The following is a 57,671-nucleotide window of genomic DNA, read 5'->3' as shown; positions in this document are numbered from 1 at the left end:
CAATGAAAAAATGATTACCCAGCTGATAAAATTAGGCAGTGTTGTGAATGTCTGAACAAATCTGCGTACCGGTCCATTTTTTATCTCATTAAGCAGTATTGCAAATATCATAGGCAATGGGGACAAAAGTATGCTTAAAACTGCGAAAACAGCAGTATTTTTTAAAGCACGAAGCACATTTGAATCCCTGAACATCAGCCTAAAATATTCTCCTCCCAGGAAATCACAATCCTGAAGCGGAACACCGGGAACATAATCAAATACGGAATAAATCCAACCGAATATAGGAATGTAATTAAACAGAAACACCAGCAGCATGAACGGCATTGCCATAATCAGCAGCTTATATTGCCTGCCATGCTTTTGTCTTTTTAATGCGGTTGCAGCCATGGGGCCTCCTTTCCGGGCCGGGCCGGCAGTAGCTTCTCTGCCGGCCCGTAATGTCTATTCGATATTTTCAAGTCCTTTTAAAGTAGTTTCCCAAGCACTCTGCCACCAATCTACAGAATCCTGTGCCCCTGCATCCTTTAATTGATTTATCAGCTTTTCTTTTGCCGCAGCAAATGCAGCATCATCTTCCGCCTGAATTAAATCCGGGAGTGCATTCATAGTCAGTTCCTCACAGTTACTGTCAATCCTGACAATATCTTTAGGCGTTATCTCAATACCAATACGGATATAGCTCTTGCAATTACTCAGATCAATCCCTTCTCCTGATTCTATTTTGTTTTTAAGCAGATCACTGGGAAGAGACAATCCCAAAGTTTCACACATATCCTTTTGTGCGGCTGTCAAGCTGTCCGTTAACACATCTGCTTCGTTCCACAGACTGATCTTGCCCCCGTCCGCTGCCACGTTATTCCCGTCAAATCCTGCCATATCACTGAAGGTTGAACCAATCCCGGATTTTTTCCACTCATCCAGACGGTTTCCGTCCATCTTAAGCTGTATGGTATCCTGTGTTAATTCTGGTGTGCCTTTTTCTGATTTCTCCCATCTGCCCTCTACACCGGAATCAATAATACGAGAACATTCCTCACTCTGGATATAATCCAATACCATAACTGCACGTTCTACATTAGGACTGTGGGATGATACGAAGAAATATTTACCAGTCCATCCTGCACGATTTTGTTCATTTGTCCACCCTAATTTTGCAGGAAGTACAACATACTGATTCAGGGTTTCAGGATCTCCAACTCTTTGCTTCTCATTATAAACTCCGAAATGCCAATCGACGATACCTCCAAGATACTGTCCCTTTGTATATTTATCTCTTAAATCTTCCTGTTTCGTAATAAAACAATCCGGATCAAGCAGTCCCTCTTTATATAGCTTGTTATAAAATTTAACTCCAGACCAGAAAGGTGTCACCACCTCCGGATTTCCTGCATCATATAAATCAGGTACCAGTTCATTTGTCAGTGCATTCTGTACATATATGCCTCCCTCCAAATTGGCATAGCCTTCATTCAGGCACCCTTTAAAAAAATAAGAAAACAACTGCATATCGTTCATAACACCCAAAGCATATACCGGCAGCCCTTCCTCTGTTTCCGGGTATATTTCCTTCATCTTTTTCAGAGCTTCTATATATTCATCATCATTGCTTATTTCAGGACAGCCGATTTGTTTATACAAATCCCATCTTACAACATAACCATAATTCAAATTTGCGCCGTAGCTGGGATCTGTATCCTTCATCAGCACACGAGGTGTTACAAAATAAAGCTTGCCTTCTCCATTGCTTTTGAAAGTACGTATAACGTCATTCCGAAAAGACATTTTATCAGAATTGATATTTTTCGCTATATCTCCATATGTATCCAGATCTACAGCATGTTTCCCCTTCAACACACCTGCAATATGATCATCATTTATCTGAACGATATCACATGTTGTTCCTCCCGATAAATCAAGATTCAGGCTTTCGTTATCATACGGTTTTGTCTTGAGAGTTACATTAAACTTCTCTTCAATCTGCTGTACAATTTCAGTTGGCCAACCTTCTACCGTATCTGAAGAAACCATATTGATTCCGCCTATAGTAATTTCCACATGTTCTGATAAATCAGCTGTTTCTGTACCGTTATTATCGCTTGTTCCTTCTGGCCTGGTTTCAGACATTTCCGTTGTTGTACCTGCTTCTGTTGTATTTGCAGCAGCTGTATCTGTCGTATTACCCGATGTACAGCCGGCCAGCATTCCTGTCATCATTACCGCCACTGATAATACAGCGATTGCTTTTTTTGCTTTCATAAGCCCCTCCTACATTTCTCACTGCGTAAAGTTCCGGAAACTTTAAGTTGTTTGTCGTTTACGATATAATTATATTTTTTCGGAGGTATTTTTATATGATATTTCTTTATTACTATATATCTTTTCTTTTTATTTATATGATTTTTCTTTCAACATTGACTTATTTCGCTTTTATATATACATTTTTACCAATCATTTTTCTCCAACATTTCTTTTTGTATTTTATTACAGAAGGTAATATAGCATGCCGTACTCTCAATATCTGATTCCATCCAGATTCTTACTGTATCGCCATATAAAAGCCTAAGTCTTTTATAAACATTGGAAAGTCCTATAGTGCTGCTTGTCTTTTGCCCTGATTTTAAAAATATATTTAATTCTTCCAGCTTATCTCCATCAATCGGAGAACCATCATTACGAATAACGATTTTAAATATATCCTCTTCTTTTATTATGTGTCCGGTTATACTCTTTGTTGTATTACAGCTTTTGCCATGGACAAAGCAGTTTTCAATAATAGGCTGCAGTACAAATCTCGGAAATTCCTCATCATATAATTCCTCAGAACACTCCATCTGATATTCCAGACAGTTATCAAAACGCAGAGACATCATTTCAATATAATCCTTTAAAAAGTCCAGTTCATCCTTCAGCTTCCATGTAAAATCCGGGTTTCGAAGTACCGGTTCTATAATCCTGCTTAATATTACCAAAGCATCTGCCGCTTTCGTATTTTTGGTCATCATTGCCATCCATCGGATAGAGTTCAGAGAATTATACAAAAAATGGGGATTCATCTGATATTGAAGTGCCAGCAGTTCTTCTTCTGATTTTTCCTTCTCTGCCTTCTGTAATCTGTCAATATAATCCTTCAGTCTCTGTACCATGTGATAAAACTGGCGGTTCAGTTCACTCAGTTCCGGCCATCCTTCAGGAATCGGTTCCGAAATATCAAGCTGCTCCTTTCCCACGCAATCCATTTGTTCCATTAAAGTCTGAATCGGCTTTGTATATCTCTTGCTCCAGACTGCCGCAATTAATATCATGCAAAGAACAGCTGCCACTGCAATCATAATACCAAAATTTCTGATGTCTCTTGCTTCTTCCAGATACATATTTTCCGGAAGAACATTAAGAAGCCTCCATCCATAATAGGATAAACTGTAATCAATAATTCTCATCCCTTCTTCTGCTATATAAAACGTATCAATCAGCTCCTCCCTGGTGGATGAAATAACCTGATTCCTGGAATCAAGCAGAAGAGCATCACTATCATTATAAATAGCCTGATTATAACATTTACGCACTTCCTTCTCATCTAGTGCTATAAGCATGAAGTTGTCCTTTTCTGCTTTTTCTTCCTCATTTAATGCTTTAATTCCTACAATAACCGGGCGGTTAACCGCCGTATACAATATCCCATTATTCCCTGTATTCAGGTCATTCCCGGAAACCCATACAACATATGGATACGCTTTCTTACTTTCTGCAAATAACTCACTCAATTCTTCTGAAATTACTTCCACTCCCGCCCGGCTTTTCTTTTCCACAGTCGATAAAATTGTCCGCCCGTCCCCATTCATAAGCGCGACACTATACAAAGTGCTGTCGGAATTTAATATTTCGTCAAACTCCTGTATGATGCTCCGCAAATATATCGGCTGAATTTTTCTGTCGCGTACCACATCCTGCCCAAATTCATAAGCTAAATCATTCATGGAAAAACGACTCATTTTTTCCGAAGCACGCTCCAATAACTCCTTCAGTTTATTTTCGGATTCCTGAAAAGTAATATATGTAATTTTTTCATCATTGCTCTTTAATTTGCCGAGAAAATAATTATAAGTTATCCCAAATAACAAAGTAATTACGGCAATGATACCTGCCAATATGGATAACAATACCTTTAACCGCCAGTTTATTTTTCTTTTTCCCATCTGTTCTTCCTCCAGGCCGCAGGCGAAGTTCCCATTTTCTTTTTAAAGAAACGGCTAAAATATTCCAGATTCCGAAAACCATTTCTTTCCGCTATGGCAAGTATTTTATCATTTGTATTTTCCAGTTCGTCAAGAACATGCTTCATCCTGATCTCATTTAAAAAATCCACATAATTTTTTCCGGTTTCACTTTTAAACAAGTGTGAGAAATAGCTGGCGCTGATTCCGACAACATTTGATATACTCTCAAGGCTCAGAGCATCCTTATAATGTTCCTCCATGTAATTTTTTGCGTTCAGTATAAGCTTTTTTCTGTCATCACTTCTAACAGGAAAATCCTGTTTTCCCTTTTGCAGCAGTCTGCAATAACTGTTGTAAAGACTCTCCATCTCTGTATTTTTTCTTCTATCCAGAAGCGATATACAAAAGCTGATTCCCAGATAGGAATCTATCGAATGCCGTATTTTCTGTAATTCAATTTCCAGACTGTCCGAGTAACAAGTCAGAGCACAGAAATCCTCCTCGTTGATTTTCACGACAACTGAACGCGGAATATTTCGTTCTACTACATCATAGATAAATTTATATCCAAGTTCATTAATCATTTCATGATCCTCTTTCCTGAGGCGAAACATAATAAGTTTCTTCACCTCTTCAGGAACAAACGAATCTCCATTCTTACATGTCATCTTTTCCCAGCAGGGTTCTTCTCCGCTTATAAAATAATCGCGCAGAATATCCTCCGTTGTTTTTTCTTTTCTTCCTACTTCTTCCGGCCACATCCTTTTCAGATAACTCTGCACTTTTTCCAAAATCCCTGATATTTCTTCCATAGTCATACTGGCTTTCAAAATATATCCACTGATATGATATCCCATCATACTTCTCAACGCCTCAAAATCATTCATACAGGTAATAATAATTATGGCGCAATCCTGATCTATTTCCCTTATTTTACGTATCAGTTCATATCCATCCATACCTTCCATACGAATATCAGTTATTACCAATTGAGGCCGGACTTTACAAAATAACTCATATGCCTCTGTTCCATTATCTGCCTGTACTGACAGCTCCATATCATATTTTTCCCATGGAATTGAATTCTGCAGTCCCAACCGGACTAACAGTTCATCCTCCGCAAATAATACTTTATACATACCCTATCTCACCTTTCTGCTGATATAACTTAAAACAAATGATTGTTAAAATTAATCTCCTGCTATTTTTACTCCATTTTTATTGTATCATCCCCGCTTATACTCATCAATTAAATAAAAGAGGAGAGGCCTCATACATCTTCAGCACACGCTCTGCCAGTATTGGTAACCTTTGCAGTATTCTGCTTAATGACACAGTATACTTTCAGATCCTTTTTCACTTCACCGTACTGTTCATACAGCCGTTTCTTTTCCTCCGTCAGCCGCTTGTACTCCGTTTTCATCGTGGCCAGAGCGGGCAGCTTCTCTTTCCAGCTTGTACCGCGCTGCCCAGCATCCCATTTAGCATAGCTTTTTCCCTTGCTCTGGCCTGGTTCACCATATCCACGTCTCAGAAAATGATGTGATTATGGACATGTCCTTTGTCAATATGGGTAGTCAGCATCTAGGGGGATTTGCCTCGCAACACTTCGTCGACAAGCTTCCGCCAGATTTTATTGCCTGCTGTAACATTTTACGGACATTCACCTGTTATAATAATTTCAAAACCCTAAAGCGAGGAATAATGATATGAAACAGATTTTGATTGTCGAGGACGATAACCTTTTGAATAAAACGCTGGCCTACAATCTGGCGTCTGACGGCTACGGGATTACCTCCGCTGCGAACGCAAGGACAGCCGCCTCTGCTCTGAATTCAAAAGTGTTTGATTTAGTGCTGGTGGATATTAACCTGCCCGATGGCAGCGGTTACGACCTGTGCCGCCTGATCAAACCGAAATACCCTGACACGGTGGTAATTTTCCTGACCGCAAATGATCAGGAATGCGACCAGATACGGGGCTATGAAGCCGGAGCGGTGGACTACATCACAAAACCCTTTTCCATCGGGGCCTTGCAGCGGAAAATCAGTGCCATGTTCGCCATGTTGGAACACCATAAACTGGCAAAGGACATTTACGACGACGGGCGGCTGTTTCTGGATTTTTCGGAGCAAACCGCCAGCTTGAACGGCAAGCCCCTCCCCCTCTCCACTATGGAATTTAAGATGCTGAACCTGTTCTGCAAAAATCCGAAGCAGGTGTTGACCCGCCAGCAGCTTTTGGAAAAGCTGTGGGACGTGGATGAAAAATATGTGGATGAACATACCCTTACCACGTCTATAAGCCGTATTCGCAGCAAGATTGAGGCAGACGGAGAAAACTATATCAAGACCGTTTACGGGATGGGCTATCAATGGATGGGAGGTGAAAAGAAATGAAGCTAAATCGCCTCTCTGTCAAAAGGCTGTGCCTGCTGATTGGGGCCGGGGCGCTGCTCTCCATGTTGGCAATTACCATCACGTTTTATGCCCTGACTGGTAATGAACTGTTTTTTCTTATGGGCGCTGCGCTGATGATCTGCGCCCTGTTTTGGCTATTCCTGCTGGTGCTGTTCTTTGGAAAGCGGCTGTCCCTCTTTACTTCCGAATTATGCCAGACATTGGACAACATGATCAACGGCAGCGCCGAACCGCAAAGGGCCAGTGACAGCGAAACACTCTTTGCCCGGATCAGCCACCGCCTGACCCGGCTCTATGAGATTATGCAGGAAAACCGCTGTAAGGTGGACGAGGAACGCAAGGAGCTTCAAAGCCTTGTATCGGACATTTCCCATCAGGTAAAAACGCCGGTCAGCAATCTGAAAATGGTTACGGACACGCTTTTAACAAAGCCGGTCACCGAACAGGAACGCACGGAATTTTTGCAGGGAATCCGCAGCCAGACGGATAAGCTGAATTTTCTCTTTCAGGCGCTTGTAAAAACCTCCCGCCTGGAAACCGGGGCAATTGTGCTGACAAAGAAAGATGGTTTGTTATTTGATACCCTGGCACAGGCCATGAGCGGGATTGTCTATGCTGCGGAGAAAAAAGGCATTGCCGTCACCGTGGACTGCCCGCAGGATTTACGCCTGTACCATGACAGCAAATGGACAAGCGAAGCCTTGTTCAATCTTCTGGACAACGCGGTAAAGTACACGCCTGACGGGGGAAAAATCTGCGTGACCGTGGAACAGTGGGAAATGTATGTAAAGATAGATGTAAGCGACAACGGCAAAGGAATTTCCGAGTCCAATCAGGCCGCCATTTTCCGGCGATTTTACCGGGAGGAAGAAGTACACGGCGAGCCGGGCGTGGGTATCGGCCTGTTTCTGGCCCGTGAGATCATTACCCGGCAGGGAGGCTATATCAAGGTGGTGTCCGAAGTCGGCAAAGGCTCTGCCTTCTCTGTTTTTCTTCCCAGCCGGTAATGCAAGCGGCGGCCTGCCCTCCATCGGCTGGCCGCCGCCTTTTCAGTCATTTTTTGCCGCCTCGGACATTTCTGTGACATTTGTGGTTTACACTGGCTTCATCAACAGGTGGAAGCCTTGAAAGGAGCATTTCTGATATGAGTATTTTACAGACGATTGACCTTAAAAAGTATTATGGCGTTAAACCCAACATTACCCGCGCTCTGGACGGTGTAAACTTTTCCGTGGAGCAGGGCGAATTTGTGGCCGTGGTGGGAACCTCCGGCAGCGGCAAATCCACGCTGCTTCACATGATGGGCGGACTTGATACGCCTACCTCCGGTAGCGTAATCGTCCGGGGCGACGAACTGGCAAAGAAGAACGATGAAGAACTGACGATCTTCCGCCGCCGCAATATCGGCTTTATCTTTCAGAACTACAATTTGGTGCCGATCTTGAATGTGTATGAAAACATCGTCCTGCCCGTGGAGCTGGACGGCGACACAGTAGATCAGAACTTTATGGACGGCGTGGTGCGTATGCTGGCCTTGGGGGATAAGCTGAAAAATATGCCGAACACCCTCTCCGGCGGCCAACAGCAGCGTGTGGCGATTGCCCGCGCCCTGATTACCAAACCGGCGATTATCCTTGCCGATGAACCGACCGGAAACCTGGACAGTAAAACCAGCGCCGACGTTCTGGGACTTTTGAAGCGCACCAGCGGGGAGTTTCGCCAGACCATCGTCATGATCACCCATAACACCGAAATCGCCCAGCTTGCCGACCGTATTGTGCGGATTGAAGACGGCAGGATCGCCGTCGAAAGGAGATGACCGGAATGACATGGCCTTTTGAAAATGATACCAACTTTTTTGTAAAGAAAATAGCAAAGGCAGACTTGAAAAGCCACAAAATGAAAACTGTGCTTTTAAGTATCATTATTATCCTGTCAACTTTCCTGATGGCCGTTGTATTTATTGTCTTTCTGAACGATGCCCTTGATCGGGCAAATAGTTCTGCTTACCATGCCATGTATCAAGCCGTCTCCCCTGAAACCATTGCAATCTTGGAAACAGAACCTCAATTTGACAAAGTGGGTTTTTATAAGTATTTTGGCAGCAGCACGACAGAAAGCGGACGGGCCAATTATGCTTATATGGATAAAATGGTTATGGATGCGACTGGATGCCATATTCTTGGCGGGACGTTTCCCCAAAAGGAAAACGAAGTTTTAGTATCTAAACAATACTTGAAAATCAGCGGACAATCCCATCAAATTGGCGATATGATAACGCTCTCCTATATTGATAGTTTGACCCACCGCCCAGTGACACGGGATTTCAATATCTGTGGCTTGATAGAAAATGCGGAGCAGGAAAAAGCAAAGCAATACGATTTTTTGTTTTCAGATGCTTACCGGCTTTCCGTGATTCAGGAAAATGCCGATGTGGAAACTTCCCATTTTACAGACCAACGACCGGATACGCTTGACGTGGTTGTATGTTTGAATACGGCATCCTCCAGCATGACGGCAGAGGAAACACTGGAATTACTCAAGGCAATTGGAACCTCTGCCGGAGTAAGCGATTACAATGTTATCCTGAATTATGATTATATCGAGGGTGTAAAATTTGAGCCGACGCAGATTTTTCTGTTTGCCTCCTTTGCCCTGCTGCTTATGTTTGCAAGCAGTTTTGCTATATACAGCATTTTCTATATTTCCGTTACAGACTCTATCCATACATTCGCACAGCTAAAATCGTTAGGGACAACTGGAACGCAATTAAAAGCTTTCTTGCGCGTTCAGGGAAACATTTTGGCAATACGGTGTATTCCTGTCGGGATGCTGCTTGCATTATTCATCGGAATGTTGCTCTCGTCAGGTACATGGATTCTGGAAGACATGGTAATTGCGCTTGCTTCGGGCCTTTTAATAAAATGTGTTATCAGTCTTTCTCTACAAAAACCCTCAAAAATCTTAGCTAAGATTTCTCCGATTGAAGCTATGAAATATGTTGAAGCCAGAGACCAGAAATACCATAAAACCTTACACAAAATTACGCCAAAAAGCCTTGCTGAAAATAGTCTGAGGGTAAATAAAAAGAAAAACAGGATGTCCATAATCTCACTTTCCATAAGCGGGACACTAATTATTGCTATGGCGCTGTTCATTGGTTCCATAAACTTAAAAACTATGATGCTGCAAACCTATCCGCTGAATGAAAACTTCATGATTGGCGTATCATTAGATAATTTTTATGAACGCCTGCCGCAAATAGCAAAGGATAATCCTTTTACGGACGATCTTTTACGGGAAGTGACTCATATTGCCGGCGTTGAAAAAGTAATAAAGGATGAAAGTATCATCGTCCGGGTAAAAGCTCCCATACTCACAGACAGCGATGGAGAACCTATGCGGGAAGTAATAAATTCTATATCGCCTGAACTCATTGAAAATGTGGGAGAAATTGTAGATGGTAATGTGGATTATACAACTTTGGGAACAGATGGCGTCATATTAAACCAGTTTCGGATTGATAGAAGCAATGTCCCAATGGACTTTAGTGTGGGTGATAAAATTACCTTTGAGATCAATACCGGGGATGGCGTAACCGAAAAAGAATTTTCCGTAAAAGGAATTGCCTATTTTCAGGATGTTGGGCTGTTTTATGTATCTCCTGATACTATTCATGAAGTATCTTCTTATAATTGGACAACACATATTTCCGTTTTCTGTGCGCACGATAATGAGCGGGCAGTGCAAAACAGCCTGCAGGAATTGGTCAACAGGAATACAAATCTCACTCTGAAAGTGTATCTGGACGATTTTTCAATGATCGAAAACTGGATGAATGCAATTATGGGCAGTGTTTACGGTGTTTGTTTATTCCTATTCCTATTTGGTATCCTTAATATGGTAAATATACTGATTACCAGCATGATCGTGAGAAAGCAGGAGTTTGCACTGCTGCAGGCTGTAGGAATGAGCGGAAAACAGCTGCGGTCGATGCTTTATCAAGAGGGACTTGGCATAAGTCTGAAATCCCTTTTAGTGTCTGTCATTTTAGGTGTCGTCTGTGGTTATGGGCTTTCTTATCTGGGTCGCGACATTCTTTCTTTTAAGTTTATTTCGTTCCATTTTTCTGTGTTCCCTGTTTTGCTGTTTGGTTTATTGATGATTGGGCTTCAAATGGCAATCAGCTATTCCATTTGCAAAACGATTGAGAAAAAAACATTGACAGAGCGGCTGCGATCAGAATAACGCAATTGACAGTGATTTTCTGCTGAAATGCGTTTAGCTTAGCGGGGCGGCCCTGGCCGCCCCACTGGTTTTCTCTGAAAGATATTGATGATGGTATTGATACCATCATCAAGAAAATTACTGTCAGCCTCGTCTAAGAATCAGCATGGTAATATCATCAAACTGCGGCGCACCCTTGGCAAACAGATCCAGCTCTGCTTTGATGCCGTGCAGGATGCTTTCCAGTTCTTCTCCCTGATGGCTGTTCAGATAGGTCTGCAGCTTTTCCTCTCCATACATCTTCTCATAGATATCGGTGGCCTCCGTCACACCGTCCGTATACAGATACAGGGTATCCCGGCTTTCCAGCTTCAGATGCGCCTCCCTGTATATAATCCCTTCCATTCCCGCCAGGACAAGGCCGCTGCGCATCTTGAGATATGCAAAGCTTCCTTCCGCCCTTCCCAGCAGCGGAGGATTGTGCCCCGCATTGGTATAGACAAGCTCCCCTGTGGAAATCGTCAGGATCCCCATCCATGCCGTTACGAACAATCCGGCTTCATTGTTCTCACACAGTGTCTGGTTTACCGCAGTAAACGCCTGCCCGGGGCTTTCCCCCATCTGGACATGATTTTTAATCAGTGTTTTTGTAATGACCATAAAAAGCGCCGCCGGAACACCTTTCCCGGACACGTCCGCAATGACAATTGCCAGATGATCCGGATCCACCAGGAAAAAGTCATAGAAATCTCCGCCCACCTCCTTGGCCGGCGTCATGGTGGCATAAATATCGAATTCCGAACGCTCGGGAAACGCCGGGAAAATACAGGGCAGCATTGACGCCTGTATCTGTGTCGCCACTGAAAGCTCCGCCCCGATCCGTTCCTTTTCCGCCGTAATCGCTGTTATATCTTCAATATATCCGTTGATATCCTGTTCCATCTGCTGTAACGCCATGCACAGGTTTTCCACCTCATCTCCCGTGTGGATCTCCAGCTTTTCCAGGGCGGACCGGCCATCTTTCCCGCCGGCCTTCTTTTTTTCCTCCACATAGGACACTGCTGCCGCCGCCAGGCTGTTAATGGGTTTTATCACCACGCGGTTTACCAGACCAATAAATAAAAGCACCAGGAGCGTTGTAATAACCAGCATTACCAGACAGATATGGACTAAAAAATCCTGTCTGTCATTCATCACCGCCTCCATGGAAATGTCCGCCATCGCATGGCCCACTACCCTTCCGTCCGCATCTTTTATGGCCACCCCGGCAGAACAGAGCCAGCCATACTCCTGCGTATCCGTGATATAAGCCGGGAAGCTGGTTTCCGGATGTTTAAACACCTGGTAATTCTGTTCATAAATGATATCCCACTGTCCGGTGGGACAGCCGTTTTCCGAGCTGTCGGCGTCCACCAGATATACCCCTGTCTTACTTTCGTCATCCACATAGGTAATATAAAGTGACAGCACGTCGTTGGCTTCTTTTATTATCCCCAGAAGCTCCTGCACGGCCAGGTAATCCTGATCCTTCAACGAGTCATACTGACTGAAATATGCCGCCCGATCCTCTTCCTTTCCAAATACAGGCGCGGGATTTTGGGAATAAATAGCATCCACCTCATCCCTGTATGTTCCCACCCAGCCCGGATCTACCAGCCCGGCGGCAGTGCGGGCCACATCAACAGCCAGCATCTGATAATGCTTATCCATAGTTTCGGCATAGATCCGATAGCTGTTTAAAACAGCCGCTGCGGTAAGGACAAGGGCAAGTACCAATATCACCAATACCGATTTTTTTCCAAGAGATACTTTTTTTCTCACATCAACCTCCTAAATCCTGACCACCAGAGTATTAAAGCCCTGATACCGGCGGTAGAAAAATTCCTCTGCCTTCTCCCGGATTACCAGGATTCCCAGGGCATCCGGATTCACCTTTTCATCCCCTCCCAGCCTGCTCGTATACAGAGAAAAGGGATTAAAGGACACCGCATTGTCGCGGATATGCAAAGAGAAAGCGCCACCTGCCTCCGCAACCAGCGTTATCTGGATATAACCGTCCGTTTCTCCAAAGCCGTTCTGCATAATGGCGGCGCAAAGCTCCTCCACCGTCATGGTTACAAAGTAAATCTGTTTTGCCGCAGCCTCCCACCTTTTACAGAAGCTTTCTATTTCCGAAAGCAGGGAAGAAAGCTCCTCATATTTATTATGAATGGTTGCGGTATAAACCCGTCCCTCCTCAGATTCCTCCTGCCTCCCCGCAGTGTATCTGCAGTATCCTGCGAAAATAAGAAGGGTAAGCACCTCCGTCACCGGATACAGCCACCAGAAGAACCTCCCTCCCCATGCAGAAAAAAGCAGCGTAACCGGAAGCAGCACTGCCGCTCCCCGCAGGATCGTAATCAGGTAGGCTTTCTTCTCTTCCCCGCATGCCTGGTAACAGCCTTCCAGCAAAATACATACTCCCGCCAAAAGGGCACTCACACAATAGACACGCAGCGCATATGCTCCTGTCCTTAAAGCTTTCGAATCCGTAATCCCGAAAACAAGGCAGATGCTCTGGGGAAAACAGGCTGTCACCAATGCCACCATGCCTCCCGCCGTCAGCCCCCGGGAGAGCGCCAGCCGCATGGTACACCTTCTGCCGGGGCGGTTATGCTCCCCGCAATAGGTGCTTAACAGCGGCTGCGCCGCTTTCACAGCGCCGTCATACAGATAGATAATCAGGAAGGATACGTTTTGAACCACGTCAAACACTGCAACCCCAACGCTTCCCATGCTCCGCAGCAAAACACGATTAGCGCACAACAAAAAGACCATGGAAAAAAGATACTGCGAGGAGGAAGCAAAGCCCGCCTTAAAACAACTGAGGCTTCCTTTCGAGTCCGGACAAAACGGTAGGAGCCGGAGGCTGTGGGTTTTCCCGGAAAATCCCGGCAGGTAAACACAAATGGAAATCAGCTGTCCTGCCAGCGTCGCCCAGGCTGCTCCCGCAGCTCCCCCATCCAGAAGCAGGACAAAAACCACATTCAGGACAATATCGCTTAAGTTTCCCACCGTAAAACCAAATCCGGCCAGCTTTTCACTGTCGTCGTTGCGCAGAAAATAGTTCATGACATAAGCGGTAAAAAATAACGGCATTCCCGACAGAATGATCTGTAAATAGGTACGGCTCACCGCAAAAAGCGCTCCGTCTGCTTCGGTTGTCCCCAGCAGTGCAAGAAGCGGCGTCATAAACAGATTGGCTCCGATACTCAGCAGGGCGCTTATAATAAGCGCCGCTGACAGTATCCCCTGAAACCCTCTAATTCCCTCCTCCTTTTTTCCCTTTGCCATCAGGCCGGAAAATCGAATGGCCCCGCCCAGTCCCAGGCCATGCATCAGCACATTCATCACCATAAAGGAAGGAAGCGCCAGGCTGATGGCCGCAAGCCCCGTTACGCCCATACGCTGCCCAACTACAATGCCATCCATCATATCCCCAAAAGCAAGGCCGCATGCGGAGATGATGGCCGGAACGAACTGTTTCCGAAATATTTTTTTCGTAAAGTAATCCTCATGCTTCCGTTCCAATTGCAGCCGCCCTCCCTTCATACATCCGAAGCAGCCCCACAGGCCGCATCCGCTGTTTCATCCGACGCAGCCCCTCGATCCCCAGATCCTCTTCTCCATTTACCAGTGAATATTTCTCCGGCAGAAAGGAGCAAAGCGCATGCCGTGTATATTCGGACATACCCGTTATGTAGCAGCTTTGTTTGCCCAGGCTGATATCAAACATATTTTTTCCAATGGGATATCCCGCCATCACCGCTCCCGGAGCTCCGTCAACCCGCACCAGAATTCCTGCCCCCTCCAGCTCTTCCCAATAGGTAAGCATTGTCACGGAGGCGTCCGTATCCCGCAGGCCGTCCAACCCTTCCTCCCGTTCCTTCTCCTTCCATCCCGAAACCAGGGAAAGCGCATCCGCCAGGTTTTCTGCGCCCACAGGCTCCCATTCCAGCAGGTGGCCGGCAGTAAGCCTGTGGATATACTTACGGGCCGCAAGGAACCCCTTCCCATTCATTTCCTGCTGCTCTTTTCTGTCATAAATATATTCATGGTCGGATTCCCGTTCCCTGATTTGGAACCTTCCCGGGAATTCCTGTTCCAGAAATTCCGCGTCCTCCCGGCGCATATAACAAAAAAGCAGTCCCTCACCATCGAGGCACCTGCAGATAAAATCCCTTACCGCGGTTCTGCCGCCACAGGGGAAAAACCATGCGTTCTCTCCCTGCATCCGACACTTCACGGCAAATAAATTCTCTTCCAGATATACGGACAGCCCCATCTCCTTCTGCCACATAAAAAGGGACGCAAAAGCATGGGAAGCTGTAATATGGCCGTTTTCGTACCGGATTCCTTCTATGGTATCCTTCATGGAAAGTGTGAGAGGCATGGTTCGTATATTCATAGCTTCCTTACCCTCCTGGCAACGATTGTTCCCCCACGTACCGGCAGCCCTTTTTCCCCTCCATACACAGCCGGATATGCCCTTCCTTCCATCACACCATAGATCTCATCCCGGTTTCGATAGATACATTCATAACCATAGAAAGCCCGCAGGATACGATCTGCTTCGGAAACATCCATATCAGGCGTAACCGGATAATTGCTTTCCTCCGGACAGGGCCAGTATTCCCCCTCTCCCTGGGGACGCGCCATTTCATACAGATGACAAAAATCAGACGCCAGCTCCGCCATCATACCGGGAAGCAGCGTCTGTAGTCTGGCCGTCAGGGTCTGCAGGGTGTCCTCCGGCATCACCGGCACTGCCTTCTGCGACAGAATATCCCCCTCGTCAAAGTCATCCGTCATTTTATGTATGGTTATCCCGCTTTCCCTTAATCCCTCCAGGAGAGTGACCGGCATGGGCCAGGCTCCCCTTCCTTTGGGCAGAAGAGCGGGATGAATATTTACCATGGGCAGCTTTTCATCCACGGGAATACGATAATAATATCCGCAGCAGATAAGCGCATCGATTCCCGCTTCCTTCCATCGTTTTACATCCTCCCGCGTAATCTTTCCAATGAGAAGGGGTATCGAATGCTCCTTTGCAAAGGCGCAGGTGCGCAGATTAAATTCCGTCTCATTATCCACAGGGCAGCTGACGATTTCGCACACCCGGCAGCCGGCCTTTACAAGCGCCGGCAGTGCCTGATACAGCGTATCAATTCCTACATATACAATCTTCCAGTTCATGATTACCAGATGCTGACCCTTTCTTCCGGCGACTTATACATTCCGTCTCCCGGAACAACACCATATGCTTCATAGAATTCAGGCATGGAAGAAAGAACCGCATTCACTCTTATCTTTCCGGGAGAATGAGTATCGGAAAGCATTAACATTTTCGTAGCATCCGGCGTATACTTTACTGCCCAGATCCATGCATACTGATTATACAGGGCTTTCCTGTCCACCCCTTCTGTACAGGCGATTTCCGTTATGGCGGACACGCCTCCCAAATCCGCAATATTCTCTGTCAAAGTCTGCTTTCCGTTCACCTGTAGTCCCGCATTTTCATAACCATTGTAATATTCAACTACCCTTTGTGACAGCTCTTCAAACTTCACCAGATCTTCCTGGGTCCACCAGTTTCTGTAATTCCCTTTAGAATCATACTTGGCTCCGGTGTTATCAAAGGCATGGGTAATCTCATGCCCTATCACCGTACCAATTCCACCCCAATTTTCTTCGGCAGACGCATTCTTATCATAAAACGGAGACTGCAGTATTCCTGCCGGAAAATAAATGGCATTTTCACTGGGCATGTAAAATGCATTTACCGTAAAGGCATCGGCTTGTTCCCATTTCTTCCGATCTGTGGGTTCCTCTCTTTTTTCATAGGAATCCTGAATGGAAATTCTGTACAGATTCAATACATTATCAATCAGGTTTCCCCCTTCTGCGGGAGAATAGATACGGACAGCATCCATATAGGAGGGCCATTGATCCGGATATCCCACCTTAACTGTCATGCTGTTAATTTTCTTAACCGCCTCCACTTTTGTGGCATCCTGCATCCAGTCAAGCTTGATAATTCTTTCCCTGTATACGTCCAGCACCTGTTTTACCATGTTTTCCACTTCAATTTTGGATTCCTTATCAAAACAGTTTTCCACATAGACCTGGCTGCAGAAGTCATTCAGCACCGTTTTTACCAGCGAAAGGGAAATCTTTTCCGGTGATTTTGCAGTAACGGTTCCCTCCTGCGCCTGCTGGAAATCTCCCAGCGCATTCTGGGATTCCATATCCGACCAGTCGGAACAGATATAATAGAATATCGTCTTCACATATTCCTTCAAGAGGGAAAGATTTCCATCTGTCATCAGGCTGCCGAAGCTGGCAAGATATTCAGGTTCACCGACAATAATTTTGTTATTTTCCTGCGCCTCATAAAGGCTGCAGAATAAATCCATCGGCAGGCCGCTGCAGAAGATTTCCTTCAGGTCTGAAACCTGATAGGCATGATAAAGCTTTTCAGGATCATAATATTCCTGTATTTCATAGGTAGCGGCGGAAAGCGTCCTGCATAGAGTACAGATCTGATCCGCCAGGGCATCCGCGTCCTCTTTTGTTTTTCCGTTTATCTGATGCAGTGTGGATATAAAGCTCCTGGCCGCCTCCCTGACAGAAAGGCTGTAATCATCCTCACCAAACCAATATTCCTTACTTAAAAAAGCAGTGCCCGCCGATACATAAAGTACCTTTTCATCCACGTTCTTCGTATCCACGCCATAGCCTGCCGAAAACAGTGTGCCGATTCCATAGGTTCTGTCCAGCTTCATGACAACTGAAAGCAGCTCCTCCATGTTCTGCGCACGGTCAACGTCGGCTAAAAATTTGTTTCCGACCGTACCATAACAATAAGCGTTTCTCGTATCCGCATCCATAGCGCACAGATAGAGCGCGCCCAGCTGATATTCCTTGCTGTTTTTATCATAGGAATCTATGTTATCTGCGTAATTTATAATATAGCCTTTAAGCTCCTCATCCACCTTATTTCTCAACTGATAAAACCAGCCGGTTCCCGATGCATCATCGTTAATTTTCATCCCGGCAATTAATTTTGCATCCACCGCTTCATAGAAATCCTCCCTGGCCTGACCGGGATCGACGCTTTGGGGAGCAGCATCCGCAGTCAGCGGAGTCAGAAGCATTCCAAAACTTAGGACTATGGCCATCAGCCATGAGAATACCCTGTTTTTATTCATAATTTGAACCTCTTTTCTCTTTCTGTGTTTCTATTCGTTTTATGTGACTGCTTCATTACTTCACGATCACTGTTTGTTTTATATCAATCTCCCGCTTTTCTTTTCCGGGTCGACAATAGCCCGTACCCGTAGAGGATTGATAGGGTGATCTGTCATTAAATTTACTATCCACCGCGCCATACGCTCCAGTACGTTGGGTTTCTTATAAATATTCTGTAAATAATCATCCACATCCACATAAGGATATAAATGACGTCCCACCGTCAGCATCGCCATACATCTGATTCCCATATCCTCGGTAAGCACCTGGGCCACCCTGTCCGCGGAATATTCCTGGGACCGGCTGTACATCGGCCCCACCAGCGGTATTATTCTGGCGAACAATATGCTGAAATTATGTAACAGGGTTGGATGGTTAAAATATTGATGTCCAAACTCATGAGCCATAGTAAAATAGACTACGTCAAAATCTTTATTTTCCATATACGCAATGTCGACAATTTCCGCATTCAACTGTATATATCTTCTTCCCAGAACCCATGATGCAAAAGCATTGAGTATCCCGTTTTGCTGAGTTATGTAGACCTCCGGGACTTTTTTCAGACCCAGCAGTCTGGCAAACTCCACGCTTTTTTCATAAATTTCAGGAAAATTCTTAGACGTTACTTTAACCGAATAAGATAGCTCTTTTGCATAAGCCTGATATAATACGCATAAAAAAAGCACAATTATATAAGCTATCATCAAAAAGGCGAATCCTTTATCCAATCCCTCTAACAAGTCGGAAATGTCAGCATTCTCCACTACTTCTGAAAAATCATCAATATTGTCCACTACGATAGTTACTATTATAATGCCCAGCCAAATTATACTATTGATAGCAAACATCACCCAGTAAATGGGTCTTTCTCCCTTATGTCTGACCTTGCGGATTTCCCTGCGGACTTCATTTGTTGTACGCTCCATATTTTCCTCCTTCTGCTGTACCTTGACAGTTCTGTTACTACGCTTCGATTTTCATGATATCAGTAAATCCCGTGGCTTCAAAAACCTCTGCAATTATCTGGTTGGGATGGCGTACCACCATGCTCCCCTTCCGTGAATTCATCAGCTTCTGAGTCATAAGAATCACCCGCAGCCCAGCGCTGGAAATGTAATCCAGATCCTTAAAATCAAAAATAACCTCGCTGAGCTCCTCTGTAGCGGTAGCCTTCACCGCTTCCGTCAGCTCCGGGGCCGTATTAGTATCCAGCCTCCCTGTCAGCTTAAATTCCATACTTCCACCGTTTTTCACCTTAGTAATCTCCATTTTGCTTCCCTTCCGCGCTCTTAAACGCCTGTTACTATAATTATGCTAACAATCTTAAACCTCCTGTTTTTTCTTATCATGGACTGCCGCTTCTTTGCTCCTGTCAGATTGTTTTTTTCAGCGTCAGAATGTTCTGGCCGCCTTTATAAGCATAGGAAATCTGATCCATGGACTTTTTTACGAGTAAAATGCCCAGCCCTCCGATTTTTCTTTCCCCGGCCGGCAGGGTGGTGTCCGCCTCAGATACAGCAAGGGGATCAAAGGGACGCCCGTTATCCAAAAACTCCAGTATCACCTGAAGAGGATTCCCCTCCACGCTGCAGATGATGGTCGCTTTCCCAATCCCCGGTTTATATGCGTAGTGCGCAATATTTACATATATTTCTTCCGCTGCCATGGAAATCTGCATCATAGCCTTTACCGGACAGCCGCTTGCTTCCAGCTCCTGTTCTATAAAACTCTGTACCTTTTCCAGATTTTCCAGCGTAGCATCCACAGTAATTGATTTCATCTCTTCATTTCCCCTGCTTCTTAATAGTCTCTATAGCTTTACAATTAAATTATTCAGACCAATCGTATTTCTGTAATCCGTACCTACAGAGATTCTCTTCACCAAACGAATACCTATATTCTTGCATGGATCCGCATCCTCCTGAAGCTTTTCCAGCGGATTGAAGGGTATGCCGTCATCCCGTATCCTGAAAATCAGCTGTTCTTTCTTAATCAGTACTCTGATATCAATAAAATGTTTTTTTCCATCAGTAAATGCATGCTGCACCACATTCCCGGTCATTTCTTCTATGCACAGAGAAAGATGATGCGTTCTTCTTTTATCAATCCCTTGCTTCCTGCAGAATCTACCAATATTTTCAGAAAGAATAATCACCTTATCCATATCATTTTCCAGTGAAAGTGAAAGCTGCTGTTCCTCCGGTACGCCAAAATCCTCCGGCAGAAGAAGGAAATCCTCCAGGGAACGGGGGAAATGTCTCTTCTTCCATGCAACCACACCGGTTAATGCCATTAGCATGGCTCCTTCTCCCAGCAAAAATGAAATCCAAACGCCATCCGTTCCAAACACAGGTGATAAAATACCTATAAACAACATCATAAAGAAAAAGTTATCCCCCACGCACATGAAGTTGGCCATAGGCAGATTCCCGGCACTCTGGTAATAATTCAGGAAAACCAGATTAACGGTATACAAAGGGAGGCTCAAAAGGAACCAGAACATAACCCTCACAGCCATAGAGGCCGCCTCAGGATTATCCCTGCCAAACATCATCACCAGAGGCTTTAAAAACAACAAGCTGGCGGCACAGACAATCACCGTAAGCAGCACTCCCGTTTTTATTGATACTCTGACGGAATCCTCCAGGGTCCTCTTGTCTTCTTCTCCGTAAAAAATTCCGCTGATCAGCAGCGTAGTCGCTCCTATCCCTGTACAGATGGAACCAAGAATGGAGTTCAGGCTGTTCTGTATGGAGAATGCAGTCAGCGCAACATCTCCGGTCAAAAGCATGAGCACATGATTGGTCAGCGCCGTCCTTGCTGTAATGCAGATTTTATTCAACGCATTGGGAAAGCCTGTTTTTCCAATAGTACATAGTTCTCTGAACGGATTTTTCACCCTGACAAAACGAAGAGAATTGACGGGCTTGAAAAAATGGATGAGACATATGAAAACCGCTGCAAAATAGCTGATGGAAGTGGCCATTGCCATTCCGAACATGCCCAGATGGAAGAAAAGTACGTTACAAAAATCCAGAGTGATGTTAATAACCGTCATCACAATAATACTGTAAAGCCCCAGCCTGGGAGAACCATCCGTTTTGGTAAAAGCCATCAGCACCTGAGAAATAATGATAGGTAAGGCTCCCGCTCCCAGCCCCCGGATATAAGCGGCGGCCAGAGGCAGGATTTCTCCTTCCGCTCCCAGGAATCCGGCGGCGGTTTCCGGGAAAATAAGGCAGGCAGCTGCGCAAATCAGGGCCGCAGCCCCGGCACAGATAACCGCAATGGTAAATACTTCATTTACCTTTCCCGGCTGATCCCTTCCGATATATTTACCGCACAGACTGATGCTTCCATTGCTGAAAACACCAGCCACTGCCGAAAAAAGAATAAACAAGGGACTGACGATTCCGAAAGCCGCCATGGATGCCGAACCCAGGAAATTGCCAATCACAATCCCGTCTACCATCATACCTATCGTAGCCGCCGCCATCGCGGCAATGGAAATGGAGAGGTATTTTCTGAAAACCTTTTTCGTTATGTAATCACTGGTCATGTCCTATTTTCTGTTCCTTCCTGGTCCAGCATATCCAAAAGTCCTGTCATGGCTATCACTTCCCCGACATCCTCATTTACTCCTGAAAGAGAAAGCTTTGCAAAGTTTTTATATGCCTTCAGCAATACTCTGATTCCCGCACTGCTTATATAAACAAGCTCCGTGCAGTCCAGCTTCAACCTTTGCGTCCCATTTTCCTTCAGCTGCATAATCTTTTTTTCCGTTTCCGGAGCTGTCAGAGCATCCAGACGCCCCTCCAGATAAACGATGGCTTCCGCCCCTTCTCTGCTTTCTTTCCAGTGCTGTTGCGAATCCGTTTCTCCCGAGGCAAACCCCGCCTTGAATGCTCCTGCCTGCCTCATTATCATATCGAAGCCATCCAGCACATTTTCCTGCATCAGCGGGAAGATTACAAATTGCCTGGCCTTCTCCAGATCTGATACGATCCCGCTGCTGCGTATCCTGGATAACGACACTGCCATAATGCTTGTCCGGTACTCTATGAACAGCTCAAGAAGCTGCCAATGCTCTTCGGGAAGCTTCAGATGCAGCTCATAGCCGGTTCTGAAATAAGGAAGGATATCCTCATTCAGCGCATCTCTCCTGCATTTTTCCATATGGTATCCATTCATAAGCCAGGTGATGCAGGCAGAGGCAATATCATACATAAAATAACCATAATTACATTCGTCAAAATCAAAAATCCAGATATTATTTCCGTCCACAAAATAATTATTGGAATGGAAATCTCCGTGTATCATCCCAAACCAGCGCGGGTCCTCAGGAACCGCCTTCACTTTTTCATAAATTCCGTCGATCCGCTCCATCAGATCAGCCGGAAGATTTTCCCTTGCATATGCAAAAGACGGCGCCTGCTTTTCATACCATTTTTTTCTTTTATAACTAATCCCTGCTTTTGCGCTGTCGGCGCCGGCAGCATGGATACGTCCCAGCAGATCTCCCACGGCAATGAAATGCATGGCATCCAGATCTGTAATCTCCCGTACCGCTCCCCTTGCTGTCCGGAACATGGCCGCCCGATAATGAACACCATCGATCTCAAATTCCTCTACAATATGATTTTTCAGGGAAGGAAAGGGTTCACATACAGTTTCGCTGAACTGTTTAAGATCATCCACCCACAGCACCTCACTCATCGTTTCTTCCCTTGTTTTCACGGAGCCGATGCTGACACGGATCATATGCGGCTCTCCCGGAAAAATAAATGCATAATTCTGTGTTGAAAAGAAACATTTTGCCTTATTGATATCCAAACCGTAACATTTCAGCAGTTCTTCTCTGAGTACCTGTAATTCTTTTTCCAATTTATTTTACTCCTTATATTCCAAAAGCTGATTTTATTGGATTTGCAAGCTCCCCGGCAATGTCTGCAACGTCTGCTTCAAATATAAAATAATCGCATTCTGCATGGACATCGTTCATAACGTAAATTGCAACGCCCGTATCTGTTAAAAAATAATTATAAATTTCATCTGTTCCAAGCACATAATCTTTAAATGCCTGTTCTGCCTTGGCTGCCAGTTCATCAGGCACATCGTCACTCGGCAGAGTCAGCTTAAACATTTGGATCTGCTCCTGTGTAAAAGGGACCGCATTCAGAGCGCCAACCGGCTCTCCGGTCGTAACATCAAATGTCTGCGCACTTACCTCATTGACAGAATATGCCGCACCCTCGGCTGTCACATTTAAATATCGCTGTACACTGAGAAGTTTTTCCCCTACAAAGGCATATGTCGCCGTACCGTAATATTCGGTCCTATCAGCTTCGCTGTCCACACCGTTGGTCCACTGCCACAAGTAAAACTCCATAATGTTCTCATTGAGTTTTCCCTGAATAATATCATATAGATCTGCAACCTGGATATACTCTACCTCTACATGATCAGCAGTATAAGTTTCCAGATTAAATTTAACATTATCATAATCATCTTCTATAGCAGACCCCAATGTCTCAGATTCATTTTGCCCCTCCGCCGGGATGCTTGTTTCCACCGGCGCTGCAGGCTCGGAGATATCCGCCTCTGTTTCAGAATGCGTATAGGCAGCGGAAGTTTCCCTTTTTGTATTTTCCCCGGAGCAAGCCGGCAATACCGCGCAAACACAGAAAGCCATAAGGATTGTCATCAGTGTTTTCCGGTTTCGCACATTCTTCATTTAAACATTCCCTCCATAAGTGGTATTTTTACCAAATGATCAATCTGTCCTCGGGGGCCAAATACATGCCGTCTGATTCCGTTACGCCAAAAGCCTTATAAAATTCATCAAACTGCTGCACCGGCACATTGGTTCTTTGATAATCGAGCGGATGCGGATCCCCTTGAATTTGGCTCAATTCAACACTATAGAGGGAAACAGAAGTATTCATTTTAGCGTAATATTCAAAAAATTTGGCATAATCAAAGTTTTCTTCTTTCTCAGCCATCTTAAGCGCACATTGTAAGCCTGTCATGTCCGCAATCATTTCACTGTCTATGTTGCTTCCATTCGCATAATAATCATCCATAATCAATATACCGTCCAGGTACTGGTCCATCTTCTTTACTCTTTCGTTGAATCCGGCAAAATCTTCCTCCGGCCACCAGTTATTCAGATTTCCTTCCAAATCATACTGGGAACCATTGCTGTCAAACGCATGGGAGATTTCGTGACCAATCCAAAATGCACCGAGAGACGCATACAGTTCCTCAACAGGCATATCGGAATAATAAAAAGGACTTCCCATCATCCCTACAATCATATTTATGGAATTATCCGAATTACTGTAAAAAGCATTGCACTCCAGCACACATAAGTCGTCGGCCCACATTTCTTTATCAGGGGCAGTTCCCAGTAGATTTATCGCCAGATCCATATTATATTTTCCGATTTTTTTCAGAGCCTCATAATAAGAGAGTCCGTCAATATCAAGCCCGGAATAATCCTGCCATTTATCCGGCCAGCCCACATGGACTGCCATGGAATCCAGTTTTTTAAGCGCATAAGCTATTGTTTTCGGTGTTGCCCAGTCATTTCCCGACAAAATCTCATGATAAGTATCGATTACCCTATAACACATATCCTCAACCCGCTGACGATCCTCCTCAGAGCTGTACATCTTAATATATTCCTTAGACAGGGAATCCGGCAGAATACTTTTTACAAGGGAAAAGGCTTTTTCCTCCAGAGGCCTGTCTCCTGATGAGCCGTAATATTGATTGCTCAGTTTCGTCACGGTCTGCATCGTATCTTCATCAAGTGCGCTGCTTTGATTCAAAACAAATTTTACCAGAATATAATTTTTGAGCATTGTTGCATTCTCTTTTGTAAATATCCCGTCAAGGCAGCGGATATAATCCGGATCTGTGACAATATATCCGCCATCATAGCCGAGTTCATTCGCTTCTAATACTTCTTTCAGCGGATATGTATTTACCAGTTCCGTTAGTTCTTCCAATGTCATTACATTATTGACTCTCTCCATAAAATCCGAACGCATGCTTTCCTCGTCCGTATAGATATGAGGGGCCAGTTTCCGCTCCAATTCGATGGCATCCTGAAAACATGTAAGCGCATTCTCTCTGTCCATGCCAAGGCGATCCATCATGTATATGAAAATCTCCTCATTGAAATCATGAAGCAGTGTGCCGTATTCATTCTCCTCCAGATAATTCGCTGAATCACTCATGATAAGGCCCGGGGAAGAAATCCATACATAATATGAGTCTGCATCAGAAATACCGGTGCTGATGCTGACACCCATCAGATTTTCCACTTCATATTTGAGATCGGGCTCCAAATACAGTGCCTTAATATCGTCCAGGCTTTCTGCTGCAAGAATTTTTTCTACGCTTCCCTTAATCGGATCATATCCGGCCTTATTTCTCGCATCCACATCCATATACAGATCAAACATTCCCTGTACCAGCTTGGCATCATGACCAGGCAAATCATTTCCGTCGAGCATCTTTATCGCTTTTTCCATGGTGTCCTTTGCAACCGCAGAATAATTTGACCAACTATAATAACCATCGGGAAGTTCCGTATCCAATATCCAGTCTTTATTGACAAACAAATGAAAATCCTGCTTCGGGTCTGTTGGAGTATCTTTGGTTACATTTCCAATCAGGCAGGAATTCAGCCATGGAGTTCCATTCGCATGGTTGCCCTCCTCTGCAGTCTCATCCATCACTTGGGCTTCTTCTGATGCAGCCTCTGAGTTTTGCGCTGCCGCAGACACTTCCGTATCTGTTGCTGCTTCGCGGCCCGCAACAGCGGCAGTATCCGTATGTGCCGCTCCGCAACCTGCAAGACTACTGATTAGTATGGACAGTACCAATATACCTGTTGCTACTTTCCTTTTCATATTTGCTCTCCAATCTTTTTTGTTCTTTGTCCGTATTCTCCATCATGAAACCCAAAAAGCTCTTTCAGATTTACACCTCCTATTATGTGAATCGTTCTTTTATTAAGCAACACACCTTCCGAAAACTATACTTTTTATTCAGAAATCAATTCACAAAAAAGCAAAACTGAAGCCTTGTAGACGTTACCTTCTTGTGAAAAGCGCACTGTACCATGATATTTTTCCGCCACAGCCTTAACCGAATTCTGCCCGATACCGCAAGCCTGCCTGATCCCTTTTCTGTCATATGATTTTTCTTCTACGGAGTTATCGACGGTTAATATCAGCTTGTTATTCTCAATACCGCATCTGGCAAAAATAAAGCGCCTGCCGCTGGACTGTCCTATGACACTGTGTTCCGCGTTCTCAAATAAATTACCGAATACAATCGTCAAATCCGTATCTTTAATGCCTGTATCTGCAGGAAGCTCCAGCTTTACATCCACCTCAGCCCCTGCTTCCTTTGCCTGCTGAAGATAATACCTCACCAACACATCCACTGTGTGATTGCCGCATACCTGAAGTTCATTTTCAAAGGGAAGATTTTGTCTGTATTCTGCCAGATAGGCTGCAAGACCATTCATATCATTCTGCTCTATAAAAGATGTCATCGCTGTCAGATGATGACGCAGGTCATGCCTTAATGCCCGTGATGTTTCGATACTCTCTGTAAGCTGCAGGTAGCTTTGGACCTGCACTTCCATTTGCTGTTCCATCGCTGCTACGCTGGTTTCCAGACGAATACGACGAGCCGCATTCAAAACCAAACGCACATTGATAAAATAAGTCACAAGTCCCGTAGCGCTAATTAATAAAAATATACCGATGGCCTGTTCCTGGGGAATTGCCGTATTATTTCCCATATCGTTAAAAATTACTGTCACAATAAATATCAATATCGGTGAAATACACAAAAGCCAGAAATCACGGTTGCGCAGCTCCTCCATGGCTTCCCTGAGCTGATGCACAAAAAAATACCATATGGTGGGCATAAGCACTGCTGTTATCAAAAGAATTACAAGGCTGTAAGCAAGATTACTTTGTAAACTAATCCGTTCTCCGGGATAAAAAGGCCTCAGCAAAATAGCTGCTGTATAATTTATAGCTGTGGATACCGCCTGTACCAGAAGAAATATGTATAATATTTTAACCGGAGCTACCCTGAACCCCCATAAAAACAAGCCGAACATAACTGCATATAATATGAGAAACACAATACTGCTGTGACAAATATAATTTTCATTTTGCAGCTGAAAAAAGAAATTGCATAAAAAGAAGAAAATACTGACTGTTGAAATCACAAAGACCATCACAGCACGGCTGACTCTTCTTTGAGGATAAAAAGGAACACAGCATATTACAAACCAGGGTACCGTGCAAATAAATCGGCCAATACTCAGTAACACTGCCCCTTGCATATCAATCCCTCCTCCGCATTTTCTCAAACAAATAGCTTTCATAATTCTCACGCATCCGGGTCCGTTCTGCCTGACGCATAGGAATCTCTGCATCATCTATTGTATAGAAAAAGTTTTTATCAACTCTATTTACCAAATCCATATTAATCAGGAAGCTGCGGTGACAGCGCAGAAATCGTGGGTCACTCAGAAGCTGCTGCAATTCATCCAAATGAATATAACTTCTCACATCTTCTGACTTCAGATGCAGCCAGCATACTTTATCATTTGACTCTGCCCAAATCAATTCTGAGAGAAGAATCCTCCTCTTTTCTCTGTTTACCACAATTTCAATATAACGTTCTGCCTTTCCCATCTGCTTAATGCAGCGTTCCATCGCTGTCCTGACATCCGTTTTTTTGTATGGTTTTACGAGATAATGTACAGCCCCCACTTCAAAGCCCTCCGCGAAATAATCCCTGCTGGAAGTGACAAATACAATTGCCGCTTCTGTTCCCCTGGCACGCAGGGCTCTGGCTGTATCCACGCCGTTGGTTTTAACCATGAATATATCCAGGAAATAAATCTGAAAAGATAACTTCTGAGCCGCCGCAAGTAATGCTTCTCCGCTTTCATAGGATAAAATCTCCGCACAAATTCTGAGTCTCTCCAATTCTGTATTCAGATATTCAAGTAATAACTGCCTGTCATTTTTCTGGTCTTCACAAACTGCAATGAGCACAATGCATCCTCCATTTCTTTTCCTCTTCTTTCAATGACATATTTTCAAGATTCATGGTTTCAAATTATTGGTAATGGTGTTTCTCTCTCTCAGTTCAGCCCACCTTCAAATTAGTACCACATATGTACAAAAGCTTTCTGCCCTTAATTGTATTAAATATGTATTTAATTTTAATTAATGGACACTTTTTCTTAGTTATTATGCACTTAATACAATTTTTAATCAACTAAATTGGCGAAAACAATATACTTAATGTCGAAATCTATTAACTTATCTTTTAAGAAAAAAATTAAATTCAGCACTTTCATATTGTTCTCTATTGTTCTTAAAAAACGGCCTAAAATCAGTCCGCTTCCATGAACTCAGATACAACCTGAACAAGTGCTTTAAGCCCCCGGCATAAGCATAAAAGATATCAAGAAATGGCTGGGGCACAGCTACTCTCTTCCCTGAATATTTATACTCACTTAGATTATAGAAATAAGGTTTCCAGCACAAATGCAATTATAGGGATTCTTCCTGTAAGAAATGAAAAAGGACCCTTTCCAGCGGCAGACTGAAGAAAGAGTCCCTTCATAAAATAGTACGGGTAGCCGGACTTGAACCGGCACAGTATCGCTACCGAGGGATTTTAACTCCGCTGGAAAAACACGAACAATATATGTTGGCAGCATAAAACTGCCACCAGTTTTCGTCTGGTGGCAGAAATAATTTTTTGTCTTTGTCTACTTGACGGGAAACAGTTCATTTTGCAGCATACGGGCAAATTTCATATAATCATCCAGCGTAGAGACAAGCCCTGCTCCGCCGGATGCAAAAGCAGGTTCACGGGACATATCGTTGCGGATGCCCAGATGGCTGCCTGTATACCTTACCAGCTTCCTTTGCCCGTCCTGTGTCCTTATACTTTCATACACGTTCGTAAGTCTGTGTTGTTTTTCCTGAGGTATCCAAAACGCCGTATCCTCCATCCCCAGCGGTTCCAGAATCTCTTTTGCATACATAAATTATACATACAGTATTGCTTAAAAAAAATATCCGTTTCTTGCATTATCTGCTCATTTCTGACTATATACTGCTGTCCGGGGTATCACAGGAGATGCCGCATATTTGGCGGTAAGCTTTTCCTGCCTGTCATAAATGCCTGGTGCCTTAGACCCTTTACTTTATCCCAATGGTTGGCCCTTTTGTCTTTTTTGTTCTAAAAGAGGCCGATTCTGGAAAATACTTCCTGGTAGGCCTCCTCTGCTCCGCCCATATCCCGCCTGAAACGGTCCTTATCCAGCTTTTCTTTGGTTTTACTGTCCCACAGCCTGCAGGTGTCTGGGGAAATTTCATCCGCAAGAAGGATCTTGCCATCAAATCTTCCAAATTCCAGCTTGAAATCAATTAGCTCAATGCCTGCGGCCGCAAAGAAATTTCGCAGCACCTCATTGACCGCAAAAGCAGTCTCCGTAATTTTTTCGATTTCCTCTTCGGTAGCCAGATTCAACGCCAGCGCATACCAGTGATTGATAAATGGATCCCCCAGTGCATCATTTTTATAGGAAAATTCCACTGTTGGACATTTTAATGTTCTGCCCTCTTCAATGCCCATGCGTTTTGCGAAGCTGCCGGCGCCCACATTGCGGACAATAACCTCCAAAGGTACGATTTCCACTTTTTTCACAAGAGTTTCCCTGTCATTCAGCTCCTTTACAAAATGAGTGTGAATCCCGTTTTTCTCCAGCAGTTCAAACAGGAGATTGCTCATTCGGTTGTTAATGGAACCTTTTCCGTCAATCGTCCCTTTCTTCTGTCCGTTAAAGGCGGTAGCATCATCCTTGTAGCTGACAATCACCATGTTTGGGTCATCAGTTGCGAAAACCTTTTTTGCTTTTCCTTCATATAACTGTTCTCTCTTTTCCATGACTGTCTCCTGTTCTGATTTGCACATTTTATATTGTTCCTTAAAGGCCTGTATAGCCCATCAGAGATTCGTCGATCCGGGCAGCGGCTTCTGTACCTTCTGCGATAGCCCAGACCACCAGGGACTGTCCTCTGTGCATATCGCCTGCAGTAAAAATTCTGGTGTTTTCGGTACAATAAGAACCGGGAGCTGTCTCCACATTCGTCCTCCCGTCTAATTTGACACCAAAAGTTTCTGCACTGTAACTCTCGCTGCCCAAAAAACCTGCTGCAATGAGCACAAGATCTGCAGGAATTTCTTTTTCGGTTCCGGGGACGGGCTCCATGCGCATCCGGCCCGTCTTTTCGTCACGTACGGGCGCCAGCTGTACTGTTTTGGCTCCGCATATATCTCCCTTTTTATTTTTCAGGAATTCGGTAACCGTCGTCTGATAAATTCTTGGGTCATGGCCAAATCGGTCAATCGCTTCTTCCTGCCCGTAATCAGTCTTTAACACCTTTGGCCATTCCGGCCAGGGATTGTTGGCCATCCGCCCTGCGGGTGCTTTCGGCATCATTTCCAGCTGAGCCACACTGGCGGCGCCCAGTCGGATAACGGTTCCCACACAGTCGTTTCCTGTGTCGCCGCCGCCGATCACCAGCACCTTTTTCCCTCTGGCAAGGTAATAGGGTATTTCTTTAAAATTGCTGTCCAGCAGCGTTTTGGTCACATTTTTGAGAAAGTCCACCGCAAAATAAATTCCTTTTGCATCTCTGCCAGGCACTTCAATATCTCTCGGGTTTGATGCACCTCCGGCCAGAAGGATGCGGTCATATTTTTTGAGCAACTCCTTTCCGGGGAGGTTCCTTCCCACATCCACTCCGCATTCAAAACGGACGCCTGCTTCCTCCATGAGACGAATGCGTCTGTCTATGATACCTTTTTCCAGCTTCATATTAGGAATGCCATAGCGAAGCAGCCCACCTGGACGGTCGCTTCTTTCATATACCGTCACGCTGTGGCCGCGGCGGTTTAACAGTAAAGCTGCCGCCAGTCCTGCCGGTCCGCTGCCGATAACCGCTACGGTCTTTCCTGTGCGCACACGGGGAGAGTCAGCCTTTACCAGTCCTTTCGAGAAGGCATACTCGATTACAGCTTTTTCATTTTCCTTTGTAGATACCGGTTCACCGTGCAGACCGCAGGTACAAGCCGCTTCACACAAAGCCGGGCAGACCCTGGAGGTGAATTCCGGGAAGCAATGGGTTTTTGACAGTCTGATATAGGCCTGCTCCCAGTTGCCGCGATATACCAGGTCGTTGATTTCCGGTACCAGGTTATGCAGCGGACAGCCTGATGCCATGCCGGCGATCATCACTCCCGCCTGACAAAAGGGCACGCCACATTCCATGCATCTTGCTCCCTGAAGGCGCTGTTGTTCTTCGGAAAGGGTGCCATGGAAGTCTCTGAAATTTTTAATTCTTTCGCCCGGAGCTGACACCGGTCCCGTTTTCCGTTCATATTCCAAAAAACCCGTCGATTTTCCCATTCTTTTTCCTCACTTTCTACTGACGCCCGCATAGAATGCTTCTATCTGTGCCTCCTGTCTGCTCATGCCCTGTTCTTCAAACTGGGAAGACAACTGAATCAGATGCTTGTAATCTGCAGGAATGATTTTTTTAAAGGCAGGCAGATATTGTGCAAAATGTGCCAGAATTTCTTTCCCTTTTCGGGAATTGGTGTGGGCCACATGGGCTTCGATCATGGCCCGCAGCTCTTCCTGGTCATATTTGGTTTCCACCTTTTCCATGAGCACCATTTCTTTATTCAGATTTTTATACAGACAATTTCCCTCATCCAGCACATAGGCGATACCGCCGCTCATGCCGGCCGCAAAATTTTTACCGGTGGGTCCAAGCACCGCCGTCCGGCCTCCGGTCATATATTCACATCCGTGCTCACCCACGCCTTCCACAACCGCTGTTGCGCCGGAATTTCTCACACAGAAGCGTTCGCCTGCCATGCCGGCGATATAGGCTTCTCCTCCGGTGGCCCCGTAGAGAGCGACATTGCCTATAATGACATTTTCTTCCGGCACAAAGTTTGCTTCCGGCGGCGCATAAACCGCCAGTTTTCCGCCGGAGAGGCCTTTTCCGAAATAATCGTTGCTGTCGCCGCACAAAGACAAGGTAATCCCTTTGGGCAGAAATGCGCCGAAGCTTTGTCCGCCCGCTCCCTGACAGAGTATGGTAATGGTATCCTCCGGCAATCCGGAAGGATGATGCCGTGTCACCTCCGCCCCCAGCAGGGTTCCGAAGGTGCGGTCGGTGTTGGTCAGCTTAACCTGATAGCTGCTCTTTTTCCCCTGAACCACCGACTCCAGAATTTCTTTATTTTTCAAAAGCTCTGCTTCATCCTTTGTCTGCTCAAGCTGAAAATGATAGGCACAGTTCGGATCAAATACACAGTTCTTCCTTTCTCCTTCGTTCATTCCCTGCAGAATAAGGCTTAAATCCACCTTCGCTGCCTGTCCTGTCAGGAAATCCTTTTTCTTTAACAGATCTGTACGGCCTACCATTTCATCCACGGTACGCACACCCAGCTTCGCCATATATTCCCGCAGTTGCTGCGCAATAAAGAGCATAAAATTCATCACATACTCCGGTTTTCCAGTAAACCGTTTGCGAAGTTCCGGATTTTGGGTGGCAATGCCCATAGGGCATGTATCCAGATTGCAGACCCGCATCATCACACAGCCGAGTGTCACCAGGGGAGCCGTAGCAAAACCGAATTCCTCTGCGCCCAGAAGGGCTGCTATGGCCACGTCACGGCCGCTCATGAGCTTACCGTCTGTTTCAATGACCACCCGATTACGGAGCCCGTTGCGCAAGAGTGTCTGGTGTGTTTCCGCAAGCCCCAGCTCCCAGGGCAGTCCCGCATTGTGGATGGAACTTACCGGCGCGGCCCCGGTGCCGCCGTCATACCCGGAAATCAGGATAACCTGGGCCCCCGCTTTTGCGACCCCTGCCGCCACCGTGCCAACGCCTGCCTCAGAAACCAGCTTTACAGATATACGGGCATATTTATTGGCGTTTTTCAGATCGTAAATCAGCTGCGCCAGATCCTCAATGGAATAGATATCGTGATGCGGCGGCGGAGAAATCAGGCTTACGCCAGGCGTGGAATGACGGGTTCTGGCAATCCACGGGTATACCTTTTTGGCGGGAAGATGGCCGCCTTCACCAGGTTTTGCCCCCTGCGCCATCTTAATCTGAATTTCCCTGGCGCTCACCAGATACCGGCTGGTTACGCCAAAGCGCCCGCTGGCAACCTGTTTGATGGCAGAGCTTCTGTCGTGATCGGTTCCGGCAGATTCCAGACGTTCCTCACTCTCTCCGCCCTCTCCGCTGTTAGACTTGCCGTGGAGCCGGTTCATGGCAACCGCCAGCGCCTCATGGGCTTCCTCAGAAATGGAACCGTAAGACATGGCGCCTGTCTTGAAACGCTTTACAATGGATTCCACACTTTCCACCTCTTCTATGGATATCCCCGTCTGCGGATACCGAAAATCCATGAGGCTGCGTAAATATCCGGTATTTTCCTCATCCACCAGCTTTGTATAGGCACAGAATTTTTCATAGCTGCCCTCTTTTGTGGACTGCTGCAGCAGGTGGATGGTGCGGGGATTATAGCGATGTTCTTCCCCCTGGCTCCGCATTTTGTGCCGTCCCATGGAAGAAAGGGTCAAATCCGTATCCAGCCCCAGAGGATCAAAGGCTTTGGAATGCTGTTCATCAGTCTGGGCCGCAATATCCTGAAGAGTGATGCCGCCCACCCTGCTCACCGTCTGGGTAAAATACCGGTCAATGACTTCACTGGAAATTCCGATGGCCTCAAAAATCTGGCTTCCCTGGTAAGACTGGATTGTGGAAATCCCCATTTTGGAGGCAATTTTTACAATGCCCTGTAAAATAGCTCTGTCATAATCTTCCACAGCGGCATAATAGTCCTTATTTAAAAAACCCTCTTCCACCAGTTCCGCGATGGTGGAATGAGCCAGATAAGGATTGACCGCACAGGCCCCATAGCCTAAAAGGGCTGCAAAATCGTGTACTTCTCTGGGTTCCCCTGATTCCAGGATGAGGGAAAGCGCTGTGCATTTTTTCGTTTTTACCAGATGCTTGTGTACCGCAGAAACGGCCAGCAGGGAGGGGATTGCCACATGGTTTTCATCCACGCCCCGGTCAGAAAGGATCAGGATATTGGCTCCTTCCCGGTAAGCCTTATCCACTTCCACAAACAGATGCTCCAACACTCTGTCTATAGGAGTACTTTTATAGAAAATAATTGGGACACAGGCCACCTGAAAGCCGGGTTTTGTCATCTCTTTTATTTTTAGAAGATCCAGATCCGATAAAATTGGATTATTGATTTTAAGCACCTGGCAGTTCTCCGGTTTTTCTTCCAGCAGGCTGCCGTTCTTCCCCACATATACTGTGGTGGAGGTTACAATTTTTTCCCGCACCGCATCAATGGGCGGATTCGTCACCTGTGCGAAAAGCTGCTTGAAATAATAAAACAGGGGCTGATATTCTTTCGACAGGACGGCCAGAGGGGTATCCACACCCATGGCGCCGATTTGCTCCGTACCGTTTAAAGCCATGGCGCAGATGCCTTCCCGGTATTCTTCATAGGTATAACCGAAGGACTTCTGCAGTCTTGCGCGTTCCTCTTTTGTGTAGGAGGGAATTTTCTCATTCGGAATTTTCAATTCCTGCAAGGTAACCAGATTGCTGTCCAGCCATTCCCCGTAGGGTTCCTTTTTTGCATAATATTCCTTTATTTCCTCATCACTTACCACCATGCCCCTCTGCGTGTCCACAAGAAGCATCTTCCCCGGATGCAGGCGTTCCTTTTTGAGAATGTTTTCCGCCGGAATATCCAGCACCCCAACCTCTGAGGAAAGAATCAGCCGGTCATCATCAGTGATGTAATACCGGGAGGGCCGAAGGCCGTTTCTGTCCAGCACCGCTCCCATCAGATCCCCGTCGGAAAAAAGGATGGATGCAGGGCCGTCCCAGGGCTCCATCATAGTGGCGTAGTATTGGTAAAAATCGCGCACCTCCTGGGAAATGGTATCGTTGTTGGCCCAGGGCTCCGGAATGGTGATCATTGCCGCAAGGGGAAGCTCCATGCCGCTCATCACCAGAAACTCCAGCGTATTGTCCAGCATGGCAGAATCGGAGCCGCCTGTGTTTACCACCGGAAGGACCTTTGTCAGATCATCCGCCAAAAATGCCGGCGCCCGCATGGTTTCTTCCCTGGCCAGCATCTTATCCGCGTTTCCCCTGATGGTGTTGATTTCACCGTTATGGACGATAAAGCGGTTGGGATGCGCTCTCTCCCAGCTGGGATTTGTGTTGGTAGAAAAGCGGGAATGTACGATGGCAATTGCGGACTCATAGTCCTCGTCCTGAAGGTCTGTAAAAAAAGTACGCAGCTGTCCCACAAGAAACATTCCCTTATACACAACAGTCCGGCTGGAAAGAGAAGGCACATAGGTATTATTGTTGCTCTGCTCGAACTCGCGGCGCACCACATAAAGACGGCGGTCAAAATCCAGTCCTTTTTTTAACTGTTCCGGCTTTTTTACAAAGCCCTGACAGATTACAGGCATACATTTTCTGGCCTTATGTCCCAGCACCTCAGGCCGGATGGGAACATCCCGCCACCCCAGAAATTCCATACCTTCTTTTTCCACAATGATTTCAAACATCTTTTTGGCCTGGCTGCGTTTCAGTTCATTCTGGGGGAAGAAAAACATACCCACGCCATATTCTCTTTCACCGCCGATATGAATTTGGGCCTGCCCGCAGACCTTTGTAAAAAAACGGTGAGAAATCTGAGTCAGTATGCCAACGCCGTCCCCGGTTTTGCCTTCTGCATCCTTCCCGGCGCGGTGTTCCAGCTTTTCCACGATTTTTAAAGCATCCACCACTATCTGATGGCTTTTCCTGCCTTTAATATGAACGACAGCGCCAATTCCGCAGTTATCATGTTCGAATGCCGGACTGTAAAGATCCTGTTGTTTTTGTATCTGTTTCATTGTTATTCCTCCTCCTTGACGGTAGTGTATTCCACGGCTGCGGCGATCAGGCCCCGGAAAAGAGGATGGGCATGATTCGGCCGCGATTTAAATTCGGGATGGGCCTGAGTGGCAATAAAAAAAGGATGTTTCTCCAACTCAACCATCTCCACGATCCGTCCGTCCGGCGACAATCCGGAAAGACACATACCTTTTTGGATCAGACATTCCCGGTATGCATTATTTACCTCATAACGGTGTCTGTGGCGTTCTGAAATTTCTTTTTTTCCATACAGCCTTTGGGCCAGTGTCCCATCCTTCAATATACAGGGATAGGAGCCCAGCCGCATGGTGCCTCCCAGATTAATCACATTATTTTGTTCTGGCATCAGCGCGATCACCGGACATTCCGTATCAGGATCCAGCTCCGCACTGGCTGCATCAGGCAGTCCGGCCACATTTCTGGCAAACTCTATGATGGCAAGCTGCATGCCCAGACAAATTCCAAGATAGGGAACTTTATTTTTTCTCGCATATTCGATCGCCAGGATTTTTCCCTCTGTTCCCCTCTGCCCGAATCCTCCCGGAACCAAAATGCCGTCCGCATCATGCAAATATCCCTCCAGATTTTCAGGTGTAAGCTCTTCAGCATCAATCCAGCGGATATTTACGTCCGCCCGGTTTGCGATGCCGCCATGTTTTAAAGCTTCCGCCACGCTTAAGTAAGCATCGTGCAGCCCAACATATTTTCCCACGAGGGCGATCGTCACAGAGGTACAGGGATGGAGCAGATCCTCTATCATCGCCTTCCAGCCGTTCAGGTCCGGCACTGGACAGGGCAGCCTTAAACATTCGCAGACGGCCTGGGCCAGTTTTTCCTTCTCCAGCATCAGCGGCACTTCATATAAAGAGGGAGCGTCCATATTTTGCAGCACCTGCTCTTTTTTTACGTTACAAAACAAAGCAATCTTTTCCTTCATTTTTTCATCCACCGGATAATCGGAGCGGCACACCAGAATATCCGGCCAGATCCCCATGCCCTGCAACTCCTTCACACTCATCTGTGTGGGTTTTGTTTTCATTTCACCGGAAGCTTTTAAATAAGGAATCAGGGTTACATGTATGAGAATCGCATTTTCATGTCCCATTTCATGCTGAAACTGACGGATCGCTTCCAAAAAAGGCTGGCTCTCAATATCTCCTACAGTCCCGCCCACCTCTATGATGGAAATGGTCTCCTCCTCAGGGGAACTGGCCCGATAAAAACGGGACTTGATTTCATTCGTGATATGGGGAATCACCTGAACGGTTCCGCCGCCGTAGTCACCCCGACGTTCCTTATGCAGTACCGACCAGTATATTTTTCCGGTGGTGACGTTGGAATTTCTGTCAAGGCTTTCATCGATAAACCTTTCATAGTGCCCTAAATCCAGATCTGTCTCCGTACCGTCATCTGTCACGAATACTTCCCCATGCTGGATGGGGTTCATGGTTCCCGGATCTACATTAATATAGGGATCGAACTTCTGCATGGTAATGTGGTAACCTCTCGCCTTCAGCAGTCGTCCCAGTGAAGCCGCCGTGATTCCTTTTCCCAGGCCGGACACAACGCCGCCTGTCACAAAAACATATTTTACCGCCATACTCTCCTCCTGCCCTGTATGAAAAATCTACATATATAAAAAGGTGCCAAAGAGCCCGCATCTGCAAGCTCTTTGACACCCTTGTCAACCTGTCTTATTCTATCTCTTAACAATGTTTTTATGCGTTTCAATATAAACTAATACTTTTGATTTGTAAAGACTTTTTTCAAAAATTTTTCATGGAGCGTTACTGTTCACACCCCATTTGGGTCCCTGCCACCGCCGCCCTATGGCCGCGCCTCTGTGTCCACCAGCCGGCTTAGATGTTGTTTCTTAGAGGGCACGCTTTCGCTCGATTAAAAACGCAACGGTACTAACGCCGCAAAAAACGCGGCGTAAGGACCGGCGTTTTTAGACGACCCTTACAGAAAACAACATCTAAGCCGGCTGGTGGACACAGAGGCGCGGCCATAGGGCGGCGGTGGCAGGGACCCAAATGTGGTATGAACAGTAACCCTGGAGCAGGTTCTGAAATTTTCAAAATTTTTTCTTGACAGCCTGCAAAAACAGGAGTATGATGCGAACCATAAAGCAAAGGCGCTTTGGAAGAAATCCTTCCAGAGTGCCTTTTTTTTACTATAAACCGAAAGGAGAAACTTTTAATGACAAAAGGAATTCCCGAACTTTACGGCAGCCTGGTTTTTAATAACAGGGTCATGCGCGATAAGCTTCCGAAGGATATTTACAGGGCGCTACGCAAAACCATTGAAAATAATACGCATCTGGAGCTGGATGTGGCCAACTCTGTGGCTGTGGCAATGAAGGAGTGGGCGGTTGAAAACGGTGCCACCCACTTCACACACTGGTTTCAGCCCATGACCGGCCACACCGCTGAAAAACACGACAGTTTCATTACCCCCATCGGCGACGGCCAGGTAATTATGGATTTTTCAGGAAAAGAGCTGGTGAAAGGGGAACCGGATGCATCCAGCTTTCCTTCCGGCGGTTTGAGGGCTACCTTTGAAGCAAGGGGCTACACCGCCTGGGATCCCACTTCCCCTGCCTTCATTAAAGACAGGACGCTGTATATTCCCACCGCTTTTTGCTCCTACAGCGGAGAAGCCCTGGATAAAAAGACGCCCCTTCTGCGTTCCATGGAGACACTTAATAAGGAAGCGGTAAAAATTTTACATTTGCTGGGCAAAAACGATGTGACCAGCGTTTCCACAACCATCGGTCCTGAACAGGAATATTTCCTTGTGGACAAAGCCCTCTATGAAAAGAGGAAAGATCTGATCTTTACCGGAAGGACACTGCTTGGCGCAATGCCTCCCAAGGGGCAGGAAATGGAGGATCACTATTTCGGCGCTTTAAAGCCCCGTGTATCCGCTTACATGCATGATTTGGATGAAGAACTCTGGAAGCTGGGCATCCCGGCCAAGACAAAACATAATGAAGTAGCTCCTGCCCAGCATGAACTGGCGCCTGTTTTTGATACGGCCAATATAGCCGTGGACCATAATCAGCTTACCATGGAAATGATGAAAAAAGTAGCCGACAGACATGGGCTGGTATGTCTTCTTCATGAAAAACCATTTGAAGGCATCAATGGTTCCGGCAAGCACAACAACTGGTCCATGATCACCAATACCGGCGTTAACCTGCTGGATCCCGGCCGGACTCCCGCTGAAAACATTCAGTTTCTCGTCTTTTTGATGGCAGTCATCAAAGCGGTGGATGAGTACGCGGATCTGATGAGGGTTTCTGTGGCCAGCGCAGGCAATGATCACAGGCTTGGCGCAAATGAAGCCCCTCCGGCCATTGTTTCCATTTTTCTTGGCGATGAACTGACAGCTGTTTTAAATTCCATTGAAAACGACACTTTTTTTGGAAAGCAGCAAAAGATCCAAATGGAGACCGGCGCTGCGGTACTGCCCCATTTTTTCAAGGACAACACTGACAGGAACCGTACCTCTCCCTTTGCTTTTACTGGCAACAAGTTTGAATTCCGTATGCTGGGGTCCTCCATTTCCGTCGCAGGTCCCAACATTGTACTGAATACCGCCGTAGCGGAAGCCCTCCGCCAGTTTTATGAAGAATTAAAGGACACTCCCTCCGACCAGATGGAGGAAGCGGTTCACGGTCTGGTAAAGCGGGCCATTTTCAATCATAAAAAAATAATTTTCAACGGCAACGGCTATACGGAGGAATGGGTAAAAGAAGCTGCCGCACGAGGGCTTTATAACTTAAGGTCCACTTCTGAGGCACTGCCCCATTTCATCGCTGAAAAAAATGTGGCGCTCTTTACGGGACATCATATTTTCACCCGGGAGGAAATTTACTCCAGATATGAGATTCTGTTGGAAAACTATTGTAAAACACTCCACATTGAAGCAAAGACCATGCAGGATATGATCTGCAGAGAATTCCTGCCTGCTTTGATGGAATACACAGACAAAATCGCCAGTTCCCTTCGTGCTAAAAAGGCCCTTCTTCCGGAACTTTCATGCAGCTCACAGGAACAGCTTCTGGAAAAGCTCTCTGTATATTATGAAGAAATTTTCCGGGCGGAAGAAAAACTGGAAGCCGATACGGCCAAAGCGGAAGCATTGACCGAAATGCAGGAAGCCGCGGTATTTTATTATGAAACGGTTCTCTCCGATATGAATGCGCTCAGAAAAGCAGCGGATTCTGTTGAAAAATATCTTCCAGATGAGATTCTTCCTTATCCGAACTATGAAAAGCTGTTATTCTCCGTCTGAGCAAAGGAAAGGGAAAGTGGCACAAAAACGATGAATAATCGATGTGAAGAATTTGATAAACCCAAAGAAGAATGCGGTGTATTCGGTATCTATCATACCGATGGCAGCGCCGCAGCCCCCGATGTTGCCTGGGGGCTGTGCGCTTTGCAACATCGGGGACAGGAAGCCTGTGGTATAGCGGTATGCGACCCCTGCGGCCCCAAGGGGAATATCTCGTGGCACAAGGATACAGGGCTTGTAAGTGAAGTCTTTCATACTGATATTTTGGAAAAACTTAAGGGGAGTGCGGGCGTGGGCCATGTCCGCTATTCTACTACCGGGGCAAGCACCGCTGAAAATGCGCAGCCCCTGGTATTAAGTTACCTGAAGGGAACGCTTGCCCTGGCCCATAACGGAAATCTGATCAATGCGCAGAAGCTGGCGCAAAAACTCCAGGAAGAAGGCGCTGTTTTCCAGACGACAACGGATTCCGAAGTGATTGCCTGCTATATCGCCAGGGAACGGACACACACCTCCTGTGTGGAGGATGCGATACTGCAGACTGCCAGAAAGCTGAAAGGCGGATATGCACTGGTCATCATGAGTCCCAGAAAATTAATTGGTGTGCGGGATCCCCTGGGGCTAAAGCCCTTATGCCTCGGGAAACGCGGAAACAGCTATATCCTTGCTTCCGAAAGCTGTGCCCTGACCGCAGTGGGCGCTGACTTTATCCGCGATATACAACCCGGTGAAATCATTACGATTTCAAAAGATGGGGTCCGGTCTGACCGCCGTCTCGTTCAGGAAAAACATGCACACTGCATTTTTGAATACATCTATTTCGCCCGGCCGGATTCCATACTGGATGGAATCAATATCTATGACGCAAGAATCCGTGCCGGAAAGGCGCTTGCCGCTTCTTATCCTGTAGATGCAGATCTGGTCACCGGAGTGCCTGACTCCGGCATCACTGCTGCAATGGGATATGCACAGGCCTCCGGCCTGCCGTTTGCCTTTGCATTTTATAAAAACAGTTATGTGGGAAGAACTTTTATAAAACCTACCCAAAAGGAACGGGAATCAGCTGTCCATCTGAAGCTGAGCATACTGGGAAATGTCGTCAGGGATAAAAGGCTTGTCCTCATCGACGATTCCATTGTCCGGGGCACTACTATAGCAAGCCTGATTGGTATGCTAAAGAACGCAGGCGCCAGAGAGGTTCATGTACGCATCAGCTCCCCGCCCTTTCTATTCCCCTGTTACTACGGAACCGACGTTCCCAGCAACGACCAGCTGATCGCTTCTTCCCGCACAGCTGCCCAAATCTGCACCGATATCGGCGCAGATTCCCTCGGTTATCTGAAACTCGAAGATCTAAAACAGATGACCCGGGAACTTCCTTTATGTAAAGCGTGCTTCGACAGCCAATACCCTGTATAACTCTCCCCGGCTGTCAGGCATTCTTTAAACGCGGATACGCCCCTCCGTCAGAAAGCCCTGAGCTTTCTGACGGATATATCCGCAAATTAGATATAATTCCCTTATAGGAACATCGCAAAAGCGCGAACTCAAAAAAACAGAGTCCGCGCTTTTGATGTTTCTGCAGTTTCACACGGCTTATGTCCGGTATGCTTTCGTACCGCCCTAAAGCCGAAAAAAAGAATGAGGAGGAAACTATTATGACTGAAGAAATTTTGAGAGCCATCAGCAGTGAAGTGTATGGCGTATGGTTCCTGATCGGAGCCGCGTTGGTATTCTGGATGCAGGCCGGCTTTGCCATGGTGGAGACCGGCTTTACCAGAGCCAAAAATGCGGGAAATATCCTGATGAAAAACCTGATGGACTTCTGTATCGGTACAGTAATGTTCATTTTGATCGGCTTTTCATTCCTGCTTGGTGAAGATTTATTGGGCTTCATCGGCAAGCCCGGTTTTGACATCTTCACCGCTTATGAAAGTTTCGACTGGTCCAATTTTGTATTTAATCTTGTGTTCTGCGCAACTACCGCAACCATCGTATCCGGGGCTATGGCAGAAAGAACGAAATTTCTTTCTTACTGCATCTACTCCGGCGTAATCTCCGCCTTGATTTACCCCATCGAAGCACACTGGATCTGGGGCGGCGGCTGGCTTGCGCAAATCGGTTTCCATGATTTTGCCGGTTCCTGCGCGATTCACATGGTTGGCGGGATCAGCGCCCTTGTCGGCGCAAAGCTATTAGGCGCCCGCATCGGTAAATTTGAAAGAGATAAATCCGGAAAGGTCATAAAAGTAAACGCATTTCCCGGCCATAACCTTCCCATCGGTTGTTTGGGCGTATTTATCCTGTGGCTTGGCTGGTATGGTTTCAACGGTGCCGCTGCTACCAGTGTTTCCGAACTTGGCTCTATCTTTCTTACCACTACAGTCTCACCTGCTGTGGCAACCGTCGTATGTATGATTTTTACCTGGCTTAAATATGGAAAGCCCGATGTTTCCATGTGCTTAAACGCCTCACTGGCAGGCCTGGTTGCCATTACCGCCCCCTGTGATGTAACCGACTGCTTTGGTGCAATTATCATCGGCACTGTAGCCGGACTGCTGGTGATATTCGGCGTATGGCTCCTTGATTATAAACTACATATTGATGATCCTGTAGGTGCTGTAGCGGTTCACTGTTTAAACGGTATCTGGGGCACCATCGCTGTCGGCCTTTTCGCGACAGATACCGCTCCTGCCTTTTCAAGAGGCTTCGGTGACGGCGTAAGCTTCGGCGCAAACCAGATCGCAGGCACCGGCCTTTTCTATGGTGGCGGTTTTAAACTTCTTGGTATTCAGCTACTGGGGCTTTTGAGCGTTGCTGCGTGGACATTGGTTACCATTACCCTTACATTTATAATCATCAAAGCCTTGGTAGGTCTGCGTGTCAGCGAGGAAGAAGAGCTTCAGGGTCTTGATCCTGTAGAGCACGGCCTGGCAAGCGCCTACTCCGGTTTTTCCATCCTGGACGTTTCCAACACTATGACGATGGATATCAACCAGAATACAAGCCTTGGCGCTTCCGATTACGAAATGGCCTCCGAAGCACAGAAGAACGCAGCTATCAGCGTCGTAAAACAGACCTCCGCTGCAGATACCGACATACACAAGGTTGTCATTATTACCAGGCTTTCCAGATATGACAAGATCAAAAATGCGCTCAATGAGTTGGGCGTTACCGGTATGACCGTCACTCAGGTTATGGGCTGCGGCATTCAGAAGGGTTCCGGTGAAATGTACCGCGGTGTTGAAGTTGACGCCACCCTGCTTCCAAAGGTCAAGATCGAGGTTGTTGTCAGCAAGATCTCTGTTGACAGCGTAGTCGATACGGCTAAGAAAACTCTATATACAGGGCATATCGGTGACGGTAAAATCTTCGTATACAGTGTTGACAGAGTTGTCAAGGTCCGCACTGGGGAAGAGGATTTTGCAGCATTGCAGGATGTAGAATAATACCATATATAGGATGTCTGGGGGGCAGAAGGTCTTTTGCCCTCCAGGACTTTTCCAGGGTGAAATAAGCATGCGGGGAATTTCCTGTTACTTGTAACTCGTACTTATTCGCTGTAGTATTAGTTTATGCTGATTAAGCCACAAATCAAATTTCCCAGTCGACAGGTATTGATTATCAAATCTTTATCTTATATTCGGGCAGCACCTTCACGTCATAAAGTTCACATCCCTCTTTTACCGGCAGATCATAATATACCTTATTTCCATAAGGATTAGGAATTGGTTTATTACTGGGATAAATACGAATTACCAACTCCTCAGGATATCCGAATCTCTTCAGTGCCATATGCCATTTTTCACCATTGGTAAACCAGTCATCAGCCAGCTTTCCATTAATGTAAACCTCCGCACGGTCGCCGTCATATTCTGTTTCAAGATAAAGCTGATGTACAGTACCTGCCGTTAATTTTTCTATTTGTATCATATATTCCTTATAAGCCGCACTTCCATCCGTATCCTGTTCTTCTCTGAATAATTCTGCCTTTACGGAAACTTTCACCGACGTTGCCTCCAGTTTAACCTGTTCTGGTGCTCCTGTCACGCTATATATCATTATAGTTTCTTTTTCAGCCTTAGTAAGCAGAAACTGCTGTCCTTTATCCTCAATCAGGCAGCTGTCAGGTCTCTCGGTAATATACAGATGCCCTCCCGTCAGAAAGGCTCTGTCTGCCTGCGCCTTTGTTAATATCACATAATCAGCATCTTCCTTTTCTAACTCAAAGTACGGTCTTTCCAAATCTGACCAAAAGAAAATACGCTTTCCAAGCCTGCACAGCAGCGAAGCGTTTGTCCATGCAGGAAGAAGAGATACCGGCATAAGCTCCTTTCCGTTACCTGTCTCTGTGCCTCCGGGAATACGGAAAGGAAAAACAGCGCATTCTCCGCCCTTTATGTTGATATGTCCCAGAATTTTTTCACCGCCCTCCCAGACAATGCGGACGTTGTATTCCCTGTGATCATCCATCCTGCGTTTCCTTTGATGATTATTCACAAACAGGAATCCCAATCCGTCTGAAATATTTACTCTTGCCGCCATCCGCAGGGTATGACAGTCGTCTGCCGATTCCGGCTGCTTCTGTGCGAAATAAGTATCTGCTCCGGCTAAAATTTCTCCAAATGAAGAAATAAATAAATGAAGTTTTTTCAAAGCTCCAAAGCTTGTGTTGATTTCTCCGGATTCCCGAATACAGGTTTGGAAGTCATAGCTTTTTATCGGAAGATCGTTATTATATCCGGTTGCCCTGGATTCCTGAAGCGTACTGTATTTCCCGTCCGGATTTATTCCGCCATGGTACATATAGTAGCCCAGGAGATTGGCACCGCTGCCCAGCATACATAACGCCTGCGCCTGTATATCCTCCGGCCAGGGATATGTTCTTCTGTGACTCGTCACCTGAAGTCCGCCTCCCAGCTCCGCTGTCAGATAAGGATTCTTATGTATATTAAAGGTAAAATTGTTCTCTTCTTTTTTACTGAAGTCGGAGCCAATCGTATCATCCATTTTGTAAGAAGAAAAAATAAAATTGGTATTGGCAGGCATTTCCTGCACATGATCCGCCCAGGGTGCGTCCACATATCCACCCAGTACCGGAAGCGCTTCACCATCCGGTACATAAGCGCCGCCCCAGCCTGTGGCAGTATAGTAAGGAACTATAAAACCTGCCGCCTGCGCCATTTTTTTCAGGGTCAGCATATGTGCCATTCCTTCTTTACTGTCTGACGGTCCGCCGCAGTGTCCATACTCGTTTTCCAGCTGAACTCCCAGAACCGGCCCTCCGTCCATGCACATCATTCCTTCTGCCTGTTCTCCCAACTGCTTCCAGAAACGCTCCACGCGTTTCAGATATACAGGATCATTAATACGTACAGGGGCTCCGTCTTTTATAAGCCAGTCCGGAAACCCTCCGTTTCGGCATTCTCCATGTGCCCAGGGGCCAATACGGAGCCATACCGGCATTCCGATATCCCTGCATATTTGTAAAAAGCCTCTGAGATTTCTGCATCCTGTAAAATCCCATTCACCTTCGGCTTCCTCATGGTGTATCCAGAATACATAAGTAGCGATAATAGCCACACCGCCTGCACGCATTTTCAGCAGCTCTTCTTCCCATGCCTCCGGCTCATACCGGGAAAAATGGAATTCTCCCATTATAGGAATAAAACTCCTGCCATTTTTCATAAAGCTGATATTGTCTACTTCAAATCTATTGCCGGCCTTGTCCCTTCCTCCCATAGGAAGAAGCTTATCTCCTTTTTCAAAGTTATTCTTTATAATTTGAATCGTATTTTCCACTTTTTTACCCTTTCACACTTCCTAAAGTCAGTCCTGCCGTAAAGTATTTCTGGCAGAACGGATAAATAACCATCAGAGGGATAATGGAAATAAAAATCTGAGCAGCCTTCAGGTTTTTATCATTTACACTCAGTGCATTTACTATATCTTCCATATTCCCGCTCTGAATAATGGAACGCATATCCACTACCATGGTCTGAAGATAGGACTGAAGCGGATAATTATCCGTAAAATTAGAATAAATCAGTCCGTCAAACCAGCTGTTCCAATGGTTAATCAGGGAAAACAAAGTCACCGTCGCAATAGAGGGTTTAGATAAAGGCAGATAAATCTTGCTCATGATAGTCCATTGTCCCGCGCCTTCCAACATAGCTGATTCCTCCAGAGATTCAGGAATGCCTCTGAAGAAATTCATCATCAATATGACATTAAAAATCGGCACGCCGCAGGGAAGCACCAATGCCCAGATTGTATCGATCAGTCCCAGTTTGGAAATTACGTAGTAGGTGGGAATCAAACCGCCGTTGAAAATCATAAGGAACACAAAATATGCTGAATAATATTTCCTTGCCTTAAAAACCCTGTCGCTTTTAGACAGCGGGTATGCCGCCAGAACCGTAAGCAGCATATTAATGGGAACCCCCAGGAGCACACGTTCTGCAGAAACTAAAGCTGCCTGCCAGAAATCCTTGTTTTTCATAACATAGGAATAAGCGGATGTGGTAAATTCCACAGGAAACAGCCTTACTTTATTTTGAACAATTGCATGGGAACTGCTGAACGACTGCGCCAATACATTTAAGATAGGAACCAGGCAGATTAACATAATAAGAGTAATAACAACAACATTACATATATTAAATAATTTTCTTGCCGGAGAAACTTTTATTTTTTTCATTGACCTTTATCCCTTCCTTCTCAGAATACACGATATCCGGCAAATTTATCTGCCAGCTTATAAGAGGCTACAATCAGGATACCGGAAACCACCGATTTAAAAAAGCCTACTGTGGCGGAAAGCGAATATTGCTGATTCACAAGACCCAGGCGGTAAACAAGTGTATCAATAATATCACCTGTAGAATAAACGCTTGCACTGTACAGGTTAAAAATCTGATCAAATCCGGCATTCAAAATATTTCCGATGGAAAGAACCGTCATCAGGGTAATAATAGGCGCAATTCCCGGAATGGTGACATGAATCGTCTGTTTCCATCTGCCGGCGCCGTCAATGGCGGCTGCCTCATATAAACCGGGATCAATCCCTGTCAGTGCCGCCAGATATACAATGGCATTATAGCCAAAGTTTTTCCACACATCCGTCAGAATCATCGTCCACGGGAATATGTTCTTATCCCCCAGGAAATTTACCGGTTCTCCAATCAGTCCAATGGTCTGAAGGAACATGTTAAAAAGTCCGGTGTCACTTTTGGTATTTCCCTGTGACAGAAAGTTTATCAGAATACCTGACAGAACAATCCAGGATAGGAAGTAGGGAAGATATGTTGCCGTCTGTACGGTCTTTTTAAATAATTTATTTTTAATCTCGTTAAGCATCAGAGCGAAGGTAAGAGGCACTGCAATATTGCCGATAATCTTTCCCAAAGCTATCATCAGCGTATTTCTCAATGCCGGAAGAAAATCGGGCAGATAATAGATTGTTCTAAAATTATCAAAGCCGACCCACTTTGACTTTAAGAAGCCCAGCCCCGGCTGGAAATCCTGAAACGCCATAACCAGACCAAATATCGGCAGATAATTAAAAATAAACAGCAGCAAAACTGGTAAAAAAAGCATCATGTGGAATGCCCTCTGCCGGGATCTTGCTGAATTACTCATGCGTTGTTTCTTTTTTCTCATAAACCATACTCCTCTTTTAAAACAGGAGGCATAAGTAAAAACTTATGCCTGCCTGCGTTTTCCCTTAATGATTCTGGTCGTACCATTCCTGTGCTTCTCTGGTAACTTCGGTTCCCCCAAGTGCCTCCCAGGATTGTAAGAAGGTGTCGTAGCTGTCAACACTGTCCCCTGATATAATTTTTACAATAGTCTCCAGGGCCAGCTTATCCAGCGTGGAAAATTTTGATGACATTGTTTCTGTAGGAATATAGTTATAGACCGAATAGTTATAATTATTATCTTTAATCAGATCCACCATAGTAATTCCGCCTCCCAAATCGTCTCCGGATACGGTCCACATTCCTATTCCAGCCAGAACATCGGGATCCTCCGCTTCCAGTTTTTCAATAAGAGTACCATCCTTTACTGCTGTGGTATAAGCTTCCATATTAGTCACATCAATTAACTGGGACTGGGTCAGTCCCTCTTTATTTCCAGTTTTTATTGCTTCATGTTCTTCATCGATATTTTCAACAGCCTCTCCCTGAGAAGTAAGCTGAACCAGACATGCTTTCCAGCCGCTGTATACGCCGCCTTTTCCTGTATACATATCATACTCTGTCTCATCTTCATAATAGCAAAGTTTATCCACACTCAGATTGCACAGCTTAATCAGTGCTTCAGGATTCTTGCATTTGCTGCTGATTACAAAATAGGTTCCGGGGGTTGTCGGGATATAAGGCTTAGAAGACCCTTCTCCCATACCGTCAGGAATCTTTGCGGATACAATACGTGCTTCAGGATTTGCTTTAACCGCATCAACAACAGGCACCATAGCTCCCCAGCGGGGTGCAAAATAAATACCGCATCTTCCGGCTCCCACATCCTGGGTAATCTGATTATAATCCATTGTACCAAAGTTCTTTGCCAGGGAGCCGTTTGCATACATCTCCTGAAGATCTGCAAGCCCTGCTTTCATTTCCTCTGCCAGGGAACCGCCCCATACTACCTTGCCGTCTTTTTCAATAAAAGTAAACTGCCCGTTCCAATAACCGGGAGCTGCACCATAGCCTTCAAAGAAAGCTTGGATTCCTGACCAGTAATTAAAGCCTTCTTTACCGTTTAACGCCAGTCCGTATGTATCATCTACCCCGTTGCCGTCCGGATCCTGTTCTGTAAATGCCTTGGCCACCGCTTTTAATTCCTCCATGGTAGTCGGTATTTCAAGATTCAGGTTATCAAGCCAGTCCTGGCGGATAAACATCATCATCGCATCGCCACGATAGTCATTTACCTGAGGAATCCCATATAATTTTCCGTCCACCTTTGCCGCATTCAGCGAATTTCCGTCTCCCCATGCCTGATATTCCCTAAGCTGATCAGAAGCATATTTTTCATAAACCTCCGTGATGTCAGCGATTACACCTGTCTGCGCATACTTAATTAAATCTGAGCCGCTGACAGCCATGATATCCGGATAGTTTCCTGATGCAATTGCAGTGGTTCTTTTCGTCTCCTGCTGGGAGCCATCCACGTTATACATGATATCAAGATTGATTCCGTTTTCTTTATAAAGGTTATACCAGGTATTATTATCTACACTTTCATCACCCTGCCACTCAAAATCAGAATTAAAGGCCAGCCCGACTTTCAGGGTAATCGGATCCTCATATCCATAAAGATTCAGTTCACCCGAATCCACCGTATCCGCTGCAGTCTGGGATGCCTCCGTCTGCACTGCATCGCTCTGCGCCATATTAGTACTGTTTGCCGTTTCGGCACTGCCGCAGGCCGCAAGCCCGGTTACGCAGGTTACTGCAATAAAAGCCGCCAAAAACTTCTCAAACCATTTCCTTTTCATTTCTACTCCCTTCTGCACGTTATACGCACATGTGTTTTTTGATTTGCTCTACAACAAAAATTATATAGAAAAATTTTTCTCTTTCTATTTACAATATTTTACTTTCATAACATTTCTTTACCAAAAAGGCTTATACATGGCATTACTTTGCCGGTAATGCCATGCATAAGCCTTTTCAATTGTTGCAGTTTAACCTTCTCCCCTCTGGCCCGGTCTTCTTTCCCCGATCCGCCCGGTTCTGGGACTCTCTGTCATTTTCCTATAAATATTTTGATAACGATATGCGCTCCGCCAAGACTGCTTCGACTTATTTCAAGCCCGCTTTTTTCACCCCAGTACAACTTAAGACGCTTATGGATATTTATAATTCCTGTTATTTCATCGGTTTTCTCCAGTTTTTCCCTTAATTCCCTCAAAGTATCATCAGTAAACATCTGCCCATTGTCTTCAACATGTATCTCCAGAATATCCTCCTTTGGCCGGAATGTAATACGTAGCATTCCGCCCTCTTCCTTTTCTTCCAGGCCATATTTCAGAGCATTTTCTATTACTGGCTGGAGAATCAGCCTGGGAACCATAACAGATTCATATTCCTTCGGAAGTTCTTCAAAATAAACATTAATCCGATCATGAAATCTCATATACTGGATATCTGTATAGCTTCGCGCATGCTCCACTTCACTTTTTAAAGAAATGCAGTTTTCATCATTCCTGGTAAGGAACCGGAAATAAGTTCCTAAAAGAGAAGCCAGCTTCTCCGCATCTTCCAGCTCTTCCCGCTTAATCTTATTTTTAAGAGAAAAAAAGCTGTTATACAAAAAATGCGGATTGATCTGCGCCTGGAGCTGCTTCAGCTCTGCCTGCTGAGCAAGTTCCTTCTGCAAAACCAGTTCTTCTATCAAACGCTTCGTTTTATCCTGCATATGATTAAAACCTTCAAACAAATAGCTGAATTCATCCTCACCTGTGTATTCCGTCCCGCCAGAGCTGAGGTTTTCCTTTTCCACTTTTGAAAAGGCTTCCATCAGTTTATTTAATGGCCTGTGAATGGTCTTTTCTATACTTTCAGAAAATACGACTGCCACTGAAGCTACACCTATAATATAAATAAACACGAGCCATTTATAGCTTTCCATGTTTTTAAGGACTTCTTTTTCCGGTGCATACTGTACAAAATATCCCAGATATGAAGATTGAGTAACCGATATCTGGTAATTTCCCTCTTCCGTTTTAATAACATCGGAAAATTCTTCCTTCTCCTCAAGTTCAGGCCGCAAAAGTTCCAAAATTCTGTTCCCCGTTCCCGCATTTTCTCCGCTTTCAATAAAAATACTCTGTTCAGGCTGGTATAGGAAGGAACCACTGTTATCTATTGTATTAAAATTCCGCAGTGTCTCTTTTATCTTTTTTTCGTTAAATTCTACCACAAACAAAACAGCCGGCAATTCTCTGGTCTGATATACCGGCACACCGGAGGATGACATAAACAAGGAGCCCTCCATATATTTCAAAGGAAAATCCGACATAGTATATTTCTGCCTTACAGCCTCAAAGTCATCAGCATCCATATCTGTAATATAGGAATCAGATATCTTCATCTTCGCATTTGGAAGATAAATAATGCCCGAAGCTACCAGCGGGTTATTTTCCTTCAGCATTATAATCCGTTCCTGTTCCGACAGGTAAGCATCCCTCAGTTCGTAGGCATTAAGAAGATTGGTATGTTCGACCAGAAAAATAAGTTTTCTATCGGAAAACATATTGTAGAGCATATTTTCCGTACTTTTTAAATGATTATCTATAGTTTCCAGATAAAAATCAGCTTGAGCGTCCATTTTGTCAAAAATGGATTTTTTCACCGTAGCAGTAGCCAGAAAATACAAAACCATGGAAAATAATACATTGACAGCCATAAAAACAGCAAAAATAATCAGTTGTTTTGTCCGGATTGATTTTTTGCATCCGATACCCTTTATCATACTTTTACCCAATTTCTTATATATCATTATTTTTTTCTCCGTATCTGTCACGATACTCTACTGGAGATATACCCACCGACTTTTTAAAAACCCTGGTAAAAGAAGGTGCCGTCAGATATCCAACGCGGACAGAAATCTCATTGATTTTACAGGCTGTGGTCGTAAGCAGTTTTTTTGCTTTTTCCAGCCTGGCATTACTTATATATTCAGTGATGTTGCAGCCATATCTTTGCTTAAATATTCTGGAAAGATAGGAGGCATTCAGGTAACTGATTTCTGCAAGCCTGGTCAGCGTCAAATCCTCCGCCAGATGGTTATCAATATACAGCAGTACCTTTTCCAGTACATCATTGGTTCTGCTCTTTCTTTCCGCATCCATTTCATCTGCAATAGCACCGGCTACAGCCTGCAGATAATTGGCAGCCTCTCTCATGCCTGCGTGCTTTTCTACGTAAATTAACTTATCCAGAGGGTAATCCGACCCTATTTTGTTTTTAATATGATTTATATTAATATACCGAAGTAAAAGAATCGCAATACTATAATACAGCTCCGTTGCCTTCAGTGTATCTTTTTTATCCTCCACACATAGCACGTCGGTCAGCTGCTGCAGCCTGGTCATAAAGTCACGAAATTTTTTTGTTTCAAGGGCTTCCTCCAGCCGCTTTACCTGCAGCTGAAGATTTACCGGCGCATTATCCTCAAGAAGCCCTGAGGCTAACGGAGCAGACTCTGCCATAATCGTTCTCTGCACATTGTTCCCAATCCTGTCAGCAGCCTCCTGCTTCAGCCTGTTCAAATAAGACTGTCCGTCTCTCAAGCGGCATCTCTCATCACAGGTGACAAAGGAAAGCGAAAGGGAGAATAAGATAAAGGCCTTTTCCTGTACATATTCCATTGCCCCCGCAAGATTAGTATACAGCCGCATCCAGGTTCTTGCCGAAAGAGAATCCTCCGGGAAACGAACCGGCTGTAAAAACAGAAGATAATAGCCATTAATATCATAATACAGGTAATAACTGATTCTGGGAGGCAGAAACTCTTCAATTATTTCACAAAGCGCCACCTCCCTTTCCGTTTCCTCTTCAAAGCTGATATTTTCTTCAAAGTTATCTGCCCGTAATAAAAAAATAAACAAATCCTTATCAAATCGGAGAGGTATTTTAATACGATTAAGTTCTTCCTGCGTTACATTGGCGGCTGCTGTATTATGGAAAAATTCTCTCATAACATTTTTGCGAAGAACATTCTGGGCTTTTTTAATTTCACTCTGATGCTCACTTTCCTGCATTTCCGACTGCATCATTTTATCAATTTCTTCGAAGGCGTCAGCAACTGCAGATATCAGTACCTCATCCTCTTCACTTTTCAGCAGATACCTTACATCCTTGTAGCCGCTGATTTCATATAGATTATCAAAATCCCTGTAGCCGGTCAGAAAAATCACCCTGCATTTCGGCCAGTTTTCTTTAATCAGCTTGAACAGCTCAATACCGTTCATTCCAGGCATTTTAATGTCTGTCATAACTACATCAAATTTTATTTTCTCCAGCAGCCTGACCGCATTCGTCGCTGATTTTGCCACATAGACATCTATATCCAAACCAGATTCATACTTAAACATTTCCTCCAGAGATTCCAAAATATCCGGTTCGTCATCCACAATTAATAAATTCCCCATACAGCTGCCGCCTTTCAATAAAACAAGCTACAATGCTTCCGTCAAATACCAAACTCTATAATGTATTATTTATCTGAGAAAAAATAAAGTTTACTTAAAATGTAGCATATTTTATCATTATAGGCTATAACATGTTAGCCTATTTTTGTAAAATTCTTGTAGTTGATGTAAAAGACATGCCGGCCATTCAGCAATCATATTCTAAACTTCATAATACAGTTCAGCAAGGTAATAGATAACTCCTGAAACAAATCTGATTCACAAATTCCATCCTTTATCCCTCCATTCTCTTTCTGATTTAAGATAAAAAGTGCATGTATGATTGACTTATTTGCCTGTATTTTTTACAATAAAGGGAGAATTTTTGTGACTGTTCAGCAGGTCCGTGCATTTACTGCACAGACCGTAAGAAAGTGATTCAAGAGTGCAAAAAAACCCATCTCCGCAGGCGATTTTAAATGAATACTTGCAAATAACTGTGAAGGTACCGAACAGTTACGAATTTTTGATCTTTCTTACCGAATACGCCATCATTGGAAAAGGAGCGCCCACATGCAGAATCTGGTAAACCATATTTTAGCTTACCTGGAATACCTGGAGTCTGTGTTCCAGCGGAATATCACCATTCATGAATTCCAGAAAATAACCTCGCCTTATCTGGCGCAGTTCCTTCCTTACCGTGTCCACTCCAATCCCTACTGCATTTATTTAAAATCACATCCTGAAATCTGGGATGATTGCATCATTAACCAGCAAAAATTATTTTCATTGCTGGAGAACGGCCCTTTCTGGGGCGTATGCCACTGCGGAGTAACGGAATATGTTTATCCCCTGAAACAGAGCCTCCCGGAAGAAAAGGTAATTGGCTTCATCAGTGTAAGCGGCTACCGCACCTGTACGGAAACCACCGCAGGCAAGCTGAGGCATATCTGTGAAAAATATGATTTGAATTATGAATCCGTACACAGTTTATTTAAGATGCATCTGTCGGCCGATTTGCCCGATACCACCCTGCTCGATACCTTGCTTTATCCACTTTCCTCCATGCTGGAAACTCTTTACCAAAAAGAATGCCTGCTCTACGGGGAGTCCCCGGCGCAGGCACAAGACGCGGATTATGTTCTTAACCATATCCTTCTTTTTATTGAGAAAAATTTTCACAGGCAGATATCCATTGAGGACATCTGCGCTGCCTTCCATTGCAGCCGTTCCTATGTCAGCCATACCTTCAAGTCTTCCACCGGCTGCAATTTCCGGGAATATATTAACCTCCTTCGAATCGAAGAGGCAAAAAAACTTCTTGTAAATACTTCTTTTTCCATTACCGAGATATCCATGAAAACAGGGTTTTCCAATTCCAATTATTTTTCTCTGGTTTTTCAGAGGATGAATGGAATCTCTCCAAAGGAATACCGGAAAAAGTATACGTAAAGCGGCCTATCTGCCAAGCATCTGCTGGAGTTCCTTAACAGGCACCTGTCTGGGGCAGATTCCCTCTCTGGTACAGATTGCCGCAGCATTTCCGGCGGCTTCTCCCAGCTTTACACAAATGGGCATAACCCGGTAGCTGGAATGGGCCATATGTGTTCCGCAAATATCCCGGCCGGCCAGAAGAAGCCCTTCCACCTTTTTAGGGACAAGGCAGCCATAAGGAATTGTATACCCCTTCTTTTGAGTGAATTTTGCCTGGCACCCGGTGGCATCCAGCCCCGCCCCGGTCAAATTATGTACGTCGAAATTAAAATGGGCATCCTTCACCGCCCAGTCCTCATGCTGCACCGCATTTTCCACATCTTCCCTGCGGATTGTGCTCTCCCCCAGAAAATGTCTTGTTTCCCGCACGCCTATAATAGATGCGCTGCTGATAATATAGCATTCTTCATATCCAGGCACGAAACGCCTTAAAAATGCTACAATTGCCTCCATCTGCATCCGGCAGTCCCGGTGCGCCCTGGCCAAATCCCCCGCACTGGTTCCATCGGCTCCTGTGCAGTTGGTCATATTTACGGTTACCACCCCTGGAATCGTGGAACGGTACAGTAACACATGCCCTGCGGGAGAAGGCAGGTTTGCTTTTCCCAAATCCTGAACCATGCCGTCCGGTACAGGGATATTCGTTTCAAAGGAACCCGGGAAAATGGCTCTTTTCTCATCCACTCCCGCCACTTTGAACATCAGGGTCATAGGCTGCATCTGGCCGTCCTCTTCCCTTCCCTTATAAAAAGGCGCTCCCGCTCTTGCCGCTAAATCCCCATCACCGGTGCAGTCAATGACTGTACCCGCCATGACTGCCTCCCTACCTGACTTGGATTCCAGCAGAACGCCGCGTATGCGGTCTCCTTCCATAACTACATCTGAAGCAAACGTATAGGTACGTACCAGCACCCCTGCCTCCTCCAGCATCTCAAGCAACACGTTTTTCAGCTTTTCCGGATTGATAGTCTGCCGGTCTCCATTGCGTTCATCGTCCCTGGAACGGTCCAGAATCTCTTCATACAACCCCCCTCTGGTCTCCCCTGTCCAATGGCTCATCATGCCGGTGGTGGCCACTCCTCCCACATCTCCGGCCTGTTCAATCAGCATGGTTTTACATCCCTGCCTGGCGGCGGCAACCGCCGCGCCGATACCAGCAGGCCCGCCGCCAGCTACCAGTACGTCAACACGGTCAGTGACAGGTATCTTTTTTTCCGGCTCCACATAATATTCCATAGTAATCTCCTTTGCATACTTTTAATATTTTTTTGCTTCTTCCATAAAAATATCTCTTTATTTGTAAGTTTTCCTTCATAAACGGGCATTATTTCTATAAAAAAATGCATGCATGATTATCCAATTTATCTGTCAATTTTACAAGAAAAGAAACTTGCAGTTACGGCTTACGCAAATCAGCAAAAGGCTCATATTGTACCTCTTCCATCTTCAATGCAAACCTGCGGAACCACTTTTACCGCTTTTATCCTTCTTCCCCCATGTATCCCGATTGATATCGCTGTGGCTTTCCTGTTTCCCAGGCAGAAAACCTATCCACTCCAAATCCCAGTTATCAGCCTCAACCTCTTGGCTGTTTTTAGTATCTGCAGCTCACTGGCCCCATCGATTTCTGCCGCTTCCATGAGGCTTTCAGGAAGACTACCTGTAGAAAATAAAAAAGGACTCTTCCCAGCGCAAGCTGAAAAAAGTCCTTTCAAATAAAAAAATGCGGGTAGCCGGACTTGAACCGGCACGGTATCGCTACCGAGGGATTTTAAGTCCCTTGTGTCTGCCTATTCCACCATACCCGCAGAATATATAACATACAATAATACAAATAAACTTTAAAAAAAGATAAGCACCGCCAACCGGCAATGCCTCTTCCTCCGTTCTTTTTACACTAATAAAAAGAAACGACCCAGATCGGACTCGAACCGACGACCTCCGCCGTGACAGGGCGGCGCTCTAACCAACTGAGCCACTGGGCCTAACTATACAGCTTACAACAAAATGGACCTTCGGGGACTCGAACCCAGGACCGATCGGTTATGAGCCGATTGCTCTAACCAACTGAGCTAAAGGTCCGTAAATATTTACGGTAAATATTTAAATAATAAAAGCCGATGATCGGACTCGAACCGATAACCTGCTGATTACAAATCAGCTGCTCTGCCAATTGAGCCACATCGGCAAATAAATCTACTTACAACAAAAACGCATCGGTCAACTACACTGCTGCGTCTTTCATAAACAAATGACTCCGACGGGAATCGAACCCGTGTTACCGCCGTGAAAGGGCGATGTCTTAACCGCTTGACCACGGAGCCTCTTTTCCTTTTTGGATTCCCTTCTCCAGGTCTCCTTTGTGGAGATTCCTCTCCTTCTTTCGCTCCTCCGGACTTAAGCCTTCACAGCACCTCCCCGAGTAGGGCTCGAACCTACAACAACTCGGTTAACAGCCGAGTGCTCT

The 57,671-nt window shown here is 45.4% G+C and carries 39 protein-coding genes and 5 tRNA genes (1 of these 44 running past the window's edge); 9 read left to right on the top strand and 35 right to left on the bottom strand.

What is annotated here, in order from left to right:
• From DXC51_RS26355 to DXC51_RS26340, 4 genes are all read right to left on the bottom strand, one after another.
• Positions 1 to 390 carry the 5' portion of an ABC transporter permease gene (locus DXC51_RS26355; protein WP_025490401.1) on the bottom strand. Its footprint begins 519 nt before the window's first position, so 390 of the gene's 909 nt are visible here — the first part of the coding sequence; its start codon is at positions 388 to 390; its stop codon lies beyond the left edge, outside the window.
• 54 nt (positions 391 to 444) lie between these two features.
• Positions 445 to 2,259 (bottom strand): type 2 periplasmic-binding domain-containing protein, encoded by a 1,815-nt coding sequence (locus DXC51_RS26350; RefSeq protein WP_025490400.1) that lies wholly within the window; start codon positions 2,257 to 2,259, stop codon positions 445 to 447.
• A 185-nt stretch (positions 2,260 to 2,444) separates the two neighbouring features.
• Complete coding sequence (locus DXC51_RS26345; RefSeq protein WP_025490399.1) at positions 2,445 to 4,196, bottom strand: cache domain-containing sensor histidine kinase; 1,752 nt, start codon at positions 4,194 to 4,196, stop codon at positions 2,445 to 2,447.
• A complete protein-coding gene (locus tag DXC51_RS26340) occupies positions 4,178 to 5,356 on the bottom strand; it encodes a response regulator transcription factor (RefSeq protein WP_025490398.1) in 1,179 nt (392 codons plus the stop codon). The genes DXC51_RS26345 and DXC51_RS26340 overlap by 19 nt, the downstream gene beginning before the upstream one ends.
• A 570-nt stretch (positions 5,357 to 5,926) precedes the next feature.
• Between DXC51_RS26340 and DXC51_RS26330 the strand changes: the two genes are divergently transcribed.
• The 4 genes from DXC51_RS26330 (at position 5,927) to DXC51_RS26315 (ending at position 10,885) form a co-directional block, all read left to right on the top strand.
• Positions 5,927 to 6,616, top strand: coding sequence for a response regulator transcription factor (locus DXC51_RS26330; RefSeq protein WP_025490397.1), 690 nt, complete (start codon positions 5,927 to 5,929; stop codon positions 6,614 to 6,616).
• Positions 6,613 to 7,644, top strand: coding sequence for a sensor histidine kinase (locus tag DXC51_RS26325; RefSeq protein WP_025490396.1), 1,032 nt, complete (start codon positions 6,613 to 6,615; stop codon positions 7,642 to 7,644). Before DXC51_RS26330 ends, DXC51_RS26325 begins: the two co-directional genes overlap by 4 nt.
• A gap of 137 nt (positions 7,645 to 7,781) precedes the next feature.
• Positions 7,782 to 8,456, top strand: coding sequence for an ABC transporter ATP-binding protein (locus tag DXC51_RS26320; protein WP_025490395.1), 675 nt, complete (start codon positions 7,782 to 7,784; stop codon positions 8,454 to 8,456).
• Positions 8,457 to 8,461: 5 nt separating this feature from the next.
• On the top strand, positions 8,462 to 10,885 hold the full coding sequence (locus tag DXC51_RS26315; RefSeq protein WP_025490394.1) for an ABC transporter permease: 2,424 nt from the start codon (positions 8,462 to 8,464) through the stop codon (positions 10,883 to 10,885).
• Positions 10,886 to 11,008: 123 nt separating this feature from the next.
• On the opposite strand, the gene DXC51_RS26310 is transcribed toward DXC51_RS26315, so the two are convergent.
• The 19 genes from DXC51_RS26310 to DXC51_RS26220 form a co-directional block, all read right to left on the bottom strand.
• A complete protein-coding gene (locus tag DXC51_RS26310; RefSeq protein WP_025490393.1) occupies positions 11,009 to 12,685 on the bottom strand; it encodes a PP2C family protein-serine/threonine phosphatase in 1,677 nt (558 codons plus the stop codon).
• A gap of 9 nt (positions 12,686 to 12,694) precedes the next feature.
• Complete coding sequence (locus DXC51_RS26305; protein WP_181970205.1) at positions 12,695 to 14,434, bottom strand: MATE family efflux transporter; 1,740 nt, start codon at positions 14,432 to 14,434, stop codon at positions 12,695 to 12,697.
• Entirely contained in the window at positions 14,418 to 15,311 is an 894-nt protein-coding gene (locus DXC51_RS26300) for a phosphatidylglycerol lysyltransferase domain-containing protein (protein WP_025490392.1), read from the bottom strand. Before DXC51_RS26300 ends, DXC51_RS26305 begins: the two co-directional genes overlap by 17 nt.
• Positions 15,308 to 16,099 (bottom strand): formyltransferase family protein, encoded by a 792-nt coding sequence (locus DXC51_RS26295; protein ID WP_025490391.1) that lies wholly within the window; start codon positions 16,097 to 16,099, stop codon positions 15,308 to 15,310. The genes DXC51_RS26300 and DXC51_RS26295 overlap by 4 nt, the downstream gene beginning before the upstream one ends.
• Positions 16,100 to 16,101: 2 nt before the next feature.
• A complete protein-coding gene (locus DXC51_RS26290) occupies positions 16,102 to 18,114 on the bottom strand; it encodes a M13-type metalloendopeptidase (protein WP_025490390.1) in 2,013 nt (670 codons plus the stop codon).
• A gap of 78 nt (positions 18,115 to 18,192) precedes the next feature.
• Positions 18,193 to 19,080: a M48 family metallopeptidase gene (locus tag DXC51_RS26285; protein ID WP_025490389.1), complete on the bottom strand. Its 888-nt coding sequence runs from the start codon at positions 19,078 to 19,080 to the stop codon at positions 18,193 to 18,195.
• A 37-nt stretch (positions 19,081 to 19,117) separates the two neighbouring features.
• Positions 19,118 to 19,423, bottom strand: coding sequence for an STAS domain-containing protein (locus DXC51_RS26280; RefSeq protein ID WP_025490388.1), 306 nt, complete (start codon positions 19,421 to 19,423; stop codon positions 19,118 to 19,120).
• Positions 19,424 to 19,526: 103 nt separating this feature from the next.
• A complete protein-coding gene (locus DXC51_RS26275) occupies positions 19,527 to 19,934 on the bottom strand; it encodes an ATP-binding protein (protein ID WP_025490387.1) in 408 nt (135 codons plus the stop codon).
• 30 nt (positions 19,935 to 19,964) lie between these two features.
• Positions 19,965 to 21,713, bottom strand: a complete 1,749-nt coding sequence (locus tag DXC51_RS26270) for an MATE family efflux transporter (protein ID WP_025490386.1) — start codon at positions 21,711 to 21,713, stop codon at positions 19,965 to 19,967.
• Positions 21,710 to 23,038 (bottom strand): anti-sigma factor antagonist, encoded by a 1,329-nt coding sequence (locus DXC51_RS26265; RefSeq protein ID WP_025490385.1) that lies wholly within the window; start codon positions 23,036 to 23,038, stop codon positions 21,710 to 21,712. The genes DXC51_RS26270 and DXC51_RS26265 overlap by 4 nt, the downstream gene beginning before the upstream one ends.
• Before the next feature lie 13 nt (positions 23,039 to 23,051).
• Positions 23,052 to 23,888, bottom strand: a complete 837-nt coding sequence (locus DXC51_RS26260) for a hypothetical protein (protein ID WP_025490384.1) — start codon at positions 23,886 to 23,888, stop codon at positions 23,052 to 23,054.
• A gap of 28 nt (positions 23,889 to 23,916) precedes the next feature.
• Positions 23,917 to 26,076, bottom strand: a complete 2,160-nt coding sequence (locus tag DXC51_RS26255; protein WP_117545731.1) for a M13 family metallopeptidase — start codon at positions 26,074 to 26,076, stop codon at positions 23,917 to 23,919.
• A gap of 134 nt (positions 26,077 to 26,210) precedes the next feature.
• Positions 26,211 to 27,107 carry a sensor histidine kinase gene (locus DXC51_RS29730; protein WP_181970204.1) on the bottom strand — a complete coding sequence of 299 codons (897 nt, stop codon included), beginning with the start codon at positions 27,105 to 27,107 and terminating at the stop codon, positions 26,211 to 26,213.
• Positions 27,108 to 27,534: 427 nt separating this feature from the next.
• On the bottom strand, positions 27,535 to 28,254 hold the full coding sequence (locus DXC51_RS26245; protein WP_117545730.1) for a LytR/AlgR family response regulator transcription factor: 720 nt from the start codon (positions 28,252 to 28,254) through the stop codon (positions 27,535 to 27,537).
• A gap of 725 nt (positions 28,255 to 28,979) precedes the next feature.
• A complete protein-coding gene (locus tag DXC51_RS26240; protein ID WP_025490380.1) occupies positions 28,980 to 29,258 on the bottom strand; it encodes a serine hydrolase in 279 nt (92 codons plus the stop codon).
• 197 nt (positions 29,259 to 29,455) lie between these two features.
• Complete coding sequence (purC, locus tag DXC51_RS26235) at positions 29,456 to 30,163, bottom strand: phosphoribosylaminoimidazolesuccinocarboxamide synthase (RefSeq protein WP_117545729.1); 708 nt, start codon at positions 30,161 to 30,163, stop codon at positions 29,456 to 29,458.
• 40 nt (positions 30,164 to 30,203) lie between these two features.
• Entirely contained in the window at positions 30,204 to 31,688 is a 1,485-nt protein-coding gene (locus DXC51_RS26230) for a glutamate synthase subunit beta (RefSeq protein WP_117545728.1), read from the bottom strand.
• Between the two features lie 9 nt (positions 31,689 to 31,697).
• The gene (gene gltB, locus DXC51_RS26225; protein ID WP_117545727.1) at positions 31,698 to 36,245 is read right to left on the bottom strand and encodes a glutamate synthase large subunit; all 4,548 of its coding nucleotides are present in this window, start codon (positions 36,243 to 36,245) and stop codon (positions 31,698 to 31,700) included.
• 2 nt (positions 36,246 to 36,247) lie between these two features.
• Entirely contained in the window at positions 36,248 to 37,867 is a 1,620-nt protein-coding gene (locus DXC51_RS26220) for a CTP synthase (protein ID WP_117545726.1), read from the bottom strand.
• 602 nt (positions 37,868 to 38,469) lie between these two features.
• Here DXC51_RS26220 and DXC51_RS26215 point away from each other — a divergent pair.
• From DXC51_RS26215 to DXC51_RS30330, 3 genes are all read left to right on the top strand, one after another.
• Positions 38,470 to 40,569, top strand: coding sequence for a glutamine synthetase III family protein (locus DXC51_RS26215; protein ID WP_117531110.1), 2,100 nt, complete (start codon positions 38,470 to 38,472; stop codon positions 40,567 to 40,569).
• A 30-nt stretch (positions 40,570 to 40,599) separates the two neighbouring features.
• The gene (gene purF / locus DXC51_RS26210; RefSeq protein WP_044915710.1) at positions 40,600 to 41,988 is read left to right on the top strand and encodes an amidophosphoribosyltransferase; all 1,389 of its coding nucleotides are present in this window, start codon (positions 40,600 to 40,602) and stop codon (positions 41,986 to 41,988) included.
• Positions 41,989 to 42,227: 239 nt separating this feature from the next.
• Positions 42,228 to 44,018 carry an ammonium transporter gene (locus DXC51_RS30330; protein WP_025490376.1) on the top strand — a complete coding sequence of 597 codons (1,791 nt, stop codon included), beginning with the start codon at positions 42,228 to 42,230 and terminating at the stop codon, positions 44,016 to 44,018.
• Positions 44,019 to 44,193: 175 nt separating this feature from the next.
• On the opposite strand, the gene DXC51_RS26200 is transcribed toward DXC51_RS30330, so the two are convergent.
• The 6 genes from DXC51_RS26200 to DXC51_RS26175 all read right to left on the bottom strand — a co-directional run bounded on the left by DXC51_RS26200 (position 44,194) and on the right by DXC51_RS26175 (position 53,731).
• Entirely contained in the window at positions 44,194 to 46,371 is a 2,178-nt protein-coding gene (locus DXC51_RS26200) for a beta-galactosidase (protein ID WP_025490375.1), read from the bottom strand.
• A 4-nt stretch (positions 46,372 to 46,375) separates the two neighbouring features.
• A complete protein-coding gene (locus tag DXC51_RS26195; protein ID WP_021633827.1) occupies positions 46,376 to 47,269 on the bottom strand; it encodes a carbohydrate ABC transporter permease in 894 nt (297 codons plus the stop codon).
• Positions 47,270 to 47,289: 20 nt separating this feature from the next.
• Complete coding sequence (locus DXC51_RS26190; protein WP_021633828.1) at positions 47,290 to 48,231, bottom strand: ABC transporter permease; 942 nt, start codon at positions 48,229 to 48,231, stop codon at positions 47,290 to 47,292.
• Between the two features lie 64 nt (positions 48,232 to 48,295).
• Complete coding sequence (locus DXC51_RS26185; protein WP_025490373.1) at positions 48,296 to 50,071, bottom strand: extracellular solute-binding protein; 1,776 nt, start codon at positions 50,069 to 50,071, stop codon at positions 48,296 to 48,298.
• Positions 50,072 to 50,322: 251 nt separating this feature from the next.
• Positions 50,323 to 52,077 carry a sensor histidine kinase gene (locus tag DXC51_RS26180; protein ID WP_021633831.1) on the bottom strand — a complete coding sequence of 585 codons (1,755 nt, stop codon included), beginning with the start codon at positions 52,075 to 52,077 and terminating at the stop codon, positions 50,323 to 50,325.
• Positions 52,067 to 53,731, bottom strand: a complete 1,665-nt coding sequence (locus DXC51_RS26175; RefSeq protein ID WP_025490372.1) for a response regulator — start codon at positions 53,729 to 53,731, stop codon at positions 52,067 to 52,069. Before DXC51_RS26175 ends, DXC51_RS26180 begins: the two co-directional genes overlap by 11 nt.
• Positions 53,732 to 54,283: 552 nt before the next feature.
• On the opposite strand from DXC51_RS26175, the gene DXC51_RS26170 reads away from it, so the two are divergent.
• A complete protein-coding gene (locus tag DXC51_RS26170; protein WP_021633833.1) occupies positions 54,284 to 55,162 on the top strand; it encodes a helix-turn-helix transcriptional regulator in 879 nt (292 codons plus the stop codon).
• 6 nt (positions 55,163 to 55,168) lie between these two features.
• Here the strand turns inward: DXC51_RS26170 and DXC51_RS26165 are convergent, their stop codons facing one another.
• The gene (locus tag DXC51_RS26165; RefSeq protein ID WP_025490371.1) at positions 55,169 to 56,440 is read right to left on the bottom strand and encodes an FAD-dependent oxidoreductase; all 1,272 of its coding nucleotides are present in this window, start codon (positions 56,438 to 56,440) and stop codon (positions 55,169 to 55,171) included.
• A 108-nt stretch (positions 56,441 to 56,548) separates the two neighbouring features.
• Between DXC51_RS26165 and DXC51_RS29345 the strand changes: the two genes are divergently transcribed.
• Positions 56,549 to 56,923 carry a hypothetical protein gene (locus DXC51_RS29345; RefSeq protein WP_147331880.1) on the top strand — a complete coding sequence of 125 codons (375 nt, stop codon included), beginning with the start codon at positions 56,549 to 56,551 and terminating at the stop codon, positions 56,921 to 56,923.
• 5 nt (positions 56,924 to 56,928) lie between these two features.
• On the opposite strand, the gene DXC51_RS26160 is transcribed toward DXC51_RS29345, so the two are convergent.
• The 5 genes from DXC51_RS26160 to DXC51_RS26140 all read right to left on the bottom strand — a co-directional run bounded on the left by DXC51_RS26160 (position 56,929) and on the right by DXC51_RS26140 (position 57,528).
• A tRNA-Leu gene (locus DXC51_RS26160) sits at positions 56,929 to 57,012 on the bottom strand.
• Between the two features lie 103 nt (positions 57,013 to 57,115).
• A tRNA-Asp gene (locus DXC51_RS26155) sits at positions 57,116 to 57,189 on the bottom strand.
• Positions 57,190 to 57,212: 23 nt separating this feature from the next.
• Positions 57,213 to 57,286 (bottom strand) — tRNA-Ile (locus DXC51_RS26150).
• A gap of 33 nt (positions 57,287 to 57,319) precedes the next feature.
• Positions 57,320 to 57,392, bottom strand: a tRNA-Thr gene (locus DXC51_RS26145).
• Between the two features lie 64 nt (positions 57,393 to 57,456).
• A tRNA-Glu gene (locus DXC51_RS26140) sits at positions 57,457 to 57,528 on the bottom strand.
• Between the last annotated feature and the right edge of the window lie 143 nt (positions 57,529 to 57,671).

The sequence above is a fragment of the Eisenbergiella massiliensis genome (assembly GCF_003435485.1).
This window is presented reverse-complemented; position numbering and strand designations above follow the sequence as displayed.

Excerpts from the sequence above, each read along its gene's own strand:
- DXC51_RS26350 (WP_025490400.1), bottom strand. The coding sequence starts at position 2,259 with ATGAAAGCAAAAAAAGCAATCGCTGTATTATCAGTGGCGGTAATGATG.
- DXC51_RS26345 (WP_025490399.1), bottom strand. The coding sequence starts at position 4,196 with ATGGGAAAAAGAAAAATAAACTGGCGGTTAAAGGTATTGTTATCCATA.
- DXC51_RS26340 (WP_025490398.1), bottom strand. The coding sequence starts at position 5,356 with ATGTATAAAGTATTATTTGCGGAGGATGAACTGTTAGTCCGGTTGGGA.
- DXC51_RS26330 (WP_025490397.1), top strand. The coding sequence starts at position 5,927 with ATGAAACAGATTTTGATTGTCGAGGACGATAACCTTTTGAATAAAACG.
- DXC51_RS26325 (WP_025490396.1), top strand. The coding sequence starts at position 6,613 with ATGAAGCTAAATCGCCTCTCTGTCAAAAGGCTGTGCCTGCTGATTGGG.
- DXC51_RS26320 (WP_025490395.1), top strand. The coding sequence starts at position 7,782 with ATGAGTATTTTACAGACGATTGACCTTAAAAAGTATTATGGCGTTAAA.
- DXC51_RS26315 (WP_025490394.1), top strand. The coding sequence starts at position 8,462 with ATGACATGGCCTTTTGAAAATGATACCAACTTTTTTGTAAAGAAAATA.
- DXC51_RS26300 (WP_025490392.1), bottom strand. The coding sequence starts at position 15,311 with ATGAATATACGAACCATGCCTCTCACACTTTCCATGAAGGATACCATA.
- DXC51_RS26295 (WP_025490391.1), bottom strand. The coding sequence starts at position 16,099 with ATGAACTGGAAGATTGTATATGTAGGAATTGATACGCTGTATCAGGCA.
- DXC51_RS26290 (WP_025490390.1), bottom strand. The coding sequence starts at position 18,114 with ATGAATAAAAACAGGGTATTCTCATGGCTGATGGCCATAGTCCTAAGT.
- DXC51_RS26285 (WP_025490389.1), bottom strand. The coding sequence starts at position 19,080 with ATGGAGCGTACAACAAATGAAGTCCGCAGGGAAATCCGCAAGGTCAGA.
- DXC51_RS26280 (WP_025490388.1), bottom strand. The coding sequence starts at position 19,423 with ATGGAGATTACTAAGGTGAAAAACGGTGGAAGTATGGAATTTAAGCTG.
- DXC51_RS26275 (WP_025490387.1), bottom strand. The coding sequence starts at position 19,934 with ATGAAATCAATTACTGTGGATGCTACGCTGGAAAATCTGGAAAAGGTA.
- DXC51_RS26270 (WP_025490386.1), bottom strand. The coding sequence starts at position 21,713 with ATGACCAGTGATTACATAACGAAAAAGGTTTTCAGAAAATACCTCTCC.
- DXC51_RS26260 (WP_025490384.1), bottom strand. The coding sequence starts at position 23,888 with ATGAAGAATGTGCGAAACCGGAAAACACTGATGACAATCCTTATGGCT.
- DXC51_RS26255 (WP_117545731.1), bottom strand. The coding sequence starts at position 26,076 with ATGAAAAGGAAAGTAGCAACAGGTATATTGGTACTGTCCATACTAATC.
- DXC51_RS29730 (WP_181970204.1), bottom strand. The coding sequence starts at position 27,107 with ATGCCCACCATATGGTATTTTTTTGTGCATCAGCTCAGGGAAGCCATG.
- DXC51_RS26240 (WP_025490380.1), bottom strand. The coding sequence starts at position 29,258 with ATGTATGCAAAAGAGATTCTGGAACCGCTGGGGATGGAGGATACGGCG.
- purC (WP_117545729.1), bottom strand. The coding sequence starts at position 30,163 with ATGGAAAAGAGAGAACAGTTATATGAAGGAAAAGCAAAAAAGGTTTTC.
- DXC51_RS26230 (WP_117545728.1), bottom strand. The coding sequence starts at position 31,688 with ATGGGAAAATCGACGGGTTTTTTGGAATATGAACGGAAAACGGGACCG.
- gltB (WP_117545727.1), bottom strand. The coding sequence starts at position 36,245 with ATGAAACAGATACAAAAACAACAGGATCTTTACAGTCCGGCATTCGAA.
- DXC51_RS26220 (WP_117545726.1), bottom strand. The coding sequence starts at position 37,867 with ATGGCGGTAAAATATGTTTTTGTGACAGGCGGCGTTGTGTCCGGCCTG.
- DXC51_RS26215 (WP_117531110.1), top strand. The coding sequence starts at position 38,470 with ATGACAAAAGGAATTCCCGAACTTTACGGCAGCCTGGTTTTTAATAAC.
- purF (WP_044915710.1), top strand. The coding sequence starts at position 40,600 with ATGAATAATCGATGTGAAGAATTTGATAAACCCAAAGAAGAATGCGGT.
- DXC51_RS30330 (WP_025490376.1), top strand. The coding sequence starts at position 42,228 with ATGACTGAAGAAATTTTGAGAGCCATCAGCAGTGAAGTGTATGGCGTA.
- DXC51_RS26195 (WP_021633827.1), bottom strand. The coding sequence starts at position 47,269 with ATGAAAAAAATAAAAGTTTCTCCGGCAAGAAAATTATTTAATATATGT.
- DXC51_RS26190 (WP_021633828.1), bottom strand. The coding sequence starts at position 48,231 with ATGAGAAAAAAGAAACAACGCATGAGTAATTCAGCAAGATCCCGGCAG.
- DXC51_RS26185 (WP_025490373.1), bottom strand. The coding sequence starts at position 50,071 with ATGAAAAGGAAATGGTTTGAGAAGTTTTTGGCGGCTTTTATTGCAGTA.
- DXC51_RS26180 (WP_021633831.1), bottom strand. The coding sequence starts at position 52,077 with ATGATATATAAGAAATTGGGTAAAAGTATGATAAAGGGTATCGGATGC.
- DXC51_RS26175 (WP_025490372.1), bottom strand. The coding sequence starts at position 53,731 with ATGGGGAATTTATTAATTGTGGATGACGAACCGGATATTTTGGAATCT.
- DXC51_RS26170 (WP_021633833.1), top strand. The coding sequence starts at position 54,284 with ATGCAGAATCTGGTAAACCATATTTTAGCTTACCTGGAATACCTGGAG.
- DXC51_RS26165 (WP_025490371.1), bottom strand. The coding sequence starts at position 56,440 with ATGGAATATTATGTGGAGCCGGAAAAAAAGATACCTGTCACTGACCGT.
- DXC51_RS29345 (WP_147331880.1), top strand. The coding sequence starts at position 56,549 with ATGCATGATTATCCAATTTATCTGTCAATTTTACAAGAAAAGAAACTT.